Source organism: Streptomyces sp. NPDC032126 (genome assembly GCF_055580085.1).
The window spans coordinates 110562-165254 of the sequence record NZ_JBVIMA010000012.1 but is presented as its reverse complement, the minus strand read 5'-3'; the positions used below and the strand labels follow the sequence as shown (position 1 = coordinate 165254).

Here is a 54693-nt window from a genome sequence, read left to right as displayed (position 1 = left end):
GCATGTAAGTCACCGCCCCTGGTGGGTAGTTCCGCCGTCCCCTGCGGAGTGCAGAGGTCACGCCTCATTCTCGCCGACGATGGCGCTGTCGTATGTCGACTTGGCGCCATTGATGGGCGGGATTCGTACGAATACCTGCGTACGGTTACTCTGTGTATCACGGCACGTCACGCCGGGCAATGAAGTCTGGGCGGAACCTGTCGTGTGGTTCCGTCGTTGACCCACTTTCGCGGCCGTGCGCGGTTGGTGACGGCCGGTCGGGTGAGAGCCCGCTCCGATGTTCTCACGCGGGGCGCGGGGACCGGGGGCGGGGTTACCCTGGGTGACATTTGGTGTTCACAGGCGGTTCCCACGCGCGTCTGAGTGTTTTCTCACCTTGGTGGGGCACAGTGGCTGTGATGAAGCGCATCTCCCGCCCCTCGGGCAACCGCAGGCGCGCGCTGCTGGCGGCGTTCGCGCTGCTGGCCGTGCCCTCGGCGTCGGCCGCCGCGGCGGACGCGGGGAGCGGGCCCCTGGGGGTCACCGTGGTCGCCCCGGAGTCCGCGCGCGTGGGTGCCCTCTTCGGCACCGAGAGCATCGGCCATTTCGCCGGGCAGCACTTCTGCACCGCGTCCGTCGTGCACGCCCCGCGGCGGGACCTCCTGGTCACCGCCGCGCACTGCCTGGAGGGGATCGCCGCAACCGATCTGGTGTTCGTACCCGCGTACAAGAGCGGCGGGGCGCCCTACGGCGTGTGGCATCTGCGGGGGCGGTTCCTGCCCGACGGATGGGCGCGGCGGCAGGACGAGGACAGCGACATCGCCTTCGCGGTCGTCGCGCCGCTGCACGGGAAGAACATCGAGGACGTGGTCGGGGCGAACCGTTTCGTCACCGGTACCACGACCGGCGCCACCGCGGTCACCGTCACCGGCTATCCCGACGCCATCGAGGCCCCGATCGTCTGCACCAACAAGCCTCGCCGGCACAGCTCCACCCAGCAGCGGATCGCCTGTCCCGCCTTCACCGGCGGCACGAGCGGCAGTCCGTGGGTGAACGGCGACCACGAGGTGGTCGGGGTCCTGGGCGGGCATGAGCAGGGCGGGGCGACGCCGGACGTCTCGTACAGCGTGGTGCTCGGGTCGGAGGCCGCCGAGCTGTACCGGGACGCCGCCTCCGACGATTGAGCGGGACCACGTCATACCTGGTGCGCCGTCAGTTCCGGGCTCGGCCGGGTGAACCGCGCGTCACCGGCCGTCTTCGGTCGTTCCGTGCGTGATCACTTCATCCCGGGGGGCTCGCCTCTACACTGACGTGGGCGTATTGCCGCGCGGCGGAGGGTGGTTGACGGTGCGTAAGCCATGGGTCGTGGCGACCGTTGTCGCGGGCGCCGGCACCGCCTTCATGATGACGCTCGTCATCGGGGTGTATCTGATCGCCGGGAACATGGTGAACGGCGTCGGTTCCGGGACCAAGGCGCTGGCCAAGGGTTCCGTGCCGGCCGCGTACCAGGCCCTCGTGCAGAAGTGGGGCAATCTGTGCCCCGCGATCAACCCGGCGCTGCTCGCCGCCCAGCTCTACCAGGAGAGCGGGTTCAACCCGCGCGCGCAGAGCGCCGCGGCCGCGCAGGGGATAGCGCAGTTCATCCCCGGGACCTGGGCGACGCACGGCGTCGACGGCGACGGGGACGGCGACCGGGACGTGTGGGACCCGAATGACGCGATTCCGTCGGCCGCGTCGTACGACTGCGAGCTCGCGAAGTACGTGAAGGACGTCCCCGGGGACATCACGAAGAACATGCTCGCCGCCTACAACGCGGGCGCCTACGCGGTCATCAAGTACGGGGGCGTGCCGCCGTACGGCGAGACGCGCAACTACGTGAAGACGATCACCACCCTGGAGGACTCCTTCGCCGCGCCGGTGGGCCGTCTCAGCCCCACGCAGCAGGCCGCCGGGGCCATCACCTACGCGCAGAAGAAGCTCGGCACGCCCTATCTGTGGGGCGGGAACGGCACCGCTGACCAGGGCGGACGCTTCGATTGCTCGGGTCTGACCAAGGCCGCCTACGAGAGCGTCGGCATCACCCTGCCCCGCGTCGCCAACGACCAGTACAACGCCGGCGCGCACCCCTCCCGGGAGGAACTGCTCCCCGGGGATCTGGTGTTCTTCTCCAAGGATCCGACCAACTCCCGGGCCATCCATCACGTGGGGATCTACGTCGGCGGCGGGTACATGATCGACGCGCCGCGGACGGGGGCGGTCATCCGCTTCGACCCCATCGACACCTCCGAGTACTTCGGGGCCACACGGGTCACCGAAGATGGCGCGAAAGCGCTGCCCACCCGGGTGTGAACGCGCTGTGAAGTCGGGCCCTGAGCTGGGGCGATGTATCTCTCTTCGATAACGTCTGAGTGATCATTCAGTGGAGAGTGGAACGTATCAACCGGGGCCGTGCGTTCCTGTTAGGGCGTGGCGCGCGCGTGAGGTGCGCCGGGCGGAACACGACGAAGGGGCCGCAGCACCATGGCTGGACTCGCCGAATCCGGGTCGAACCCCGACGTCGACCTGCTCTATGACATCAACGGCCTCGCGAAGGACGCGCCGCACTGGTTGGACCGCGTCGTCGAGTTCGTCGGGGAGTACGGGCTGCTGCTCGCCATGGTCCTGCTCGTGCTGTGGTGCTGGTGGGGTGTGCGGCGGCGGCCCGGAGGGGCCGAGGAGGCGGCGTCGGGGGTGGCCGCGCTGGTGTGGGCGCCGCTCGCCGCGGCCATCGCCGTGCTCGTCAATGTGCCGATCCGGGGGTTCGTCGAGCGGCCCCGGCCGTTCCGCGATCACGAGGGGATCGAGGTCCTCGTCTCCGGCAAGACCGACTACTCCTTCGTCAGCGACCACGCCACGCTGACGATGGCGATGGGGGTCGCCCTCTTCGTCGCCAACCGGAAGTTCGGGATCGTCGGGATCCTGCTGGCCCTGGCGGAGGGGTTCTGCCGGGTGTACATGGGCGTGCACTATCCGACGGACGTGGTGGGCGGGTTCGCGCTCGGTACGGCTGTCGCGTTGCTGCTGTCGCCCGTTGCCTCGGCCCTGCTCACGCCTGTGCTGAAGGCTGTTGAGCGGTCCCCTCGGGTGGGGTGGGTGGTGCGCAGCCGGTCGGCTCGCGCGGCCACGGCCGTGATTCCGGGGGCCCGGACCGAGGCGAGCGCGGAAGAACGGGACCTCGCGGCCTAGAGCGCCTGAGGGAAGGTGAAGAGGCGCCCCGGGTCGTACTGCCGCTTCAGCTGGGTCAGACGCGTCGCCGCCTGTCCGTAGTACGCCTGCTTCCAGTTCGTCAGGGTCGGGTCCGTGTAGTTCTGGTACGCCGCTCCCGACGCGTAGGGCTTCATCGCGCCGTGGGCCGAGGTGAGCCACTGCTGGGCCGTCGTGCCCGGGGTGCCCGCTCGCCAGGAGGCGATGTACTGGGCCAGCATGCGGGAGCGGCGGTGGACGAAGGCCGTCGCCGTGGGGGAGACCCGGTTGACCGCGCCGCCCAGGGCCGTCAGCGCGATGCTGCCGGAGCCGCCGCGCACGCCCTTGATCTGCGCGAGCAGGGCCTGGACGCCGGCCGTCGTCAGGGAGCGGTCGAAGAAGTCCGAGCGGGCCGCGTACGTCTCCCGGTGCAGGGCGCCCTGCGGGGAGCGGCCCGGGGTCGAACCGGGGAGGTGGCACTGGGCGTCGGTGGAGAAGGAGGAGCAGCCGGCGTAGATCTCCATCGCCTCCTCGTAGGAGCGGCGGCGCAGGGAGACGGTGGTCGCGGGGGCGCCGACGCGGGAGGCGAGGCGGTCGACGGCGTTCTGCAGCTCGCCGTAGGTGCCGATGCAGAAGGCGGCGACGGAGACCGTGGGGATGCTGCCGGGCGCGTTCGCCAGGTGCAGGGACGACCAGATCTCGTCGGGCTGGCTGGGGCCCCACTCCTGCCAGGCCCGCACCACCGCGGCCGCCTTCGACCACGGCCAGGTGAGGTAGCCGGTCACCGCCTGGGGTGCCGGGTGGGTGCGGAAGCGCAGTTCGGTGACGACGCCGAAGTTGCCGTTGCCGGCGCCGCGCAGCGCCCAGAAGAGGTCCTTGTTCTGGGTCGCGTTGGCGATGAGCTGGGTGCCGTCGGCGGTGACGATCGTCGCCTGGGTGAGGCTGTCGCAGGTGAGGCCGTACGCGCGGGACACCACGCCGTGGCCGCCGCCGAGCACGAGGCCGGAGACGCCGACCGTGGGGCAGGAGCCGGCCGGGATCGTCACGCCCTTGGCGGCCAGCGCCCGGTAGACGTCGATGAGCTTGGCGCCGGCGCCCACGACCGCCTCGCCGCCGCTGACCCTGATGCGGTTCAGCTTCGACACGTCGAGGATCAGCCGTCCGTCACCGGAGGACCAACCCGCGTAGGAGTGACCGCCGTTGCGGATGGCGACGCGGGTGCCGTGGGCGCGGGCGTACGCCAGGGTCGTACGGATGTCCTCGGCGTGGGCGACGTAGGCCACCGCGGCCGGCTTCAGGGAGTCGAAGCGGGTGTTGTACAGCTGCCGGGCGGACTTCCAGGAGGCGTCGCCGGGGCGGATCAGCGGGCCGTCCAGGCCGCGGTCCAGGGCGGCCCAGTCGGCGGGCGCGGAGGAGGCGGCGGCGGTCAGGGGAACGGTGCCGGTGGCGGCGCTGTTCGTGCTCGCCGTCGGGCTGTGGTCGCCGATGGCGGTGCCGTTGCCCTTGCAGGCCGTCGCGACCGCCGCGAGGGCGGCCGCGCCGCCTCCGATGAACGTACGCCGTTGCATCATGTCCGTCCTCGCGCCTTCCGTGTGCCGTGCGTCGGCCTATCGTGCGAGACGGGTATCACGGGTCAGGGGTTCCAGTCGGCGGAGGCGTGGCCCTCGGCGTCCGTACGGGCCTGGCTTCTCGCGCGGCGGGCCGGGCCGCGCCAGCCGCAGGTGCAGCGGGCGAAACAGAAGCGGCCCTGTTCGACGGTGCTGGTCAGGTGCTCCCCGTCCGTACGGGGAGGGGTCCGGCCGTCCTGCTGTGTCACGAGGACAACGGTACCCAGACGATGTAAGAGGCCGGTATGCGCGTGCCGGAACGGGCGTGCGTGACGGGGCCACTTACGGGTCGTTAACCGGTCGACGGAGGGTCCGTGACGGACGCACCACCGGCTGGGGGTAGGCAGGCGATGACGGAGCGGCAGCACAGGCTGAGGAGTGCGGCGGTGCTCGCGGGGCTGGTCGCCGGGGTCTGCGCGGGGGCCGCCGGATGCGGGCGGGGCGGGGGCGACGGCGACGACGCCGGGGCCGCCGATCCCGTCCGGACGCTGCACCGGGCCGCCGACACGCTGCGGGGCGCGGGCAGTTCCAAGGCGCGTACGTCGATGGAGATGGCCACCGGCGGTACCCGGGTGACCATCCGGGGCGAGGGGGTCTACGACTTCCGCAGGCAGCTGGGCCGGCTGAAGGTGGTGCTGCCGCAGGACCCGGCGGGCACCAGCGAGCACCGGCCGATCACCGAACTCCTCGCGCCCGGCGCGCTGTTCATGAAGAACCGGGGGGCCGGGGTGCCCGCCGACAAGTGGGTGCGCGTGGAGACGTCGACGTTGTCCGACGGGAACCTTGTCACGGGCGGGGCGACCGATCCGCTCGCCGCGGCGGAGGTGCTGCGCGGGACGCGGACGGCGACGTACGTGGGGCGGACCGAGCTGGCGGGGACGGCCGTACGGCACTATCGCGGGACCGCGGATCTGAGCGCGGCCGCGCTGGGCGCCACGGCGGGCAACCGGGCGGCGCTGGCGTCGGCGGCGAAAGGGTTCGCCACGGCGCGGGTGCCGTTCGACGTGTACCTCGACGACGAGGGGCGGATCCGCAAGATCCGGCACCGGTTCAGCTTCGTCAACGGGCACAGCGACAGCGTCGTGTCCGTCGCCTCCACGACGCTGCTGTACGACTTCGGCGCGCCGGTCGTCGTACGGCTGCCGGCGGCCGGGGACATCTACGCCGGGCGGATCGCCGAGGAGTAGCACGCGCGGCGTGGTGGTGACTAGTTCCGTGAACTAGCCCTTCCGTGCCATGCGCGGTGTGTAGGCCGCTCCCTACTCTAGGAAGCTGGTGACGGCACGGCAGAGACGAGGTGATGCGCGTGGCTCCGGTCGGCGGTACGGCAGTTCAGGACCACGTGGCCCTCGCCGAGATCGAGCTGTGCGGGGAGCTGATCATCGCGGCGTCGGCGGCGGAGGAGCGGCTCAGTCTGGAGAGCATCGACGAGGTGCTGAGGGTGGCCGAGGAGCGGGACGCCTCCGGCACGTAGGGCCCCTCGGGTCGCCGCACCGGCCTCTCGCGGGATCGCTCAGGTGCGCATCATGCGGGCGATCGCCTTCGTCGCCTCCTCCACCTTGGCGTCGATCTCGGCGCCGCCCTTGAGGGCCGCGTCGGCGACGCAGTGGCGCAGGTGCTCCTCCAGCAGCTGCAGGGCGAAGGACTGCAGGGCCTTCGTGGAGGCGGACACCTGGGTGAGTATGTCGATGCAGTAGACGTCCTCCTCGACCATGCGCTGCAGGCCGCGGATCTGGCCCTCGATGCGGCGCAGGCGCTTGAGGTGTTCGTCCTTCTGCTTGTGGTAGCCGTGGGTGATGTTTTCGGCCACCGGCTCGGAGGGCGTCGTCACGCCGGCCTCGGTCGTCGTCATCGCGTCCTCCTGATGTCCCATACGTATACCCCTGACGGGTATATGGTAGCCAACTTTGCTGGGTATGAGCCCCTTGGTCCGCCCCTGTGCTGATCACTGTGCCTGATGGGCGACACTGGGGGACGGCCCCTTAGCCGTGGCCGGATGATGCGCTTAGCATCAGCCTGACCGAAACCGATGCATCCCGAGGACCCCACGTGCGCTTTCGTCTGACCCCCAGGGAGACGAGCTTCTATGACATGTTCGCCGCATCCGCGGACAACATCGTCACCGGCTCCAAGCTCCTGATGGAACTGCTCGGGGCGGACACCTCCGCCCGGGCCGAGATCGCGGAGCGCATGCGGGCAGCGGAACACGCGGGCGACGATGCCACACACGCGATCTTCCACCAGCTGAACTCCTCGTTCATCACGCCGTTCGACCGCGAGGACATCTACTCCCTCGCCTCGTCCCTCGACGACATCATGGACTTCATGGAGGAGGCCGTCGACCTCGTCGTCCTCTACAACGTCGAGGAACTGCCGCGCGGGGTCGAGCAGCAGATCGAGGTGCTGGCCCGGGCGGCCGAGCTGACCGCCGAGGCGATGCCGAACCTGCGGACCATGTCCAACCTCACCGAGTACTGGATCGAGGTCAACCGGCTGGAGAACCAGGCCGACCAGATCCACCGCAAGCTGCTCGCCCACCTCTTCAACGGCAAGTACGACGCCATCGAGGTCCTCAAGCTCAAGCAGATCGTGGATGTGCTGGAGGAGGCCGCCGACGCCTTCGAGCACGTGGCGAACACGGTGGAGACCATCGCGGTCAAGGAGTCCTGAGCCCGGCCATGGACACCTTCGCGCTGGTCGTGACCATCCTGGTCGCGCTCTTCTTCACCTATACCAACGGCTTCCACGACTCGGCGAACGCGATCGCCACCTCGGTCTCCACACGGGCGCTCACGCCCCGGGCCGCGCTCGCCATGGCGGCCGTGATGAACCTCGGCGGCGCCTTCCTGGGGTCCGGTGTCGCCAAGACCGTCAGTGAGGGGCTCATCCAGACGCCCGAGGGGTCGCACGGGATGGGGATCCTCTTCGCCGCGCTCGTCGGGGCGATCACCTGGAACCTGATCACCTGGTACTTCGGGCTGCCCTCGTCCTCCTCGCACGCCCTGTTCGGCGGCATGGTGGGGGCCGCGCTCGCGGGCGGGACCACCGTCTACTGGCACGGGGTGCTGGAGAAGGTCGTCATCCCGATGTTCGTCTCGCCGGTCGTGGGTCTGATCGCCGGCTATCTGGTGATGACGGCGATCATGTGGCTCTTCCGCCGGTCCAATCCGCACAAGGCCAAGCGGGGCTTCCGGATCGCGCAGACCGTCTCCGCGGCCGGCATGGCGCTCGGACACGGTCTGCAGGACGCCCAGAAGACCATGGGCATCGTGGTGATGGCGCTGGTCATCGGTGGTGTCGAGGACTACGGCGACCCCATCCCGGTGTGGGTGAAGATCGTGTGCGCCGTGATGCTGTCGCTGGGGACGTACGCCGGTGGCTGGCGGATCATGCGGACGCTGGGGCGGAAGATCATCGAGCTCGATCCGCCGCAGGGGTTCGCCGCGGAGACCACGGGCGCGTCGATCATGTTCACCACCGCGTTCCTGTTCAAGGCGCCCATCTCCACGACGCATGTGATCACGTCCGCGATCATGGGTGTGGGGGCCACCAAGCGGCTCAACGCGGTGCGCTGGGGTGTCGCCAAGAACATCGTGCTCGGCTGGTTCATCACGATGCCGGCGGCGGCGGTGGTCGCCGCCCTGGCCTTCGGCGTGGTGAACCTGGCGTTCCTGTAGCCGCCGGTACGCGTGCGAAGCAAGTGGGCCCGCCCCCGGGAGCCGGGGGCGGGCCCTTTTGCGTCCTCGCGGTGGCACCGCCATGCAGCACCGCGAGGGGTATGGGGTGGCCCGGGGCCTTGAGAAGGCCTAGCCGAAGCGGCCGGAGATGTAGTCCTCCGTGGCCTGGACGGACGGGTTGGAGAAGATCCGCTCCGTCTCGTCTATCTCGATCAGCTTGCCGGGCTGGCCGACCGCCGCGAGGTTGAAGAAGGCCGTGCGGTCCGAGACGCGCGCCGCCTGCTGCATGTTGTGCGTCACGATGACGATCGTGAAGCGCTCCTTCAGCTCACCGATCAGGTCCTCGATCGCGAGCGTGGAGATGGGGTCGAGGGCCGAGCAGGGCTCGTCCATCAGCAGGACCTTCGGCTCGACGGCGATCGCCCGCGCGATGCACAGACGCTGCTGCTGGCCGCCGGACAGACCCGAGCCCGGCTTGTTCAGGCGGTCCTTGACCTCGTTCCAGAGGTTCGCGCCCTTGAGGGACCTCTCGACGATGTCCTGGAGCTCCTGCTTCTTGTACTTGCCGTTCAGCCGCAGCCCCGCCGCCACGTTGTCGAAGATCGACATGGTGGGGAACGGGTTGGGGCGCTGGAAGACCATGCCGATCTCGCGGCGGACCGACACCGGGTCGATGCCTGTGCCGTAGAGGTCCTCGTCGTCCAGGAGCACCTTGCCCTCGACCCGGCCGCCCGGCGTCACCTCGTGCATGCGGTTCAGGGTGCGCAGGAAGGTCGACTTGCCGCAGCCGGAGGGGCCGATGAAGGCCGTCACCGAGCGGGGCTCGACCGTCATCGAGATGTCTTCGATCGCCTTGTGGGAGCCGTAGTAGGCGGTGAGCCCGCTTACGTCGATTCGCTTGGACATTACTTCTTCACTTCCAGAGTCTGGGGGTCGCTGAGAGGGCCCCGTGCGGCGGTAGCCGCGTCTTGATGCTTAGCGACCGGTCTTCGGGGCCTTCCAGCGGGCAATGCCGCGGGCCACCATGTTCAGGATCATCACGAACGCGATCAGCGTCAGGGACGCCGCCCACGCGCGGTCGTACGCCGCAGTCGAACCCGCGCTCTGCGAGTACTGCTGGTAGATGTACAGCGGCAACGACTGCTGCGCACCCTCGAAGGGGTTGTTGTTGATGAACGAGTTGCCGAAGACGAGCAGCAGAACCGGGGCGGTCTCACCCGCGATACGGGCCACGGCCAGCATGATGCCGGTCGTGATGCCGCCGATGGAGGTCGGCAGGACCACCTTCAGGATGGTGCGCCACTTCGGGACGCCGAGCGCCAGGGAGGCCTCGCGCAGCTCGTTCGGGACGAGCTTGAGCATCTCCTCCGTGGAGCGCACGACGACCGGCATCATCAGGATCGCCAGGGCGAGCGAGCCGGCGAAGCCGAAGGGCTGCATGTCCCACATCAGCATCAGGCTGAGGATGAACAGACCCGCGACGATCGACGGGATGCCCGTCATGACGTCGACGAAGAAGGTGACGGCCCTGGCGAGGTTGCCGCGTCCGTACTCCACCAGGTAGATCGCGGTGAGGACGCCGATCGGGGCGCCGATCAGGGTGGCGAGGCCGACCTGTTCGAGGCTGCCGATGATGGCGTGGTAGATGCCGCCGCCCGGCTCGGAGTCGGCGGTCAGACCCATGGAGTGGGTGAGGAAGTAGACGTCGAGGACCTTGATGCCGCGCACCACGGTCGCCCAGACCAGGGAGACGAGCGGGACGCAGGCGAGGAGGAAGGCGACCCAGACCAGGCCGGTCGCGATGCGGTCCTTGGCCTGGCGGCGGCCCTCCACGCGGGCGGCGATGCCATAGGTGGCCACGAGGAAGATCAGGCCGGCGATGAGCGCCCACTGGATGTTGCTGTCCAGGCCGGCGGCGGCGCTGATGCCGAGGCCCAGCGCGACGGAGCCGGCGGCGATGGCCCAGGGGCTCCACTTCGGGAGGCGGGCGCCGCGCAGGCTGCTGGGGGTCCGGTCGGCGACGGCGGTTGCGGTGCTCATGCGTTGGCCCCCGAGTACTCCTTGCGGCGGGCGATGATGAGGCGGGCCGCGCCGTTGACCAGCAGGGTGATGACGAACAGGACCAGACCGGAGGCGATGAGGGCGTCCCGGCCGAACTCGTCCGCCTCGGCGAACTTGCTGGCGATGTTCTGGGCGAAGGTGCCGCCGCCCGGGTTGAGCAGGCTGGCGTGGATGTCGAAGTCGGGGGAGAGGACCGTGGCCACGGCCATCGTCTCGCCGAGGGCGCGGCCGAGGCCGAGCATCGAGGCGGAGATCACGCCGGAGCGGCCGAACGGCAGCACCGACATGCGGATGACCTCCCAGCGCGTGGCGCCGAGGGCGAGGGCCGCCTCCTCCTGCATCAGCGGGACCTGGCGGAAGACCTCACGGCTGACGTTGGTGATGATCGGCAGGATCATGATCGCCAGCAGGATGCCGACGGTGAGCATGGAGCGCGGGGCGCCCTCTTCCCAGGAGAAGATCCCGGTCCAGCCGAAGTAGTCGTTCAGCCAGCCGAACAGGCCGTTCATGTGCGGGACGAGGATCAGGGCGCCCCACAGGCCGTAGACGATGGACGGCACGGCGGCGAGCAGGTCGATCACATAGGCGACCGGGCCGCTCAGCCTGCGCGGGGCGTAGTGGGTGAGGAACAGAGCGATGGAGACGGCGACCGGCACCGCGATGACCATGGCGATGATCGAGGAGACGATCGTGCCGAAGGCGAGGACGGCGATGCCGAACGTCGGGGGCTGGAGCCCGGTGTTCCACTCGAAGGTGGTCAGGAAGTTGCCGTCGTCCTTGCCGATCGCGATGAAGGCGCGGTACGTGAGGAAGCCGGCGATCGCGGCCATGATCGCGAGCAGCAGGATGCCCGACCCGCGGGAGAGACCGAGGAAGACACGGTCACCGGGCCGGGTGGCGCCGCGGGCCGCGCGCTTCTTCTCGACGACCCTGGCGTGGGATGTGGGGGGAGGCTTTTCGTCTGTCTTCTGTGTCGATATGTCCATGGGGGTTCTCCGGTCTGCGGAGCCGCTCGCCATGAGCGGCTCGGGCGGGGCCGGGTTGGCGGCCCCTGGCGGCGGTGCACCGGACGGTGTGGTCCGGACCCGGTGCCGGGTCCGGACCACACCTTCAGATCAGCTCAGGCCCTCGATGGTGGTGCGGACCTTGGCGATGATCGCGTCGGGGATGGGGGCGTAGTCGTTCTCGGACAGGATCTTCTGGCCGTCCTCGCTGGCGATGTAGCGGAGGAACGCCTTGGTGGCGGGCAGGGTGCTCGCCTTGTTGCCCTTGTCGCAGGCGATCTCGTACGTGACCAGGACCATCGGGTACGCGCCCTCGGCCTTGGTGGTGTAGTTGAGCTTCAGCGCCAGGTCGCTGCCGGTGCCCTTGATCTGGGCCTCGGCGATGGCCTTGGAGGCGTTGTCGACCGTGGCCTCGACCGGGGCGGCGGCACCGGTGCTGAGGGCGGCGGCCTTCAGGCCGTCCTTGGCGTAGGAGAGCTCCATGTAGCCGACGGCGCCGTTGGTGGACTTCACGCCCTGGGCCACGCCGGAGGAGCCCTGCGCGGCCTGGCCGCCCTTGGCCTGCCAGGCCTTGCCGCCGGAGTACTTCCAGTCGTTCGGGGCGGCGGCGATCAGGTACTTGGTGAAGTTGTCCGTGGTGCCGGACTCGTCCGAGCGGTGGAACGCCTGGATCTTGAGGTCGGGCAGCTTGACGCCGGGGTTGAGCTTGGCGATCGCGGCGTCGTTCCAGTTGGTGATCTTGCCGTCGAAGATCTTGGCGATCGTGGAGGCGTCGAGCGTCAGCTTGTCCACGCCGGAGACGTTGAACGCGACGGCGATCGGGCCGCCGACCATCGGCAGGTCGATGCCCTGGCCGCCGGAGCAGACCTTCTTGGAGTCCGCGACCTGGTCGTCCTTCAGCGCGGAGTCCGAGCCGGCGAACGCGACCTGGCCCTGGTTGAACGCGGTGATGCCCGCGCCCGAGCCGGAGCCCTTGTAGTTGATCTGGACGCCACAGGCCTGCGAGAACTGCTTCACCCAGGCGTCGATCGCGTTCTTCTGCGCGGAGGAGCCGTCGGCGAGCAGCTGGCCCTTGGCGTCGTCGCACTTGATGGAGCCGGCCGCGGCGGTGGCGGAGTTGGTGCTGCCGCCGTCGCTCTTGCTGCTCGTGTCGTCAGAGCCGCACGCCGTGAGGGCCAGGGCGCCGGAGACGGCGAACGCGCCGAGAGCGAGAATCCGCCGGTTCTTGCGCTGAAGCTTCACTTGAGGGAGATCCTTCCGGGAGCCGCCGTCCTGAATCCGGCGGCGTGCGAAGACTGATTGCGCGGACGCGTCCCGCTTGGGTCGCGGTCCGCACCTCGTAGGGCCGAAATTAGGCAGAACAGGTGAAGGCGCCTACGGGCCCAAATGAACGGGGGGTGAACCCCTGTGGGCGGTGTGGTTAGGTCACGGAACGCTTACGTCGAGGACACGGCGCGATCCCGGAGAGCGCACCGGCCGTCGGGCCGCCCTAGGTCAGGCGCAGTGAGTCGAGCAGCGCGTCGACGAGGGTGCGGTCCCTCGGCTGCGTGAGGCGGCCGCGGGCCAGGGCGGGGGGCAGCCAGAGGACGCGGTCGACCTCGGTGTTCGGCACGAATCCGCCCTCGCCGGCCTCGGCCGCCCAGTAGCGGACCTCCTTGGGTCTGCCGTTCGCCAGGTAACGGAGCGTGGGCAGCTCGGCGCCCGGCGCGGCGGTGTAACCGGTCTCTTCCACCACCTCGCGCAGGGCACCGGTCAGGGGGTCCTCGGAGCGCTTGAGCTTGCCCTTCGGGTGCGACCAGTCGTCGTATTTCGGACGATGTACGAGGCACAACTCCAGGGAATCGTCGATTGGCGAGCGGCGCCACAGGACGCAGCCGGCCGCTCGTACGACCGTGTCACCGCTGTTGCTCATGTTGCCGGTGTTGCCCGTGCCGCCGGTCCCGCCCATCGTTCACCTCCGCTGCCACGCCCGCTGGAACGTGTACCGGGCCGCCTCCACCTCATGCCGCTGGTCGGCGTGCAGGACGCCGAGGGCGTAGGCCGTCGCGGGGGCGATCCGGGGGGTGCGGGCCGCCTGGGCCGCCGCGCCCGCCGCCTCGGCGGCGTCGCGGTGCCGGTCCAGGGCCTCGCCGGCGCCGTGGAGGCGTACGTCCACGGCGCAGGCGTCGCCGTGCAGGACCTCCAGGGCGTAGCGGTGCAGCCGCAGGAGCAGCCGGACCTGGTGCCAGGAGGCGTCCTGGGGGTGCGGGGCGGGATCCGGGGAGAGGCCGTGGATCAGGGCCTGGGAGTTGTAGGGGACGCCGGCGGTGAGCAGGGGGAGGGCGGCCACGGCGTCGGTGAGGCGCTCCTCGGCGGCCGCGGCGAGCGGGCGCAGATCGGTGAGGGGGGCGGCGGCCGTGAGGGGGACCTCGCTGGCCAGTACCGCGACCTTGTCGGCGACCGCGTGGAAGCGGGAGGAGCCGAGGGCCTGGAGGGCGCTGGAATGGGCGCGGGTCCGGGCCAGGGTGAGCTGGCGGTCGAGCAGGGCACCGGCTTTGGCGGCGCCCACGGTGAGATTGCCCCGGTCGAGGGCGGCAGGGGGGTGGGGGGTGGTGCGGGGGGTTGTCGGGTGCGTCGGGTGGCTGGGGGTGCCGGATGCCTCGTCCACGCTCGCGTTCGCTCGCGCGGGGGCACGCCCACCGCCCACCCGTGTCGCCCCGGCGGTGCGGCTGCCCGCGGCCACGGGGGTGACGTGACCGGCGGCGGCGTCGGTGTGGCTGGTCGTCGTGGTCGAGGCGGCCCCCGTGGCCGTCCCGGCCGCACGGCCCGCCGCGGTCCCGCCCACGCCTGTTGCCGTCGTCCCTGTTGCCGCGCCCGTCGCCCCGCCCGTCCCCGTTGCCGCCGCTGCCTGCTGCTGGGCCGGTACCGCCGTCGAGCCCGACAAGCGGTGCAGGGCCAGGAGCAGGCGTTCCAGGCGGGCCTCGTAGGCGTGTTCCAGGGCCAGCGTGCCGGAGACCCAGGCCAGTTCGGGGCGGATCTCCTCCGACCAGTCGGTCTCCAGCAGCGGGCGGAACGTGTGCAGGCTGCCGCTGATGCGGCGGGCCGAGCGACGCAGGGCGCGCGTCGCCTCGACGGACCCCTCCGGGCCGCCCGCCGCGCCCGCCCCGGTCTCCCGGTGCAGACGCAGCGCGCGCAGGAACTCCGTGGCCTGGGCCCGGAGATAGCCGGCGAGGGTGTCCCCCGTGGGCGCGTGGCCGGCCGCGGGATCCGTCAGGTCATGGTGTTGCTGTGCCACGCCGGCGCCTCCGGGCGTCTATGAGCATCTCCTGAACGTTGCGCAGGGGCTGGCCGTCCGCGTCGACCGCGTGCCGGGTCCACTCGCCGTCGGGGCCGAGGTGCCAGGACGCCGTGGTGTCCGACATGCCGGTCTCCAGCAGCCGGTGGAGCGAGGCGCGGTGGGCCGGGTCGACGACCCTGACCAGCGCCTCGATACGGCGGTCGAGGTTGCGGTGCATCATGTCGGCGCTGCCGATCCACACCTCGGGCTCGCCTCCGTTGCCGAAGGCGAAGACGCGCGAGTGCTCCAGGAAGCGGCCGAGGATCGAGCGGACCCGGATGTTCTCCGACAGGCCGGCGACCCCGGGGCGCACCGCGCAGATGCCGCGCACCCACACGTCGACGGGCACGCCCGCCTGGGACGCGCGGTAGAGGGCGTCGATGACGGCCTCGTCGACCATCGAGTTGACCTTGATGCGGACGTAGGCCGGACGTCCGGCACGGTGGTGCTGGACCTCCTTGTTGATGCGGGAGACCAGGCCGTCGCGCAGGGACTTGGGGGCGACGAGGAGGCGGCGGTAGGTCTCCCGGCGCGAGTAGCCGGAGAGGCGGTTGAACAGGTCCGAGAGGTCCGCGCCGACCTGCGGGTCCGCCGTGAGCAGGCCCAGGTCCTCGTAGAGCCGTGCCGTCTTGGGGTGGTAGTTGCCGGTGCCGACGTGGCTGTAGCGCCGTAGCGTCTCGCCCTCCTGGCGGACCACCAGGGACAGCTTGCAGTGCGTCTTCAGACCGACGAGGCCGTAGACGACGTGGCAGCCGGCCTCCTCCAGCTTGCGCGCCCACTTGATGTTGGCGTGCTCGTCGAAGCGGGCCTTGATCTCGACCAGGACGAGGACCTGCTTGCCGGACTCGGCGGCGTCGATGAGCGCGTCGACTATCGGGGAGTCGCCGGAGGTCCGGTACAGGGTCTGCTTGATGGCGAGGACGTCCGGGTCGCCGGCCGCCTGCTCCAGGAACGCCTGGACGGAGGTGGAGAAGGAGTCGTACGGGTGGTGCAGCAGCACGTCCCGCTTGCGCAGGGCGGCGAAGATGTCGGGCGCGGACGCGGACTCGACCTCGGCGAGGTCGCGGTGGGTGCCGGCGACGAACTTCCGGTACTTCAGCTCGGGGCGGTCCAGGCCATGGATGCGGAACAGGCCGGTCAGGTCGAGCGGGCCGGGCAGCGGGTAGACCTCGGCCTCGCTGATCTTCAGCTCGCGCACCAGCAGGTCGAGCACCTCGCGGTCGATGTTCTCCTCGACCTCCAGGCGCACCGGCGGCCCGAAGCGGCGCCGCATGAGCTCCTTCTCCAGGGCCTGGAGCAGGTTCTCCGCGTCGTCCTCCTCGACCTCCAGGTCCTCGTTGCGGGTGACCCGGAAGGTGTGGTGCTCCAGCACCTCCATGCCCGGGAAGAGCTCCTCCAGGTGGGCGGCGATGACGTCCTCCAGGGGGACGTACCGGCCCGGGGCGCACTCCAGGAAGCGGGACAGCAGCGGCGGCACCTTCACGCGCGCGAAGTGGGGCGTGCCGGTGACGGGGTTGCGTACGCGCACGGCGAGGTTCAGGGAGAGACCCGAGATGTACGGGAAGGGGTGCGCGGGGTCGACGGCCAGCGGGGTGAGCACCGGGAAGATCTGGTGCCGGAACAGGGTGAAGAGGCGGGCCTGCTCCTTCTCGGTCAGCTCCTGCCAGCGGACCAGGTGGATGCCCTCCTCGGCGAGCGCGGGGGCGACGTCCTCGTGGTAGCAGGCGGCGTGCCGGGCCATCAGCTCGCGGGAGCGGGCCCAGATCATCTCCAGGACCTCGCGCGGCTGCAGGCCGGAGGCGGAGCGGGTCGCGACGCCGGTGGCGATGCGGCGCTTCAGTCCGGCCACGCGGACCATGAAGAACTCGTCGAGGTTGCTGGCGAAGATCGCGAGGAAGTTCGCCCGTTCGAGGAGTGGCGTGTTCGGGTCCTCGGCGAGTTCGAGGACGCGCTCGTTGAACGCGAGCCAGCTGCGTTCGCGGTCGAGGAAACGGCCCTGCGGCAGCTGGACCCCGTCCACCTGCGTTTCCTCGTAGGCGTCGAGGTCGGCGTCGAGATCGGGTTCCAGGTCGGAGACCACGGCCGCCGTCACGGTGGGCGGGCGGTGCGCGGCTATGGAGCCCACGGAGGGCTGGGCGTGCGTGACCTGTGCCTGGGCGTCTGACTGGCTCATGAACCCATTCTTCCGCGCCCGGGACGATAGCGGCGCGTCGGAACGTGCGAGCGGGAGCTCGGCGACGGGTCCCTCGGGGGTCGTCCGCGCGGGGGACTTCCCGGCGGACGTCTTACCGTCGGGGGATTTCCGCGCGGACGTCTTCCCGTCGGGCGGCTCCGCGCGAGGCGGCGGAGGCTCGGGCACGGCGGCATTCATTGGCCGAGCTTCGCAAGACCGTCTGAATCGTTGGTTACGGCGACATGACGTGAGGGATAGCGGGGGGCGGCTCGCGGGGTCCGTCCCGGCGATTACCGGCGAGAACAGGCCGCTCTGGCCGGTCTACGCCCCCTCCCGGCATGTACATGGCCGGTGTACGTCCTTCCCCCCCCCGGTGGAGGGACGTACACCGGCCAGGGGGCCCACCGGGCTCAGCGGGTGCGGCGGCGCAGCAGCGCGAAGGCGGCCAGCGTGGCCAGGGCGGCCACGGCGAGGACGATGCCCGTCTCCACGAGGCTGAGGGGCAGGTAGTGGGAGGCCGGGTGGTAGGTGAAGCTGAAGCCGGTGACGCCCAGCTTGTCGTAGCAGTGCTGGAGCTCGGTCGTGGTGCCCTCGCACTGCCAGTAGGGGAGGTTCGGCTCGGGCCGGCCGTGGACCAGGGCCGTGTAGTCCAGCTGCCACACATTGCCGTTCGGGGCGCCCAGGTAGCTGCGGGTGACCTCGTGCACGGCGGGCCACAGGGACGAGCGGTAGTGCTCGATCGTCAGGTGGATCAGCCACATCACGGCGACCGACACGCCCAGCGAGGCCAGGGTGCGGCGCAGCAGCAGCGCGGTGAGCGCGCCGACGGCGAGCGCGCACAGCACGTACGCGACGGCGGCCGGGCCGCGCGCCACGAAGGTGTCCGCGTCCGCCCAGTCCTGGAAGATCATGTCGGGGTGGGCGGCCCAGGCCCAGCGGAACACCAGGACCAGCGCGCCGGTGCCGACGGCCAGCGCGAGCGCCGGGACGGCGAGCTTCGCGGCCAGCCAGCGGGTGGGGGTGACGCCCTGGGTCCAGGCGAGGCGCGCGGTGCCGGAGTCCAGCTCGCGGCCGATCAGCGCGCCGCCCGCGAAGGCGGCCACGGCGAGGAAGGCGTACGCGACGAACGTGCCGATCCAGCCGAGCGGTTCGCTGTAGTGCAGGCCGGCGATCGTCATGTCGCAGTAGTCCTGGACATCGCAGGCCTGGTACATCGATCTCTCGTGGTCGGCGGCGACCTCGGTGATCCACACCAGCCAGCCGGCGAGCGCGACGAAGAGGGCGGCCCAGACGATGAGACCGGTGCGGTGCACGCGCAGCACGGCGCGGGCGGTGCGGGGGCCCGGCGGGGGCGGGGCGGACGCCGGCGCCGGGGTCGTCACGGCTTGTGCGCTCATACGGCGGCCTCCTCGCGTACGGGGCCCCGGGCGCCGCGGGTGGAGGTGGCCGTCGACCGCCTGAGCAGCGTGAACGCGGCCACGACGAGGGCCGCGGCGAGGGCGAGGAGGACGGCGGTCGTGGTGAGCTGAAGGGGCCAGTAGTGGGACTGGGGGTGGTACGTGCGGAAGAAGCCGACGGCGTCGGCCTTGGCGTAGCCGGTCGCGCAGCCGTTCATGGCGTCGGCGGGCGTGCACTCCGGGAAGGGGGCGTGCGCGCCGGTGGAGGTGACGATGCCCGAGTCGACGTCGAGGCCGCCGCCGCCCATCCCCTCTTTGAGGGTGGTCTCCTTGGTGACGGCCGGCCACAGGTACGGCATGAGCCGGTCGCCGAGGAAGCGGATCGCGCCGGCCGCGACCAGCGCGAACGTGAGGGCGGGGAGCGTACGGCGCGACAGCACGCCCGCGAGCGCGCCGAGGGCGAGGCCGGCCAGGGCGAAGCCGACGGTGGTGGTGCCGTTGGCGTGGAGGGTGAGCTCGTCGGTCCACTCCTTGGCGGAGTCGATGCGGCCCTGGGAGCGCGACCAGCCCCAGTGGTGCAGCCCGGCCAGCAGGCCCGTGCTCACGGTGATCAGGGCGGCCGGGGCGGCGAGCTTGACGGCCAGCCAGCGCGCCGGGGAGAGGTCCTGCGTCCAGGCGAGATGGGCGGTGCCCGACTCCAGCTCGCGGCCGAACAGGGCGGCGCCGGACCAGGCGGCGACGGCGAAGGGGAGCGCCGTCAGGGCGAGGGTCGTGTAGGTGTACCAGTCCTTGTAGCGGACGATCGCGTCCTGGTCGTAGGAGCAGTGGGCGCTGTCACCGCAGGCCTTGTACTGCCGCCAGCCCTCGGCGGCCGCGTCGGTGAGCGGGCCGCCCAGCCAGAGCAGCAGGCCGGCGAGGACGACCGTCAGGGCCGCCCATACGTACAGCGCGGGGCGGTGCAGGCGGAGCAGCCAGCGCAGCTGGGCCGGGGTGCGGTGGCCGACGGGGAGCGGGGAGGCGAGCGCGGTCACGCGACGGCCTCCCTGGCGTCGGCCGGGGTGAGCGGCGCGGCCTCGGGGTTGCGCAGATAGGCGAGGACGAGTTCCTCCAGGGAGGGCGTCGTGGTGCGCCAGTCGGCGGGCAGCGGGCCGTTCGGGCGGATCATGGCGGAGAGCTGGCGGCCGGTGACGCGGGACTCGACGACCGTGTGGCCGTCCAGGTCGGAGGTCTCGGCGTGCGCGCTCACGCGCGTGTGGGCGTCGATCAGTTCGTCGATCTCCCCGGCGAGCCGGACCCGTCCGCCGCCGACGAGCAGCAGGTGGTCGCAGGAGTCCTCCAGTTCGGCGACGACGTGCGACGACATCACGATCGTCGTGCCGTGCTGGGCGGCCTGCACCATCAGGGTGGCCATCAGCTCGTGCCGGGCCAGCGGGTCGAGGTCGGCCATCGGCTCGTCCAGGAGCAGCAGTTCGGGACGCTTGCCCAGGGCGAGCGCGAGGGCGACGCGGGTGCGCTGGCCGCCGGAGAGGGAGCGGATCTTCTTCGCCGGGTCCAGGTCGCCGGCTTCGACGACGCGCCGGGCGCGGTCGTGGTCCCAGCGGCCCGGGTTGAGGTCGGCGCCCATGCGCAGGGTCTGGGCGACGGTGAGCTGGGGGTAGAGCGGCTTGTCCTGGGCGACGTAGCCGACCCGCGCGCGGGCGGAGGCGGGGTCCGTGCCCAGGACGGATATCCCGCCCTCGCTGGGTGCGAGCAGGCCGGAGGCCAGTGCGAGGAGGGTGGATTTGCCGGCTCCGTTGGGGCCGACGACGGCGCAGACGCGGCCGGTGGGGAGCCGGAAGGAGCAGTCGCGCAGGGCCCAGCCGCCGCGGCGGCCGAAGCGTTTGCCGAGGCCGGCGGCCTCCATGGCCGGGTCGGTCATGACGGGTCTCCCTGGAATCGCTTGTCGAGTACGGCAGTGAAGAGTGCGGCCACGTCGTCCCGGTCCAGGCCGGCCTCGCGGGCCTTGACCACCCAGGCGTCCAACTCCGCCGGCAGGGGGGAGTCGTCGGCGGGCGCGGCGCCCAGCGTGCGGCGTACGAAGGTGCCGAGCCCGCGCCGCGCCTCGACCAGTCCCTCGCGCTCCAGTTCGCGGTAGGCCTTCAGGACGGTGTTGGGGTTGATCGCGGTCGCCTCGACCACCTCGCGGGCCGTGGGCAGCTTGTCGCCGGGTTCGAGCAGGCCCAGACGCAGGGCCTGCTTGGTCTGCTGGACGATCTGGACGTAGGTGGCCACGCCGCTGTGCCGGTCGATGCGGTACTCGACCATCGGACAACCACCCTTTCACTAATTGAGTAGTGGAAGGGTGTTCCACGGGGGCCGGGATGTCAACTTCGGCCCGCTGGGAAAGTCGTCCGCGGATCCGTGAACCGATCGGCGGGGCCGGTCCGATGAGGGGATGTGAGCGAAACGAGAAGCGACGGGGAGCTGCTGCGGGCCATCGCGGCGGACGGGGACCGTCATGCCTTCGAGGAGCTGTACCGGCGCTTCGCGCCGTGGCTGACCGCCCGCATGCGCAGCCGCTGCGCCGACGCCGGGATAGTCGACGACGTCGTGCAGGAGACGTTCCTCGCGGTGTGGCGCGGCACCGCCCGCTATCGCGAGGAGGGCGATGTGGCGGGCTGGCTGTGGCGCATCGGCTCGCGCCGGCTGGTCGACGCGGTGCGCGGCGACGGCGCGCGCGGACGGCTGCGCCAGGCGCTGGCGCGGCTGCGTCACCGGGACGAGGCGTCGGCCGAGGACCGCGTGCTCGCGGGGGTGGAGCACGGGGACCTGGCCGGCGCCCTCATAAGGCTCTCCCCGGAGCTGCGCGCGGTTCTCCAGGCCACGGTCATCGACGGGCTCACGACCCGGGAGGCGGCCGTCCTGCTCGGCATTCCCCCGGGCACGGTCAAGACCCGGGCCCTGCGGGCCCGCAAGCAGCTCCGGGAGGCGCTGGCATGAGGCGGCCCATGGACGGACGCGAGCGATCGAGCGGCGTGGGGGACGGCCGTGTGACCGAAGACCGTACGACGGAAGGTGGGGCGGCATGACCTGGCATGTGGCGGAAGAGGACCTGCGCGCCTATGCGCAGGGCGAGTTGGCGCCCCCGCTGCTGTGGTCGGCGGACACGCACCTGACCGGCTGCGCGCACTGCCGTGCCCGGCTCGCCGACTCCGGCGACCGTACGGCGCTGGACGCGGGCTGGGCGCGGCTGGACGCGGAGCTGGACGCGCCGCGGCCGGGCCTGTTCGAGAAGGTGCTGCTGCGGGTCGGCGTCGCCGACCACACCGCGCGGCTGCTGTCCGCGACCCCGCTGCTGCGCCGCTCGTGGCTGATGGCGGTGCTGTCCCTGCTGGTCATGACGGTGCTGGTGGTCCGCCTGGCCGACACCCCGGCGCTGTTCCTGGCCCTCGCCCCGCTGCTGCCCCTGGCCGGCGTGGCGCTGGCCTACGGCCCGGCCATGGACCCCACCTTCGAGATGGCCGTGGTCGCGCCGCTGCACGGCTTCCGGCTGCTGATGATCCGCACGGTCGCGGTCCTCACGGCGGGCCTCGCGCTCAACGGCCTGGCCACCCTGGCCCTCCCGGGGTACGGCCTGATGGCGCTGGCCTGGCTGCTGCCCGCCCTCGCGCTCACCTCGACGGGCCTGGCCCTGGCCCCCCGGGTGGGTCCGGCGCTAGCGCCCGCCCTGGTCGGGGGCGGCTGGCTGACGCTGCTCTTCGTGGCCCGGGCGCGGGCCCACGGCCACACGCCCGTGCCGTTCACGGCGACCGGCCAGACCACCGCCGCGGCGGTCGCCGCCCTGGCGACGGCGCTGCTCTTCCTGACCCGCGACCGCTTCGACGTCCGCCCGGTGGGCGGCTTCCCGGACAGGGGGGCGCTGTGAGCCGCCTCGCGCCCCCGTCCCCCTTCGTCCCCCTGGCCCTCAGGAGCACCGCATGACCCACGCACCCACCACCGTCACGGCCCACGGCCTCGCCGTGCGCTACGGCGGGACGCGCGCCCTCGACGGCGTCTCGCTGAGCCTGACCCCGGGCGTCACCGGACTGCTCGGCCCCAACGGCGCCGGGAAGACGACCCTGTTGAGGGTGCTGGCCACGGCCGTACCGCCGGACGGCGGCGAGTTCACCGCCCTCGGCCACGACCCGCGCACCTCCGCCGGCCGCCTGGCGCTCCGCCGCGAGCTGGGCTATCTGCCGCAGACCCCCGGATTCCACCCGGACTTCACGGCCTTCGAGTTCGTGGACTACGTGGCGATCCTGAAGGAGCTCACCGATCGCGGCGCCCGCCACCGCGAGGTGCGCCGGGTCCTGGAGGCGGTCGACCTGAGCGAGGTCCGCGGCAGGCGCATCAAGCGGCTGTCCGGCGGCATGCGCCAGCGGGTCGCCCTGGCGGCGGCTCTCGTCGGCGACCCGGGCTTCCTGGTCCTGGACGAGCCGACGGTCGGACTCGACCCCGAACAGCGCATGCGGTTCCGGGAGTTGATCGCCCAGGCCGGAGAGGGCCGCACGGTCCTGCTGTCCACCCACCAGACGGAGGACGTGGCGATGCTCTGCCACCGGGTCGTGGTCATGACCCACGGCCGGGTCCGCTTCGAGGGCACCCCCGCCGAGCTGACCGCGCGGGCCGACGGCCGGGTGTGGAGCAGCGAGCAGCGCGACCCGGCGGCCCGGGCGGGCTGGCGCACGGGCACGGGCACCTTCCGCAACATCGGCGATCCGCCCGAGGGAGCCCACCTGCTGGACCCCACCCTGGAGGACGGCTATCTCCTCACCCTGGACGGCGGGACACCGGCGGTGACGGCATGAGCACCACGGTCAGTGACCCCACGACGACCCCCGCCCCCGCCCTCACCGGGCCGGACCACCCCGCGCGCCGCACGGCGGCCGTCCTCGCCCTGGCCCGCTTCGAGGCCCGCGAACTGCTCCTCCAGGTCCCGGTGATGGCCCTCATGGCGCTGTACACCGCGATGGTCGTCTACGGCATGGTGCCGAACGACGGCATGGACGACTACCCGGTCCTCCACATGGCCGACCGCAGCGGCCAGGCCACCCCGCTGCTCCTCGCCATCGCCCTGCTGATCTGTGTCAACGCGGCGGTGCTGCGCACACGCAGACACGGCACGGCGGACCAGTTCGAGATGCTGCCGATGGACGCCTGGCGGCGCACGCTGGCCCATGTCCTGTCGGTGATCCCCTTCGCGCTGTTCAGCGCGCTGCTGGTCACGGTCCGCTTCACCTGGGAGGCGCTCAAGCCGGGCGCGGTCGGCCATGGTTCGTTCGGCGAGCTGGTGGTGGGCCCGTTGCTGGTGCTGCTCGCCGGGGTCGTCGGGGTGGCGCTGGCCCGCATCGCCCCGTCGCCGTTCGCGCCGATACTGTTCGCGGTCGCCGCGTATGTCCTGTCGGTGACGCTCCTGGGCTCGCAGGACGTCCCGGAGGGGGTGCGGCGGCTGGCGCCGGTCTTCGGCGCGCCCGACGCCGGCGCCGACCCGGTCCCCTCCGACCTGCTCGGCCGCCCCGCCGGCTGGCACGCGCTGTATCTGGCGGGCCTGTGCGTCCTGCTGGCCGGCGCGGCCCTGCTGCGGGCCGGCGGCCGCACCCGGGCGGTCAAGGCGGTGACGGCGATCGCCCTCGCGGCCACCGCGGCGGGCGCGGTCGGCCAGCTCCCGCGTGACACCGCGGCCCTGGAGGCGGCCCGGAAGGCGGTGTGGCAGACACCGGAGAAGGCGCAGTCGTGCGAGGAGCGCGGCGGGTCGACGTACTGCTCGTTCCCGGAGTGGGACGGGATCCGGCCGGAGTGGGCGAAGGTCGTGGACCGGGTGCGGTCGGCGGCGGGCGGCACGGCGGCCGACGCGGACCTGACGGTGCGGCAGCGGGTGGACACCGAGTTCGGTGTGGAGGTCGACGGCACGGTGACGCCGTACACCGCGCCGGGCCGGGTGACGGTGGGCACGCGCTGGGGCGGCAACCGGATTCCCGAGTTCGCGGTGGGCGTGGCCTCGGTGCTGGTGGCGGGCACGGAGGCGAAAGCGGCGGAGCTGTGCGACGCCCGCGTGCTGACCATCATGTGGCTGGCGGTGGGCACCGATCCCACGCCGACGGCCACCTTCCAGGACGTGCGCCTGGACGACAGCCTCTCCGGCGCGGCGGTGATCCTGGCGCCCACGGAACCGCTGTCGATGACGGCCCAGCAGACCGAGGTGTTCCGCGCGATGCTGAAGCGGCCGAAGGCGGAGATCGCGGCGAAGGTGAAGGCCCACTGGGCGGAGCTGACGTCCGCGCGGACGACGACGGCGGACGCGGCGCGTCTGCTGGGCGTGGCGGTGCCGAAGGGGGCGGACCAGTGCGAGTGGTGACGGCGATGGTCGGCCGGAGCAGCGGTGCGGCGCTCACCGGGCCGCTGCTGCGGGCCCTGCTGCGGCCGGTGTGGCGGGCGCTGCCCCGGAAGGGGCCGCTGGCGGCCGCCGGGCTGGGGCTGCTGATCGCCGGTGGCGCCAGACTGCCGGAGCAGGCGCCGGACGAGGGCTCGGCCTACGCCCTGGCGCGGTTGGCCGCGCTGCTCGGCGCCGTGGGCCTGGCCTTCCTCCTGGACGACCCGGCGCGGCACACCACGGGTCCGGTACCGGTGGGCCGCGCGGTCCGGGCCACCCTGCGGATGGCGCTGGCGCTCCCGGCAGCGGCGGTGTGGTGGACGGCGGTGCTGCTGCTGATACCGGCCGCGTCCCGCCCGCCCGTCGGCCCGGTCACCGTGGAGGCGGCGGCGATGGCGACCTGCGCCCTGGCCCTCGCCACATCCGCGATCCGCTTCACGGACGAGCCCGAGCCGGGAGGGGGCGCGGCGCTGTGGCTGGGGACGGCGGCCGTGGTCACGGTGCTCGTCCCGGAGCGCTGGGGCCTGATCAGCGTGCCGGGGGAGCAGTGGTGGACGGCCACACAGGTGCGCTGGGCGGTGGCGCTGGCGGTGACGGTGGGCCTGTGCGGGGCGTGGACGGCGGAGCCGCTCCGAAGACACGGCCGCCCCTTCCGCGGCCGCCCCTTCCGCCCCGACCCGGCGGCTCCGGGGGGTGGTGCCGGATCGGCGGCTCCCGGGGGAGCTCCCGGCCGGTCGGGCGCGGGGGCCGAGGCGGGCGCTTGAGAGCGAGGAGCGTCACGTCTCCGTGCGGTACATGAGGTCTGCCTCGTGGGTGGTGAAGCCCAGCCGCTCGTAGACCGACACCGCGGCCTTGTTGTCGGCGTCGACATAGAGCATCGCCGTCGGCAGTCCCTGCCGTTCCAGGTGCCGCAGTCCGATCGTCGTCAGGGCCTTGCCGAGGCCGCCACCCTGGACGCCGGGGGCGACACCGAGGACGTAGACCTCGCCGAGCTGCTCCTCCGCGTGGACCTTCGTCCAGTGGAAGCCGATCAGTTCGTCGCCGCGGAAGGCGAGGAAGAATCCCGCGGGGTCGAACCAGGGCTCGGCCTTGCGGTCGTCGAGGTCGCGCTGGGTGAGGGAGCCCTGCTCGGGGTGGTGGGCGAAGGCGGCGGCGTTGACGGCGAGCCACGCGGAGTCGTCGACGCCGGGCACGAAGGTCCGTACGGTCACGCCGTCGGGAAGGACCGGCTCGGGCAGATCGAGGCCGGTCAAGGGGCGCCGCATCTGACGGAGTTCGCGGAAGAGGGTCAGCCCCAGGACCTGGGCGAGGTGGCGGGCGGCGGCGTGGCCGCCGTGCGCCCAGACCCGCAGCCGCTTGCCGGAGGCGGCGAGCAGGGCGGAACCGAGGGCGCGGCCGTGCCCGTGGCCGCGCGTGTCGGGGTGGACGACGAGTTCGGCGGCCGGTGCCTCGACGGGGTCGGTGTCCTCCAACTGGGCGTAGCCGATGAGCGCTTCGCCGACGGTGAGGAGGAGGTGGGACACGCCCTCGCGGGCGCCGCCGCGCAGCTGCAGCCGGCCCTGCTCGGACACGGCCTGCTGGCCGTCGACGCGGGCGGCCTCCGCGAGCAGGTCGAGGACGGCCTCGATCTGGGCCGGGTCGAGCGCGGAGTAGGTCTCGATGGATCGGGAGACGGGGAGCGGGAGCCGTGCGGGGTCGTCGCTGGTCATGCGTATGAGGGTAAAGGGAGGAGGGATCGCGTGGCCGAAGGCGAAGATGTCGGCGAAGGGAAACCAGGATGTAACCACTAACCCCCTGTCGCGCTACGCGCGTTGACTCTAGGCTGCGCGCGGACGGGGTCACGCCTCACGCACCCCGGACGCCCCGCACACACCCAGGGCCGGGTCGGCCCACGCCACACGCCACAGGGGGGCGCATGAGAGCCACTTCCCAGTCGATTCCGGGCCGCAGACGCCGGACGTACCGCATCCTCGCGACCGCCGCCGGTCTCGCCACCGTCGGTGCCCTGGCCGCCGCCCTTCCGGCGCACGCGCACGAGGACGGGCACTCCCGCCCGCTGCCCAGCCGCTACCAGGACGTTCAGCTTCTGTCGTTCAACGACCTGCACGGCAACCTGGAGCCGCCGTCGGGTTCGTCGGGCCGCGTCACCGAGCTGCAGGCCGACGGCACGACGAAGACGATCGACGCGGGCGGCGTGGAGTACCTCGCCACCCACCTGCGCCAGGCCCGCGCGGGCCACCCGTACTCCATCACGGCGGCCGGCGGCGACATGGTCGGCGCGTCCCCGCTGATCTCGGGCCTGTTCCACGACGAGCCCACCATCGAGGCGCTGAACGGCCTGCACCTCGATGTGACCAGCGTCGGCAACCACGAGTTCGACGAGGGCGCCAAGGAGCTGGCCCGGCTGCAGAACGGCGGCTGTCACCCGACGGACGGCTGCTACACCGACGAGGAGTTCGGCGGCGCCGACTTCCCGTACCTCGCGGCGAACGTGCTGGACGAGAAGACCGGCAAGCCGATCCTCAAGCCGTACTGGGTGTGGAAGAAGAAGGACGTCAGGATCGGCTTCATCGGCGTCACCCTGGAGGGCACCCCGGGCATCGTCTCCGCCGACGGCGTCAAGGGCCTCACCTTCAAGGACGAGGTCGAGACGATCAACAAGTACGCCAAGGTGCTCCAGGCGCAGGGCGTGCAGTCGATCGTCGCGCTGATCCACGAGGGCGGCTTCCCGGCCTCCACCGCGTACAACTACAACTGCGACGCGGGGGGCGCCGGCTCCGGCATCTCCGGTCCGATCGTCGACATCGCGAAGAACATCACGCCGGCCGTGGACGCGCTGGTCACCGGCCACACGCACACGGCGTACGTCTGCGACGTCCCCGACCCGTCGGGCAAGCCCCGCATGGTCACCTCGGCCGCGTCCTTCGGCCGCCTCTACACGGACACCACGCTGACGTACGACCACTGCACGGGTGACATCGTCCGTACGGCGGTGAAGTCGGCGAACCACGTGGTCACCCGGGACGTCGCCAAGGCGCCGGACATGACCGAGCTGATCAGCAAGTGGAACACCCTGGCGGCGCCCATCGGCAACCGCCCCATCGGCTACATCTCCGCCGACATCGGGAACACCGGCACCGAGTCCCCGATGGGCGATCTGATCGCCGACGCGCAGCTGGCGTACGGCAGGAAGCTCGACCCGGAGACCGACCTGGCGCTGATGAACCCGGGCGGTGTGCGCGCCGGTCTGACCTACGCGGCCAAGGGCTCCGAGGGCGACGGTGTGGTGACGTACGCGGAGGGCTTCACGGTCCAGCCGTTCTCCAACACGGTGAACCTGCAGAACTTCACCGGCGCCCAGCTGATCCAGGTCCTCAAGGAGCAGGTCAGCGGCACGAACGCGGCCGTCCCGAAGATCCTTCAGCCGTCCTCGGGCCTGACGTACACGCTGGACCTGACGAAGACGGGCGCGGACCGTGTCGTCACGGACTCCATCAAGCTGAACGGCACGGCCATCGACCCGGCGGCCACCTACCGCGTCGCGACGAACAGCTTCCTCGCGGGCGGCGGTGACGGCTTCCCGACGCTGGCGCTGGGCACGGGCGACCTGGTCGGCTCGGACGACCTGGCGGCCCTGGCGCAGTACATGACGGCCAACTCCTCGGCCACGAGCCCGATCGTGCCGCCGGCCGCGGACCGGATCACGATCGTCAAGTAAGCGGCGGTACTCGAAGCGGGCCCGGTCTCGACGGCCAGGCCCGCTTCAGTAGGTCTTCTTCCGGTCGAACGGCATCGTCGCCAGCGCCGACAGGACGCCGAACCAGAACACCACCTGGGGGACCGCGCGGTCCGTCCAGGGGACCTGGGTGAGCAGCAGCGCGCACAGCAGGGTCGTGCCGGCCTGGAGGAGGACGATCCGGGGCCAGACGCGACGGCGGATCACCGACCGCAGATTGACCCGGACGCCCGTGCGCAGCCGCCGGTAGCGCAGCAGCGCGCCCACCACCCAGACGGCCGCCATCGGCACGAGGTCCCACAGCCGCTGCCCGAGCGGGAGCGGCAGGTCCCGCTGGTCCGCGCCGTCCGTCGGGAACAGGTCGAGGCCGGCGGCGGCGAACAGCAGACAGATCAGCGCGAGCCAGCGCATGCCGCGCAGCAGGCGGTACGAGGCGTCGTCGAGGCCGCGCCGCATCTCCGCCGAGTCGGGGGTGACGGCGAGGGCGTCGGCGTAGAGGGTGGCGGCGAGGGGTGCGTGGGCCCCGTCGGCGGCCTTCTGCGTCCGCCGGGCCAGCGCCTGCGGGTGGTTCGGGTCGAGCCGGAGGATGGCCTCGTCCATCATGGCGGCGACCGTCGTGTTGCCCGCGAGGTCGGCGATGGTCCAGGCCGCCTCGTAGGGGAATATCTCCTCGGGCGCCAGGCGGATGGCCTCCTGGACGAGCTCGCCGGCCTCCCGGTAGTAGGCGTCCATGTTCGCCAGGGGGACCAGGCCGTTCGCCGCCTTCTGACCCCGTCGCAGGGCCCTGATGCGGTACAGCCAGTGGCCGAGCAGCGCGTACCCGTACCAGTACTCGGGTGCGAGGCGGATGACCTCGCGCAGGTCGTCCTCGGTGTCGACGAAGCGGCCGGCGGCCCGCAGGGCGAAGGCGTGCTCGATACGGGCGCCGATGTGCTCCGGGTCGAGGGCGACGGCCCGGTCGGCCGCCGCGAGCGCCTCGGCCCCGTTCCCGTCCGTGTTCCGCAGGCACTTGGAGAGGCGGATCCAGGCGCCGATGTCGTCCGGGTCCGCCGAGAGTCGCCGCTCCAGCAGCGTCCTGGCCTCGTCGTACCGTTGCAGCTCGATGAGCGCGTCGGCCCGCTCCAGTGCCGTGTTCACAGCTTGCGCTTCTTCTTGAGATACGCGACGAGGTCGTCGTACATGCCGCCCTCGTTGGCGAACATCGCCACATTGCGCGCCGAGGCGAACCACGGCTCGCTCGACGGTACGACGTCCTTCGCCGCCGCCAGCAGGTCCTTCATGCCGATCATGCGGACGGCGCCGGTGCGGGCCGAGTCCAGCAGCGCCCGCTCGGCCGCCGCCTCGCAGACGTGGGCGAGATCGGCGCCGGAGAGGCCGTCGGTGGCCTTGGCGAGCTTGCCCAGGTCGACGTTCTCGATGGGGCGGTCGCGCAGGTGGTAGCGGAGGATCGCCTCACGGGCCGGGGCGTCGGGCGGCAGCACGAGGAGGGTGCGGTCGAGGCGTCCGGGGCGGCGCAGGGCGACGTCCACGTCCCAGGGCACATTGGTCGCGGCGAGCACGAACACGCCCTCGTTGGCGCCCGCGTCGATGCCGTCCAGCTCGGTGAGCAGCTGGTTGACGGTGTTGCGCATACCGCTGTGGGCGGTACGGCTGCGCTTGGCGCCGAGGGCGTCCAGTTCGTCGAGGAAGACCACGCAGGGCGCCTGGCGGCGGGCCGACTCGAAGACCGCGTGCATGTTGCGCTCGGAGTTGCCCATCCACATGTCGAGGACGTCGTTGACGGACACGGACAGGAAGGACGCGCCGAGTTCACCGGCGACGGCCCGCGCGATGAAGGTCTTCCCGCAGCCGGGCGGCCCGTACAGGAGCAGCCCGCCGCGCAGGCTCTTGCCGTACAGCCTGCGCAGTTCGGGGTTGCGCAGCGGGGCGAGGAACGCGGCCTCCAGCCGGTCCTTGACCTCCTGCATGCCACCGACGTCGGCCAGCCGTACGGCCCCGGGCGACTCCACGTCCCAGGCCTCGGCGTCGCCCGGGTCGTCCTGCCCGTCGGCGCGGGCCGGGGCCTCGACGAAGCGGGGCGGCACGATGTCACCGACCTGCTCCTCGGCCGCCCGCCAGTCGAAACCGGAGGGATCGGCGGGGGGTACCTCGCGTGCCTCTTCCGCTTCCTCTTCCGCCGCTTCTTCCGGTTCTTCTTCCGAAGAGCTCGTCGGCCGCTGGGTGGGCAGTCCCATCGCCCGCGCCATCAGATCCCGCGCCTGCCCGTCTCCCGGCGCGTGCTGCAGGGCGACGGCGACCTCGGCGATCGCGGCGTCCGACTGCCCCGCGTCCAGGAGGAGTTCGGCGAGATGCAGGCGCAGGGGTACGTCGGCGGGGGCCGCCGCGACGGCCGTGCGGAGGCTCTTGATGAGGGGAGAGTCTTCGGACATGGCCCCTACCCTACGGACCTCCGTGTCATGACCTCACCGAGGCGGTCGAGGAGGAGGAAGAACACGAGGGCGCTGGCCGCCGGCACGCCGAGGAACAGCAGCCAGGAGTTCACGGGCCCGTCGGTCAGGATCAGCCAGAAGTCCAGGACGAACATGCCCGCGGCCACGATCGCCGCACCGGTGAGCGCCCGGGCCCAGGCCGTGCGCCGGCGTGCGGCCCGCGCGATGCGCTGTTCCGGTTCGGGCCGGATCTCCCAGGTGGCGAGGCCCAGTCGTACGGCGGTGGCCCGCAGGTCGGCGACCTCGCCGATGGGGTCGCCGTGCTGGCGTTCGTCGAGGTGGGGGAGGAGGACGCGGCGGCCCTGGTGGTCGTAGAGGTACGTGAGCCAACGGGCGGCGCCGGCGCGGCGGTTGGCGCGGCTCTCCTCGACGCGGATGTGGTAGAGGTCGGACCAGGCCCAGGTCCGGGTGCGTACGGCGTCGCGCACGGTGATGCCGTCCGCCGTGACCGTCGTGCGCGCCCGCCACAGGTCCAGGGAGACGCGAGCGACGACCATGCCCCACAGGACGGGCATCAGGAAGGTCGCCGCGGTGGGCCCGAAGGACAGCGCGGAGTCCAGGTTCATCCCGTTGATGAGGACGAAAGCGACCACTACGACCACGAACTGTGCCGGGATTCCCCGCTTCTTGCGGTACTCCCGGTCGATCCCCCGCACGTCCATGAAACGCACGCCTCCCCGCCCACACGGCACACGCGTGTGAGCGGGGAGATCGTACGACCGTTCGTTGTGCCGTTCGGCGGGGGGTCAGCGAACCGACGAGCCGAACGCCTTGGCGCCCGCACCCGGCTTCAGCACGGTGACGGGGGCGTCCGCGGCGGCGTCCGTCGTGTACGACGTGACGTTGGTCCACGGCACCTCGTAGAGGGCGCCGCCGGCCTGCGGGCCGTTCGGCATGCCGATGTAGATGTGCGTCGGCGACAGGGCGATCACCTGGCCCATGTGCTGGTTGGTGCCCGGCGTGCCCGGCACCTTGTTGTAGCCGGCGAACAGGACGTCGTTGTGGTCGCCGGGGGCGGTCAGCAGGGAGAAGGTCTGCACGGAGCCCGCGCCGGCCACGCTGCCCTGGGACTCGCCCGGGACGCCGACCGCGATCTGCATGTCGGACCAGGACGGGGCGGCCTTGCCCGGGGCCAGGTTGATCGCGGCGACGCTCTCGCCGAACCGGTCGCCGGTCTCGATGCCGCCGGCCACGTTCGGCTGGTCCTGGTTGATCACCTTCAGCTGCGACCAGTCCTTGTTGCCGGGGAAGTCGATCGTGTAGACGACGCCCGCGTTCGCCACGTTCGTGGTGCCGTTGCTCGCGACGAGGGACTCGCCGGGCGCGCCCACCGCGATGATCGAGTCGCCGGTCGTGCCCTTGGGGACGATGGCGACGGACTGGCCCAGCTCGTCGCCCTTCTCGGCGCCGCCGGAGATCTTGTCGCTGTCCTCGTCGATGCCCGCCCGGACGATCGGCTTGAGGTTCGGTCCCAGGTTGTGGGTGAGGACGGCGAAGCCGCCCGCGTCGGCCTTGTCGCCGATGTCCTCGCCGGGCACGCCGATGACGATGTTGGTCATGTCGGCGGCCACGGAGGTGCCCACCCTGTCCCCGGCCTCCGGGGAGCCGGGCAGACCGCCGCCCTGGGAGAGGAAGACGTTGGTGCCGCCGTGCACGTACACCACGGAGCCCGCGTCGGTGACGGAGCCGACGTCCTCGCCCGGGTCGCCGATCACGAGGTACGGCTCGTCGTTGCGGGTGACACCGGCGGCGAGGGAGTAGCCGAGCAGATCGCCCTTCTCCTTGCCGGCCTCCTTCAGGGCGCCGTTGCCCTCGCCCTGCGCGTAGTTGTCGGCGGCGCGCCCCTTGCCCAGGCCGGCCGGGGAACCGTAGATCACGGAGACCATGCCGACGTCGGCGATGGAGCCGCCGTCCTCGTAGGGGCTGGAGACGGCGAGGTCGGTGTAGCCGTCCTTGTCGTAGTCGACGGTGGCGAGGGCGTAGCCGAAGCGGTCGCCGGCCTCCGCGTCGCCGGGCACGTTCGGCTGGTCCTGGTCGAGGTCGGCGGTGCCCTTGCCGCCGCCGTAGACGATGTGCACGGCGCCGGCCTCGGCGTCCCCGCCGACGGTGGCCTTGGGGTCGCCGACGGCGGTGTCCTCGATGCCGTCGCCGTTGAAGTCGGCGAACGGGGCCGACTCGACGGTCGACTTGACCCAGGCGGCGATGTCGTCGGTACGGGTGACGACGCCGTTGGTGGAGGTCTGCGCCGGGTCGGTGCCGAAGCAGCCGCCCTGGTCGGAGCGGGAGGCGATGCCGAGCAGTCCGGCGTCGGTGAACACGGGGGCGCCCGAGTCGCCGGCGCAGATCGCCGCGCCGGTCGTGCCGTGCACGGTGAGGTCGGTGGCGCCGACCTGGTCGACCTGGAAGGTCTCGCCGTGGACCTTCAGCGGGGCCCACTCGTCCTTGGTGCGGCCGTAGCCGGTGACCGTGACGGACGCGTCCTTGGCGGGGGCGGCGGTGGCGATGCCGGGCAGGCGGACGTCGTTGACCGGCGCGGACAGCCGGGCCAGGACCAGGTCGCGGTCGTCCCGGGGGACGAGCTGCACGACCTCGCGGACGACGCCGGCGGTGGTGGTCAGGTCGGCGCGGCCGATGGTGGCCGTGGTCTTCAGCTTCGGCGCCCCGGCGGGGATCCTGACGGACGCGGCGGGGTTGTCGGCGAAGCAGGAGGCGGCGGTGGCCAGCCACTGCGGCGCGATGAGGGTGGCGGTGCACGCCTTGGTGCCGCCGCCGATGTCGAGGCGGGCGGTGAAGGCGTGGGCGGCGTCGGTGTCGGGCTTGCCGCTCACGGCGTGCGCGGTGAGCGCGGGGGCGCCGATGACGGCGGCGGTGACAAGCGCGGCGAGCGCGGTGGCGCGCCCGCGCAGGATGCTGGTGGTCATGGTGGTGTGGTCGTCTTCCCCGTGTGCCGGCTACTTGCTCGTGCGTATCTCGACCAGGACGAAGTCGCGTCCGTCCGGGTCGGCGGCCTCACCGGCCGCCTTCCACTCGCCCTTGCCGACGTCGATGCTCTGGCTGGCGCCGTCGGTGGTGAGCTTCACGTCCGCCTCGTGGTCGGCCTCGCCCTTGACGCCGTAGACGGAGGGGATTTCGAGGCTGAGGTAGCCGGAGGTGCCCGTGGCGCGGAAGCAGATCTTCTCGCTCCTGCGGGAGTACACCTCCATCAGGCCGGTGCCGGAGGCGCAGTCGGCCAGCGTGATGTGGCCGTCGCCGCGCTTGAGGGTGATGCCCTTCTGCGCCTTGATGGCGTCGGCGCCGGGGTAGTCGAAGGTCTCGACCGCGTAGCCGGGCGCGCCGTCGACGACCGGGGCGGTGCGGTCGGCGGTGCCGGTGTGGTGGGCGGTGGAGAAGGTGGTCGACGCGAAGGCGACCGCGCCGGCGCAGGCCGCCGCGACCGCACCGGTGGCGATGATCCGCCGTGCGAGTTTCATGGGGTTCCCCCTGAGAGAGCTCTCTTGAATCCCGTGAGAATTCGGTGAGTTGAGTCCGTGCGACACCTGAGGGATGCCATAAGGGCAATACGGCGTGCGTGACCGCGGGTCAGACGGTCACGGAGGACGGTGCATTCAAACAGGTGGCCGCGCCGAGCGCCAACGATATGCCGATGAATCCTGGATGAATCAGGACAAAGAATTTCTGTGGCGATTCTCATGGGTAAAGGGATGGTTTGAGAGCTGGTCAATTTCCGCAGGAGTCACTTAAGTTCACCCCCGTTCAATTGACACACCCGTCGGTTCGCCCCTGACCAGGGCCCCCTTCGCCGCCGGGTGCATATCCATGGGGGATTCTTGGACACCACCTACTGGAGCCGTCGCCGGCTGCTGTCCGTCGCCGGTGCCGCCACCGCGGCGACCGCCGTCACGCTCGCCGCGCCCTCCCGCGCCCTGGCCGCCGCCGCCACCGCCACCGCGGGGTCCTCGGATCTGCCGAGGCTCCCCAACCTGCCCGACACCGCCCGCGCGCGGGCGGTCACGGCGTGGAAGATCGGCGGACGGGCCGTCAAGAACGCTGCGGCGCAGGCCCTGACGGGCTCCGCAGCCGACATCGACCGCTTCCTCACCACCGACCTGCCGAGCGCCACCGCCGAGGACCAGCGCTTCGCCCTCCTCAAGGCGCTGCCCGCCACCGGCAAGGGCACCTCCCGCGACGCCTCCGCCGCGCTGTCCACCGGCGACGACGCCGTCACCGCCTTCCTGACCGGCGGCTACAAGACCGCCGAGCTGGAGGACCTGCGCGTCACCACGCTGACCATCCTCAACAGCGGCGGGACCGGGGTGAAGCGGGAGGCGCAGAAGGCCCTCGACGCCGGCACCTCCGACGCCCTGAGCACCTTCCTGCTGAACACCCAGGTCACCGCCCGGATCGAGGACGAGCGGGCCGAGGTCTTCACCATCCTCGCGACCGCCTCCCCGGAGGTGAAGAAGTACGCCCAGCGCGCCCTGGACGACGGCAGCCCGTCGGCGATCCGCTGGTTCCTGAACACCGGTCAGCACATCGCGCGGGCCCGGGACCGGGAGAGCGCCACCATCGAGCAGCTGGTGGCGATCGTGGAGCGCGAGGGCAAGCGGGCCCAGCTCACCTCCGACCGTGCCGTCGCCGCCTCCGCCAAGGCGAAGGAGGCCGCCGCCCAGGCGAAGAAGGCGGCCGAGGACGCCGCCGCCGAGGCCGACGCGGCCCGCGACGACGTCGCCAAGACCGCCAAGGCGGCCCGTAAGGCCGCGTCCGCCGCGCAGGGCGCCGCCGCCGCGTCCCGTACCGCCATCCAGGCGTCGGCCGCCGCCCACAACGCCGCCCGCCGCGCCTCGTACGCCGCGACCGCCGCGGCGGCGGCCGCCGCGTCCGCCGGACGGGCCGCGTCCGCCGCCTACTCGGCCGCCCTCGCCGCGGCCAAGGACGCCGGCAAGGCGCACGCCGCCCGGCTGGCCGCCGAGGGCGCGAACAAGGCGGCCGCCCAGGCCCGTACGGCGGCCAAGGCGGCCGACGCGGCCCGGGCCGCGTCCATCCAGTCCGCCGCGGCCGGCTCGGCCGCCGCCGGCGCGGCCCGTGACTCCGCCGCCGCCGCACACGCCGCCGCGAACGCCGCCGCGGCCTCGGGCGCGGCGCAGGAGCAGGCCGCCGCCGCGAAGGCCGCCGCCGCCGAGGCCGACGCGCAGGCCGCCCGCGCCACCAACGCGGCGAACACCGCCCAGTCGCTGGCCAACACCGCCGCGCAGGCGGCCGGCGCCGCCCGCGACGCGGCCAACTCGGCCGCCGACCACGCCGAGAAGGCGGCGAAGGCGGCCCAGGCCGCCGCCGACGGCGCCGTCAAGGCGGCCGACTTCGCCGCCACGGCCACCAAGTGGGCGGCCGAGTCGGTGACCGCCGCCGAGGCCGCGGTGAAGGCGGTCACGGACGCCCAGGCCGTGGAGAAGGCCGCCCGCGACTCCGAGGCGCAGAAGCTGGCCGAGGACACCGAGCAGTCCCTGGCCGAGGCCCGGGAGATGGCGAAGGCGGAGGCGGAGGACCGGGAGAAGTCCCGGCAGGCGAGCACCCAGGCGTCCGCCCTGGACGCCGCGACCAAGGACCTCATCGCGCAGGCGGAGAAGGCCTACGCCGCCGGGGACAGCGCGCAGGCCGTCGCCGCCGGCCGCAAGGCGGCGATGAACCTGATCTCCACCACGATCGGCACCTGGAGCCGGGACGCCGCCGAGCACGCGCTCGCCGGCGCCGACGAGGACGTGCTGGCGTGGGTCGCCGCCGACCGGGAGATCGCGCAGAACCAGGACGACCGCGAGACGGTCCTGGCCCTGGCGCAGGTGTCCACCGAGAACGTCGCGAACGCCGCGCACGCGGTCCTCGCCGACACCGCCCCGGAGGCCGTGGGCACCTTCCTGACCACCGGCATCAAGGCGGCCGCCGCCGAGGACAACCGCGTCGCGATCCTGCGCGTCCTGTCCGGCGGCCCCGGCAAGGCGGTGACGGCGTCGGCGCAGGCCGCGCTCGACGACGGCTCGCCCCAGGCGCTGCACGCCTTCTTCACCACGTACGCGGAGAAGGTGCGGCAGGACGACGAGGTCGCCGTCTTCGCCATCCTCGACACCGCCGGCCCCTACACGAAGGCCGCCGCCCAGGTGGCCCTCGAGGGCCCGGTGTGGATGCGCCGCGACTTCGTCACCACCGTCTGCCACCGCACCGCGCAGCTCGACTACGACTCCGCCACGCACGTCGCCGCGATCCGGGCCTCCATCGCCCGGGCCGCGAAGATCGCCCACGACGCCCAGAACGACGCCTACACGGCGGCCAAGGCGGCGGCCGACGCCCGCAAGGCGTCGACGGAGGCGGCGAAGTGGGCGGACAAGGCGAAGGCGTCCGCCGCCAAGGCGGGCGACTACGCCCACCAGGCCGACGTGAACGCGGACGCCGCCGAGCAGTCCGCGACGGACGCGCAGGCGTCGGCGGACAAGGCGAAGACCGCCGCCGCGTCCGCGCGCACCGCGGCCCGCCGGGCGAACTACTCGGCGAACCAGGCCGTGGCCTCCGCCGCCGCCGCCGTCGCGTCCGCCTCCCGGGCCCAGGCGTCGGCGAACGCGGCCCGCGAGTCCGCGGCGGCGGCCGGCAGGGACAAGGCGGCCGCCGCCAAGGCCGCCTCCGAGGCCAAGGCGACGGAGATCCGCAAGCGGCAGGAGGAGGCCGCCGAAGCCGCCCGCAAGGCGGCCGAGGCGGCGCGGCAGAACAAGCAGAACGGCGTCGACCCCTCCAACACCAAGGACAACGACAGCGTCGACAGCCCCGACGGCTGGGGCAGCAAGAAGGACTGGCAGAACCTCGCCCAGGCCCTGAACGCGGTCAGCGCCGTCTCCGGCACCGTCGCCGCGTTCGCCCTGCTCGTCCCGCCGCCCGCCGGCGAGATCATCGCCGGTGTGGCCGGCACGATCTCGTGGGTCACCGGCATCGGTTCGGCCGTCATCACCGGCTTCACCGACGGCTGGACGTCCGACGCGTTCTTCGGCTCCGTCGCGGGTCTGGCGGTCGGCGCGCTCACCGGCGGTTTCGCGCTCGCCAAGTTCAAGGTCCCCGGCATGTCCCAGGCCATCGGGGAGCTGGGCGAGGGTCTGAAGAGCGGGTGGCTGACGGCCTCGCGGGTCGGCCATGAGATGGTGGGCCCGGCCATCAGCTACGGGACCACGGTGTGGGACTCGGCCGGTGACGCCGTGTCGAGTGTCGGGGACGCGATCTCCGACGGCTGGGACTCACTCTTCTAAGGCCGTAGGACTGCTCATGTTCCTGTCGCTGTCCACCAGCGCCTGGATCCTCATCGCGGCGGGGGCGACGCTCGTCAACCTCGCCGCGATGCAGTGGATCATCCAGATTCCGAAGTACCGCAAGCAGCAGTTCTGGCTGCCGCTCATCGGTGTCGTCGGTGTGGGCGCGCGGGGCCTGGCCCAGCACGACGCGCTGGCCCAGACCCTCTATCTGTACGCGGCGACCATGCTGATGTTCCCGCTCATGCTCGCCCCGGTGCGCTCCGCCATCACCCGTGACTACTACCGCTGGGTCGAGGACCCGACGACGAAGTCCGGCAAGGGGACGGTGACCTGGATCGTCACCTCGATGATGGTCCTGCTGACCGTGATCGGCGCCGTCTACGCGGTCGGCGTGAGGCACAGCACCTGATCATCGGCAGGCCCGGCCGCCGCCTTGGCTAGGGCGTTTCGGGGGGCGGTACGGCCGCACCCGGCAGGCGTACGGTGGCCACCGTGCCGCCGCCCTCCGCGCGGGCCAGGGTCACCTGGCCGCCGGCCTGTTCGACCGTGCGGGCGACGATCGACAGGCCCAGGCCGGAGCCGGGGAGCGCGCGGGCGCTGGGGGAGCGCCAGAAGCGGTCGAAGACGTGGGGGAGTTCGTCCTCGGGGATGCCGGGGCCGTGGTCGCGGACCGTCAGGACGCCGTCGCTCAGCCGCACCTCGATCGTGCCGCCGTCAGGGCTGAACTTCACGGCGTTGTCGAGGATGTTGACCACCGCCCGCTCCAGTGCGGCGGGTTCGGCGCGCGTGTACCAGGGCTCCAGGGAGGCGTCGATCGTCAGCTCCGGTCCGCGCAGCCGGGCCCGCCGGAGCGCGGCCTCGACGGTGTCCTCCAGGGAGATCACCTGGACGCGCTCGCCGCGCTGCGCCTCCGACCGCGACAGCTCCTGCAAGTCACCGATCAGGGCGGCGAGTTCGGTCATCTGCGCCTTCACCGACGCCAGCAGCGCCTTGCGGTCGGCCGCCGGGATGGGGCGGCCGGTCTCCTCGCTGCGGGTGAGGAGTTCGATGTTGGTGCGCAGGGAGGTGAGGGGCGTGCGCAGCTCGTGACCGGCGTCGGCGATGAGCTGCTGCTGGAGCTCATGGGAGCTGGCCAGGGACGAGGTCATCGAGTTGAAGGACCGGGAGAGCCGGGCCACTTCGTCGTCGGAGTCCTCCTCCACCGGGATGCGCACGCTCAGGTCCTCGGTGCGGGCGATGTGCTCCACGGCCTCCGTCAGCTTGTCGACGGGCCGCAGCCCGGCGCGGGCGACGGCGAGGCCGGCGGCTCCGGCGCCGATCACTCCGACACCGGAGACGAGGAGAAGGATCAGGGCGAGGTCGTTGAGCGTGGACTGGGTGCCCTTGAGGGAGGTGGCGACGAGGAAGGCGGCGTCCGAGGTCTCGCCGGTGAGGTGGTTCTCCAGGGTGATCGGGACGGTCAGGACGCGGACGTCGGCCCCTTCGGAGTCCGTCCCGTTGCGGTAGTTCCCCTCGCCCTTCTTGATCACGTCCTTGTCCGCCTGGGTGACCTTGACGACGCCGACCGAGTTGCCGAGCACGCAGGGTGTCCCGTCGGCCGTGACCGCCTGGGAGTAGGTGTTGCGGAAGCCGGTGTAACCGCTCTGCGGGGTCTGGGTGCAGTCGGCGAGGGCCTTCTTGATGCCGGCCTCCTGCGGCGGGCCGATCAGCGATGCCTCCTGAAGGTCCCGGTCCAGCTGGTCGTACAGCTTCCCCTGCACGATGAACCAGCAGGTCACCGACACCGCCGCCACCGCGAACGCCACCGCCGCGGCGACCAGCAGCGACAGCCGGGCCCGGATGGGCAGGGTCCGGAAGCGGTGCAGGACCTTGTTCACTCGGCCCCGCCCTGCCGCAGCACATACCCCACGCCCCGCACGGTGTGCACCAGGCGCGGCTCGCCCCCGGCCTCCGTCTTGCGGCGCAGGTACATCACGTACACGTCCAGTGAGTTCGACGACGGCTCGAAGTCGAAGCCCCACACCGCCTTCAGGATCTGCTCCCGGGTGAGCACCTGACGCGGGTGCGCCATGAACATCTCCAGCAGGGTGAACTCGGTCCGCGTCAGCTCCACGGGCCGCCCGCCCCGGGTGACCTCGCGCGTCGCGAGATCCATCCGCAGGTCGGCGAAGGTGAGCGCCTCGTCCTCCTGGGCCTGGGCCGAGACGGCGGCGGCGTAGGAGCTGCGGCGCAGCAGCGCGCGGATACGGGCGAACAGCTCGTCCAGCTCGAAGGGCTTGACCAGGTAGTCGTCGGCGCCCGCGTCCAGCCCGGTGACCCGGTCGCCGACGGTGTCCCGGGCCGTCAGCATCAGGATCGGGGTCATGTCACCGGCGCCCCGGATGCGCCGCGCGGCCGTCAGCCCGTCCATGCGCGGCATCTGGATGTCGAGGACGACCAGGTCGGGCCGGTACGCCGTCGCCTTCTCCAGGGCGTCGGCGCCGTCGACGGCGACCTCCGTGTCGTACCCCTCGAAGGCGAGGCTGCGCTGAAGTGCTTCGCGCACCGCCGGCTCGTCGTCGACGATCAGGATGCGCTGGGTGTCACGGTCGCCTTCGGCGGAGCTCATGGGCGTGGATTCCTCAAGTGCGATGGGACAACGGGCGAGGCTGGTCGCCTTCAGCGTCGCACACGGCTACGGCGGTCGCGGGCCGTCGCCCGACGTCCCGGGGTCAGTGGTCCGAACCGCCGGCCCGCAGGCTCGCCAGGTCGGCCTTGACGGTGTTGACGGGGATGGCGAAGCCGAGGCCCACGCTGCCCGCGTCGGACGAGCTGGACTGCGAACTCGACGAGTACATCGCGGAGTTGATGCCGATGATGTTGCCGTTCACGTCGATCAGCGCGCCACCGGAGTTGCCCGGGTTGAGGGAGGCGTCCGTCTGGATCGCCTTGTACGTCGTCGTGGACGACCCGGTGTCGCCGTTGAACTGCTGACCGCCGAACTCGAAGGGCCATCCGCCGTCGCCCTGCTGTTGCTGCTGGCCCTCGTCGGTGGAGACGGTGACATCGCGGTCGAGGGCGGAGACGATGCCGCTGGTCACGGTGCCGGTCAGGCCCTCGGGGGAGCCGATCGCCACGACGGTGTCACCGACCTGGACGCCGGAGGAGTTGCCGAGCGCGGCGGCCTTCAGACCGGAGGCGCCCTCCAGCTCGATCAGCGCGAGGTCCTTCTTGGCGTCGGTGCCGACGACCTTGGCGGTGTACGTCCTGCCGTCGCTCGTCCTCACCTTGACCGAGGTGGCACCGGCGATGACGTGGTTGTTGGTGACGATCTCGCCGCCGCCGGTGATGATCACGCCGGAGCCGGTGGAGGTGCCGTTGCCGAGCGTGGCGTTGATCTCGACGATGCTCGGGCTGACGGCGGCGGCGATCGCGGCGATGTCGCCCTTCTTGGCGGCGGGCACCACGCTGGTGGCGGAGGCGGCGACGGTGTCGTCATGGCCGGTCAGCTCCTGGATGCCGTAGGCGGTACCGCCACCGATGGCGGCGGCGACGATCGCCACGGCGGCGAGCAGCGCCATGGGCCCCTTGGCCCGGCGCCGGCGCGGCTCCGCGGCGGACGGCTGCGTGGGCTGGTAGGAGGGAGGCGGCGGCCACTCGGGGTTCACGGGCGAGGAGGCGTGCTGCTGGGCGCCCTGGTAAGGGTTCGTGTACGGGTCGTACTCGCCGTCGCGGCGGAAGCTCTCGGTCATGCCGTCGAGCTTGCCGCCCGACCATGAGAGCTCCCTGAGCGCTTCCTGAGAAGCCCGCGAGAACCGCGTTCGCCCTATATAAAGACGCCGGGCCTTATGCCGGGCCTTATAAAAGACGCGGCGCTAATGGCAGCCGCACGACCGGCGAGGGACCAACGCCGACGGAAAGACCTTGAGCCGCTCCCGCCGGGACCCCACCACCCGCAGCCCGTCGTCCAGCACCAGATCCACAGCCGCCCGCGCCATGGCGGACCGATCCGACGCGACGGTGGTCAGCGGAGGATCCGCCAGCGCCGCTTCCTTGATGTCGTCGAACCCGGCGACGGCCAGCTCCCCGGGCACATCGATCCGCAGCTCCCGAGCCGCCCGGAGCACACCGATCGCCTGGTCGTCCGTGGAACAGAAGATCGCCGGCGGACGATCCGCCGACGACAGCACCTCCAGCGCCACCCGATACGCGTCGTACCGGTTGTACGGCGCCTCGAACAGCCGGCCCTCGGTCGGCAGCCCCGCCTCCTCCATGGCCCGCTTCCAGCCCTCGACGTGGTCGGAGACGGGGTCACCCACGGACGGCGTCTCCGCCGTACCGCCCATACAGGCGACGTACTCGTAGCCGTGCTCCAGCAGATGCCGCACGGCGAGCTGCGCGCCGCCCAGGTCGTCGGTGACGACGGCGACGTCGTCGATGGCCTCGGGCCGCTCGTGCAGCAGCACCACCCGCGCGTCCCACGCGTCGATCTCGGCGGCGGCCAGGTCGTTCAGCGCGTGGGAGACCAGGATCAGGCCCGAGACGCGCATGCCGAGGAACGCCCGCAGATAGTGGACCTCGCGTTCACCGACATAGTCGGTGTTGCCGACGAGCACCATTTTTCCGCGCTCGGACGCGGCCTGCTCGACCGCGTGCGCCATCTCGCCGAAGAAGGGCTGGCGGGCGTCCGGGATGATCAGACCTATGAGATCCGTGCGCCGGGACGCCATCGCCTGGGCGACCCGGTCGGGCCGGTACCCCAGCTCCTTGATCGCGGCGAGGACACGCTCGCGCGTGGCCGGGGCGACCGGCCGGGGTCCGTTGTTGATGACGTAGCTGACGACGGCGGTGGAGGTTCCCGCCAGCCGTGCCACATCGTCCCGAGTCACCTTGGCCACGCGCGGAGTCTACGCGGAGAGACCGCCTCTGGGCAGGGCGTGAAGGAGCTTGGCCGAGTGCCGACTGTGCACCAGCAACGCCCCGCCCGGAGGTGTGCTAGGCCTCCGCTGGGACCTCTGCGGCGACGGGTGCGGTCAGGTTGTCCGCCTCGTCCGGCTTTGGCCGGGCCGCCTTCGCCTTGGCCTCCTCCGCCGCGCGTTCGACCTTCTCGGGCGTAACGAATCGATAACCGACGTTCCGGACGGTTCCGATCAGCGACTCGTGCTCGGGGCCGAGCTTGGCGCGAAGGCGTCGTACATGCACATCGACGGTACGGGTGCCGCCGAAGTAGTCGTAGCCCCAGACCTCCTGCAGCAGCTGTGCGCGCGTGAAGACGCGGCCCGGGTGCTGGGCGAGGTACTTGAGGAGCTCGAACTCCTTGAAGGTGAGGTCCAGGACCCGGCCCTTGAGCTTGGCGCTGTAGGTGGCCTCGTCGACGGACAGGTCGCCGTTGCGGATCTCCATGGGGGAGTCGTCGTTGACGATCTGCTGGCGGCCCATGGCGAGCCGCAGCCGCGCCTCGACCTCCGCCGGTCCGGCGGTGTCGAGGAGCACGTCGTCGATGCCCCAGTCGGCGGTGACGGCGGCGAGGCCGCCCTCGGTGACGACGAGGACGAGCGGACAGCCCGGTCCGGTGGAGCGCAGCAGCTGGCACAGGCTGCGGACCTGCGGAAGGTCGCGCCGGCCGTCGATCAGGATGACGTCGGCGCCGGGGGTGTCGACGAGTGCGGGCCCCTCGGCCGGGGCGACCCGCACGTTGTGCAGGAGCAGGCCGAGAGCGGGGAGCACCTCCGTCGACGGCTGGAGGGCGTTGGTCAGGAGCAGCAGAGAACTCATACGTCTGGTTCCTCCTCGGTCCCTGCGAGGACGTTGTGCGGTGCGACACTGCTCTGCGATCCCGGGGCCCCGTACACCTGCGGTCACCTGAGGTTTCCCGCGTTGTATACAACGCTTCCGAAAGCACAAAAGGACCCGGGGGCTACGCTGCCCGAGTCCTCTGCCCAGCAGAATAGCCGACATGAGCAACGGTTCGGCAGGTCATGCGGCACGTTCCACCGTTCGTCCGAATTCCGAGACGGTCAGAGCGGCCCCATTGCGGACGTTTCTGCACACGACCGACGGGATTCCGATCGATTCCGTATACGATCCGGGCACGGTCGTATACGACAGCTCGTCGTCACCTTCCCGTCACCCCGTATTCGTGATCGCCCACGGTTTCACCGGCGATGTGGATCGACCACATGTTCGAAGGGTGGCGGACGTCCTCGCGCGGTACGGCGCGGTGGTGACGTTCTCCTTCCGGGGCCACGGACGCTCCGGCGGCCGCTCGACCGTGGGTGACCGGGAGATCCACGACCTGGAGGCGGCGATCGACTGGGCCCGCTCACTGGGCCACGAACGGGTGATCACCGTCGGCTTCTCGATGGGCGGCTCGGTGGTCCTGCGGCACGCCGCGCTGTTCGAGGGCACGGTGGACTCGGTGGTGTCGGTGAGCTCACCGGCCCGCTGGTACTACCGGGGCACGGCCTCCATGCGCCGCCTGCACTGGCTGGTGACCCGTCCGGAGGGCCGCGTCGTCGGCCGCTACGGCTTCCGGACCCGTATCCACCACCGCGAGTGGAACCCGGTCCCGCTGTCCCCGACGGAGGCGGCGGCGAGGATCGCCCCCACACCGCTGCTGATCGTCCACGGCGACCGCGACGGCTACTTCCCGCTGGACCACCCCAGATCCCTGGCGGCCGCCGCCGGCGACCACGCCGAGCTCTGGGTGGAGCGGGGGATGGGCCACGCGGAACACGCCTCCACCGAGGAACTGCTCCACAGACTGGCCGAGTGGGCGATCAGCCGTTCTTGAGATGTCTCCGGCGCCATCACCCGGAAGAGGGGTGCGACGGAAGGCCGAAGGGCCGTACCCCAGGTGTCCAACCCGCGGGGTACGGCCCTTCGGCCGGTCACAAAGGGAGGTGGCTCAGACCGCGATCGCGACCTCGGCCAGACCACCCTGCTGGGCCACGACCGTACGGTCGGCCGTGCCGCCGGGCACGAGCGCACGTACGGTCCAGGTGCCCTCCGCCGCGTAGAACCGGAACTGGCCGGTCGCGGACGTGGGAACCTCGGCGGTGAACTCGCCCGTCGAGTCGAGCAGTCGGACGTAGCCGGTCACCGGCTCGCCGTCGCGGGTCACCTGGCCCTGGATGGTGGTCTCACCGGGCTTGATCGTGGAGGCGTCGGGGCCGCCGGCCTTCGCTCCGCACATACTGAACTCCTTGAGGGGTAAAGGTCGGGGCTTACTTGTTCGCGCCGAGCTCGATCGGCACGCCGACGAGGGAGCCGTACTCGGTCCAGGAGCCGTCGTAGTTCTTGACGTTCTCCACGCCGAGCAGCTCGTGCAGGACGAACCAGGTCAGCGCGGAGCGCTCACCGATGCGGCAGTACGCGATGGTGTCCTTGGCGAGGTCGACCTGCTCGTCGGCGTAGAGGGCCTTGAGGTCCTCGTCCGACTTGAACGTGCCGTCGTCGTTGGCGTTCTTCGACCACGGGATGTTGCGGGCGGTCGGCACATGGCCGGGACGCTGCGACTGCTCCTGCGGGAGGTGCGCCGGGGCGAGCAGCTTGCCGGAGAACTCGTCGGGCGAGCGGACGTCGACGAGGTTGTGGGAGCCGATGGCCGCCACGACGTCGTCGCGGAAGGCGCGGATCGAGGTGTCCTGGGCCTTGGCCTGGTAGTCGGTCTTGGCGCGCTCGGGCACCTCGTCGCCGGGGACCAGCTCGCGGGCGTCGAGCTCCCACTTCTTGCGGCCGCCGTCGAGCAGCTTGACGTTCTCGTGGCCGTAGAGCTTGAAGTACCAGTAGGCGTAGGACGCGAACCAGTTGTTGTTGCCGCCGTAGAGGATCACCGTGTGGTCGTTGGCGATGCCCTTCTCCGACAGCAGCTTCTCGAAGCCGGCCTGGTCGACGAAGTCACGGCGGACCGGGTCCTGCAGGTCCTTGGTCCAGTCGATGCGGATCGCGTTCTTGATGTGGTTCTTCTCGTAGGCGGACGTGTCTTCGTCCACCTCGACGATGGCGATCGCCGGGTTGTCCAGGTTCTCCTGGAGCCAGTCGGCGTCTACCAGGACGTCGCTGCGGCTCATGCTCGTTCTCCTCCGGGGCAGTTACGGCGGGGTGTGTGCAGGTCAGGGGTGCGCTGCCGCAGGGGCGGGCGGCGCGGCGAGGCCCAGACAGGGCAGCGGGGAACGCGGGAGTCGAAAGCTTCCGCTCAGAAGGTGCGACAGAGCATGGCGGCGACGCGGCACAGGTCTACTGCCCGCCGCTTCGTGAGATCCGCCTGTCGCTTCATGTGCTCGATCGTAGGGACGGACAGGCGGGCATGTCACCGCCGTGTCATATGGCGAGATGCGATCGTCCGGATGGCGAGAAAGAAACGGCGCCCGGGCCGTGTCCGTACGGCTTCCGGGCGCCTGAGCATGGCGATGTATCTGAGACGCGGACGGGGCGTCTCGCTCTGCGGACATCCCCCGTCCACCAGGACCACCAGGGGATTGCCCTACCCGGCGAGGTGGACGTTCGAACCCTTCACGGTGATCTCCACGCCGTCCTTCGCGGGCTCCGCCTTGTCGAGCTTGATGCCGCCCGGCAGGTCGTTGACCTTCTGCTCGAAGTCGGTGACCGAGCGGGCCTCGTCCTCGGCGACCTTCACGCCCATGAAACTGGGCAGGGAGTCGGCGTGCACCCGGACCGTGTCCCCCTCGACGCGGACCGAGCTGAGGACGTAGACCGTCGTCGGCAGCCCCGACACCTGGACGCCGACCTTGATCTTGCTGTTGCCGCCGTAGGCGAGGCTGACGACCTTCGCGGTGAACGGGCCGATCTCGACGGGCTCCGCCTTCGCGGACTTCAGCAGCTCGGCGTAGGTGATGGAAGCCGTGCCGGTCGCGGTGTCGGCCGTCGCCGAGCTGTAGTCGCCGGAGAACTCGACACCCCGCATGTGCGCCGTGAGGTCGTCGATGCGGATGGTCCGCCCGTTCGTGCCGGTGTCCGCCTGGTAGTCCTTGATGCCGACCTCGACGTCGTCCAGGGAGCCGCCCATGACCTGGGTGAGGAAGGGAAAGCCCTTGATGGACACATCGGGGGTGGAGGCGAGGTTCTCGGTCGACTTCAGCTTGTCGGCCGCCTCGCCCTCGGCGAAGTACACCGCCACGCGGTCGGCCAGCACGAACAGGCCGCCCAGGACCACGGTGATGATCAGCAGTATTCGCAGTGCGCGCATTGCGGTGGTTCCCCCAGACGACGGTCGATGACCACCCACGGTAACCCTGTGCGGAAGGGCTTCCATGGGTTTGTCGATCACCTGTGACAGTCGGGGCCCGCCGGGCTCAGTGGCCCAGCGCCCGGCCGAGGACGTACACCGCGGGGGCGGCGGCGGCGAGCGGCAGCGCGACACCGGCCGTGAAGTGGACGAAGCGGGACGGGTAGTCGTAGCTCGCGACCCGGTGCCCGATCAGCGCGCACACGGCGGCCCCCGCCCCGAGCAGCGCACCGCTCGTACCGAGGTCGGTCGCCCCGCCCACCGCGATACCGGCACCGGCGGCGGCGAGCAGCGCGACCACGACGGAGGCCGGGGTGGGCAGCGGCAGCGCCCGCGCGAGCAGGGCGGCGGCGACGGCGGCCGCGCCGACGGAGACGGCGTCCGTCTCGGCCCCGAGGAAACCGGTGGCGACGATCGCCAGTGCCGAGGAGGCGACGGTCGCCATCAGCCCGTACATCCGCTCGTCGGGGTCGGCGTGCGAGCGCAGCTGGAGGACCAGGCAGAGCAGGACCCACACGCCGAGGGTGCCGAGGATCGCGGCGGGCGCGTGCGAGCGGCCGGCGGCGAGCAGGGCGGCGTCGGAGACGAGGGCGCCGAGGAAGGCCAGCGCGATGCCCTGCCGGGCGGGCCACATGCCGTTCAGCCGGAACCAGCCGGCGGCGGTCACCGCCTGGAGGACGACGAGCGGCACGAGGAGTGCGTACGACCCGACGGCCGCCGTGCCCGAGAGCAGCAGGCCGAGCAGCGCGGTGAGGGCCGCGGGCTGCATACCGGGTTCGATGATCGGCGAACGGCCTTCGAGGCGAGCGCGCTGGGCGTCGGTGATCCGGGCGTTGCCGGAGAGGGTGGCGGGGCCGTATCCCGTGCTCTCGGGTCCGAATCCGGCGCTCTCGGTGCCGGCGGCGGGAGCGGACTCCGGCTCAGGGGCGGGGGCGCTGTAGGGCGTCGGGGCCGGATCGGCGACCGCCACCTGCGGCTGAGCGCTGGTCTCCCAGGTCTGCCCCTGCCACTGCTGGGTGTACTGCTGGGACTCGTCGTAGCCCTGCTGGTACTGCTGCTGGTACTCCTGCTGGGGGTACTGCTGGTACTGACCCTGCTGGTACTGCTGGTACTGCGGCTCCTGGTACGGGGGCTCCTGGTACTGCGGTTGCTGCTGGGCGTAGGGGTCGTACGGGTCGTAGGACATCGGTCACCCTCCTGCGAACGGCGGGAGCACCTCGACCGTGCCGCCCTCGGCCAGCCGTACCGTCTCATGCGCGCGGGTCCCCACGGGGTCGCCGTCGACGAGGAACGAGCACCGCAGCAGTACGCGGGTGAGTTCCCCGGGGTGCCGCTCGCGCACCGCCGCGAGGGCGTCGGCGAGGGTGACCGCGTCGTACGGCTCCTCGGCGACCCCGGCGGCGGCCTTGGCGGCGGCCCAGAAGCGCACCGTGACCTTTGCCATGTCGTCCCTCTGGTCAGTCGTGTCGGTAGGACTGTGAACAGCCACAGGCTACTGGGCGTGCCGGACCTACCCTTGACCTATGTACGCGAGGCGGCGTCACCTCTACTTCGCCATGATGGGGACATGCCTGACTCTCTTCGTCCTGGCCTGGGGAGTCGTGCGCATCTGGTCCGTGCCCGCGGCCGTCGCCATGTGTCTCGTGGCCATGGTCATCCCGCCGCTCGCGGCGATGGTCGCGAACCGGCGGGGCCCGGAGGACCGCTGGTGGGACGATCCGTCCGGCGACCCGAAGTCGGACGAGTGGTGGGACGAACTCGACGGCAAGAAACGGCGGGGTCAGGGCCGGACAGGCCCCGGACCTCAGTAGACGAGCGCCTGCGTCTCGTCGCCCAGGATCTCCTGGACGAAGACCTGCGCGCCGGCGATGCGCACGCCCTCGATGACGTCCTTCTCGGTGATCTCCCGGCGGGCCGCGCACTGCGTGCACAGGGTGATGCGGCCGCCCGCGAGGATCGACTCGATCAGGTCGGGAAGCGGGGCGGCGTGCGGGAGTTCGAACTCGGCGGCGCGACCCGGCAGGGCGAACCACGAGGACTCCCCGGTCAGCCACAGCGAGACCTCCACGCCACTGGCCACGGCCACCGCGGCGACGGTGAACGCCTGGGAGCACCGCTCGGGGGCGTCGGCTCCCGCGGTCACCTTGATCACGAGCCTCTTGTCCATGCCCGAATCGTAATCACCTCACCGGCGACTCCCGGGCAACTGCTGGTCGGCGCCATGAGTCTTCTGTGAAGCGTGCGTACGGAATGCGCGCTTCACTTTTTGTGGGGGAACGTCTTGCAAGTTCCACACGTGCCGGATGAGGCAGAAGAGCCCGAGATATCCGCACCGCCCCGCGTCCGCCGCCGCGGTCGCACCACCCTGCTCGTCGCCGCGGCCGCCGTCCTCGGCGTCGTCGGCGGCACCTGCACCGGCTACCTGATCCAGGCCGACCGCGAGCCCACCGCACTGCCACCGCTCTCCCAGCCCACGCTGACACAGGCCGAGGGCCCGGCCCCGGAGCCGCTGTCCGCCGCCCAGGACCGCCAGGTGAAGACGGACGGCGACCTGCGCAAGCTGCTGCTGTCCAAGCCGCGCGGGGTGAGGGACGCGCCGTGGCTGAAGGGCTCCGACGGCTGGCTGGGCATGGTGCCGTACGCGGCCGAGTTCAAGAAACCGGCCGGTGCCTTCGTACAGCTCGCCGGGGACGAGTTCCGGCGCGCCGCCGTCGTCGGCTGGGAGAGCGGTGACGGAACCGGCATCACCACCGTCGAGATCCGGCTCGTCCAGTTCCGCCAGCGGCAGACCCTCGCCGCCTCCGCCGCCGTGCAGGAAGCCGGTCAGTACGCGGAGGAGGAGGACGGCACCAAGAGCCGGCCGATCCCCGGTACCGGGGAGGGCACGACGTACGTCCACACCCGTCCCCACCACTCCCTGTACAGCGCGGAGGCCCACGCCTGGCGCGGTGACATCGCGATGGAGATCTGGATCTACTCCGGCAGGCAGATCCCCGAGGCGACGATCGCGGACCTGGCCGCGCGGCAGATGGAGCGGCTGTGAACGAGAACCGAACCGTGGCGCGCGGGCGCGGCCGGATCGCCGCCGTCGCCGGTGCCGTCCTGCTCGCCGGCGCGGTCGTCGCGGGGGTCGGATACACCGTGGTCACCGTGCGCGACGCCGACCGGGATCCCGGCAGCCCCACCTGGGCGTTCCCGGACGAGGAGGCGGGGACGTCGACCCCGGCCGCGAGGACCGGGCTCGCCGGGATGTTCGTGCCGTACTCGAGCGACTGGAAGCCGGGCCCGGACATGGGCGAGTTCGGCTACGACGCCCAGTTCAGCGGCGAGCGGGCCGCGACCCTGCGCAAGGAGGCGTACCGCGATCTGCCGCGCGGCCAGCGCACACGGTTGGAGAAGGAGATCGACAAGGAGCGCATCAAGGGCATGGCGCTGCGCAGCTATCTCCGCAAGTCCGAGACCGGCGTCGACTACGACAAGGCCGTCACGGTGAAGGTCGTGCTGACGCAGATGGGGAACCAGGCCGCCGTCCGTGACCTGTCGACGTACCAGAACGCGTTCCTCGACGCCCTGGGCACCTTCCGCAAGGGGCCGACGATCACCGGGCACAAGAACGCCCGCTGCTTCCTGCCGCCCAGCACGTCGGGCCTCCAGGGGATGGTCTGCTCGGCCTACGAGGGAGACGTGCTCGTCGGCCTCACCGCGTTCGGCGCGGGCCTGGACAGCAAGGCGGTCGCGGCCCTGCTGACCGAGCAGCTCGACCGCATCGTCGAAACGGGGAAGGCCGTATGAGCGAGCAGACGCAGCCGGTGGAGGAGCAGGTCCAGCAGGAAGCCGAGCAGCAGGTGACCGCCGAGCTGCCGCAGCGGGTGGTCGAGGCGCCGCGGCGGGAGCGGGGGGTGGTGCGGGGCGTCCTGCGGTGGACCGCCGCCGTCGTCGTCCTCGTGGCGGCCGGGGTGGGCACGGCGTACGGCGTGACGAGCCTGGACCGGACGGACGTACCCGGACTGGCCACCGCCTCCGACGGCCGCTGGGACTACCCGACGCTCACCCGGCCGCCGCTGCCCTCCGGCAGCCCCGCGCCCTTCGACACCCGGAACTGGTCCGGCAGCCACTACGCCGACCTGCGCGCGCTCGTCCTGCCCGCGCCGAGGGGAGCCACGGACGACAAGGCGCTGCGCGGCTCGGACGGGTGGCTGGCGACGAAGGACTTCCTGGCGGAGTACCCGGACGCCGACAAGCGGAGCCGCCTGGATCAGTACCTCGTCGACCTGGGTCTGCGGCACATGGCGGCCCGCGGCTGGACCACCGCGGACGGCACGCGGACCCGCGTGTATCTGCTGCAGTTCGGTACGGCGGAGGTCGCGCACCTGGCCCGCGAAGAATTCGCCCCGTACGACTCGGCGTGGTTCCCCGTGCGCGGCGCCGGGGTGTCCCACCTGGACGCGGACTTCCCGCTCGACGCCAAGGTCGACAACACCGACCGCTCGGTCTACGTCGAGGACAAGCCCTACGGCGACGAACAGGTCCGGCACGCGTACGTCCAGGCCGGCGATGTCCTGGCCGTGATCATCCAGTCCCGGAAGGGAGAGGCCGCCGCCGTCCCCTTCCAGCAGACGGTCGTCCTCCAGAGCCAGCTGCTGGGCTGACCCCCAGGGCGCACCTCACAAAGAGGGCCGGGTCCCGGGCGCGTAAGCTGGGGCCCGGCTCTGTTGCGTCCGCACCGAACTCCGCTCATCCGAGGAGCAACCCGTGGAGATCTTCTTCGAAACCCTGCTGGTCCTGGTCTGCGTCGGCGTCCTCGCCTTCGCCGGTCTGACCGTGAAGAAGCTGTACCAGGGCCAGCGCTGACCCATTAGCTAGGAACCCCTCTGATGATCGAGATCCCGTCCGACCTCCACAAGGACCTCGTCCCCCTCGCCTTCCTGCTCGGCAACTGGGCCGGCGCGGGCGTGTTCGACTTCCCGGGCGACGAGAAGTGCAACTTCGGCCAGGAGGTCAGCTTCACCCACGACGGCCGGGACTTCCTTGAGTACAGCTCCCACACCTGGGTGCTGGACCAGGACGGCAACAAGGTCCGCCCGCTGGAGTCCGAGCACGGCTTCTGGCGGATCGACGCCGAGCGCAGGGTCGAGGTCACGATGACCCGCGACGACGGCGTCATCGAGATCTGGTACGGCGAGATGGCGAAGCAGAAGCCGCAGATCGACCTGGTCACGGACGCGGTCGCCCGCACCCCCGCCTCCCGCCCGTACAGCGGCGGCAAGCGCCTGTACGGATACGTCAAGAGCGACCTCATGTGGGTCGGCGAGAAGCAGACCCCCGAGGTCGAGCTGCGCCCCTACATGTCGGCCCACCTGAAGAAGGTCGTCACCCCGGAGGACGTCGAACGCTGGGCCAAGGCCCTTCCCGACGACATGCCCGACGACGGGATCGCCTTCTTCAAGTAGCTCTAGACTTTCGGTGTGGTGAGCATCGACTGGAAGAGCGACCTCAGGCAGCGCGGCTACCGGCTGACGCCGCAGCGGCAACTCGTGCTCGAAGCCGTGGACACCCTTGAGCACGCGACCCCCGACGACATCCTCACGGAAGTGAAGAAGACGGCGTCGGGGGTCAACATTTCCACCGTCTACCGGACGCTGGAACTGCTCGAAGAGCTCGGGCTCGTCTCCCACGCCCACCTCGGGCACGGCGCGCCCACCTACCACCTCGCCGACCGGCACCACCACATCCACCTCGTCTGCCGCGACTGCCAGAACGTCATCGAGGCCGATGTGGACGTGGCCGCCGAGTTCACCGCGAAGCTGCGGCGGGAGTTCGGTTTCGAGACCGACATGAAGCACTTCGCGATCTTCGGCAGATGCCGGGACTGTTCCCTGAAGGGTTCAACTACCTAGTCGTAGGCTAGGCATATGAAGAGCCCTCTGCTGTCCCTTCCCGGCGCCGTCCCCGCCGAGGGGGTGGACGAAGGCGTCGCCGCCCACTACGGCGACCTGTTCCGCGAGCAGCGAGCCCTCGCCGACGGCACCGGCTTCGTCGACCTCTCCCACCGAGGCGTCGTGACCGTCTCCGGCGAGGACCGGCTGAGCTGGCTGCACCTGCTGCTCACCCAGCACGTCAGCGACCTGCCCGTCGGCCAGGCCACCGAGGCGCTGATCCTCTCCGCGCACGGCCACATCGAGCACGCGCTGTACCTCGTCGACGACGGCGACACCGTCTGGGCGCACGTCGAGCCCGGCACCCAGGAGGCGCTGATCGCCTACCTGGAGTCGATGAAGTTCTTCTACCGGGTCACCGTCGCCGACCGCACCGCCGACATCGCCGTGGTGCATCTGCCCGCCGGTTCCATCGCCCCGGTGCCGGACGGCGTCGTCGTGCGCGAGACGGCGTACGGGCGTGATCTGTTCCTGCCGCGCGTCGACCTGGAGTCGTACGCCGAGCGGGTCGGCTCACCGGCCGGACTCCTCGCCCACGAGGCCCTCCGGGTCGAGCACCACCAGCCCCGCCTCGGCTTCGAGACCGACCACCGTACGATCCCGCACGAGCTGGGCTGGATCGGCACGGCGGTGCACCTCCAGAAGGGCTGCTACCGGGGGCAGGAGACCGTCGCCCGCGTCCAGAACCTGGGCAAGCCGCCCCGCCGGCTCGTCTTCCTCCACCTCGACGGCAGCGAGGTCCATCTGCCCACGCCCGGCACGGAGATCCGCCTCGCCGAGGAGGGCCCCGACGGCCGCAAGATCGGCTTCGTCACCTCGTCCGTACGCCACTACGAGCTGGGGCCGGTGGCCCTCGCGCTGGTCAAGCGGAACGTACCCGTGGACGCGCCGCTGATGGCGGGGGAGACCGCGGCGGCCCAGGAGCTCGTGGTCGAACCCTGACCGGGGCCCGAGCGAGGCCCTAGATCTCCAGCAGCACCGTGAAGGGCCCGTCGTTCGTCAGCGAGACGCGCATCTTCGCCCCGAAGCGGCCCGTCGCCACCGTCGCCCCCAGGGCGCGCAGCTGGGCCACCACCTCGTCCACCAGGGGTTCCGCCACCTCGCCCGGGGCCGCCGCGTTCCACGTGGGGCGGCGGCCCTTGCGGGCGTCGCCGTAGAGCGTGAACTGGCTGATCACCAGCAGCGGCGCGGCGATGTCG

General features: G+C 71.5%; 57 protein-coding genes (2 of these 57 running past the window's edge). 23 read left to right on the top strand and 34 right to left on the bottom strand.

The window, feature by feature from the left end:
* A protein-coding gene (locus ACZ5NW_RS34705; protein ID WP_014673544.1) for a hypothetical protein crosses the window boundary here: on the bottom strand, positions 1-4 show its start. 305 nt of this gene lie to the left of the window's left edge; only the first 4 of its 309 coding nucleotides appear in the window; the start codon lies at positions 2-4; its stop codon lies beyond the left edge, outside the window.
* 394 nt (positions 5-398) lie between these two features.
* Here ACZ5NW_RS34705 and ACZ5NW_RS34700 point away from each other — a divergent pair, with 394 nt between their 5' ends.
* The 3 genes from ACZ5NW_RS34700 to ACZ5NW_RS34690 all read left to right on the top strand — a co-directional run bounded on the left by ACZ5NW_RS34700 (position 399) and on the right by ACZ5NW_RS34690 (position 3204).
* Positions 399-1163, top strand: a complete 765-nt coding sequence (locus ACZ5NW_RS34700) for a trypsin-like serine peptidase (RefSeq protein WP_468747992.1) — start codon at positions 399-401, stop codon at positions 1161-1163.
* A 157-nt stretch (positions 1164-1320) separates the two neighbouring features.
* Complete coding sequence (locus ACZ5NW_RS34695) at positions 1321-2328, top strand: C40 family peptidase (RefSeq protein WP_468747991.1); 1008 nt, start codon at positions 1321-1323, stop codon at positions 2326-2328.
* A 171-nt stretch (positions 2329-2499) separates the two neighbouring features.
* Positions 2500-3204 (top strand): phosphatase PAP2 family protein, encoded by a 705-nt coding sequence (locus ACZ5NW_RS34690; protein ID WP_468747990.1) that lies wholly within the window; start codon positions 2500-2502, stop codon positions 3202-3204.
* On the opposite strand, the gene ACZ5NW_RS34685 is transcribed toward ACZ5NW_RS34690, so the two are convergent.
* Complete coding sequence (locus tag ACZ5NW_RS34685) at positions 3201-4769, bottom strand: FAD-binding oxidoreductase (RefSeq protein WP_468747989.1); 1569 nt, start codon at positions 4767-4769, stop codon at positions 3201-3203. The genes ACZ5NW_RS34690 and ACZ5NW_RS34685 overlap by 4 nt on opposite strands.
* Positions 4770-4834: 65 nt before the next feature.
* The gene (locus ACZ5NW_RS34680; protein WP_468747988.1) at positions 4835-5017 is read right to left on the bottom strand and encodes a hypothetical protein; all 183 of its coding nucleotides are present in this window, start codon (positions 5015-5017) and stop codon (positions 4835-4837) included.
* 141 nt (positions 5018-5158) lie between these two features.
* On the opposite strand from ACZ5NW_RS34680, the gene ACZ5NW_RS34675 reads away from it, so the two are divergent.
* Both ACZ5NW_RS34675 and ACZ5NW_RS34670 read left to right on the top strand, forming a co-directional pair.
* Positions 5159-5995 carry an SCO4651 family lipoprotein gene (locus ACZ5NW_RS34675; RefSeq protein WP_468747987.1) on the top strand — a complete coding sequence of 279 codons (837 nt, stop codon included), beginning with the start codon at positions 5159-5161 and terminating at the stop codon, positions 5993-5995.
* 119 nt (positions 5996-6114) lie between these two features.
* Entirely contained in the window at positions 6115-6282 is a 168-nt protein-coding gene (locus tag ACZ5NW_RS34670; RefSeq protein WP_468748010.1) for a hypothetical protein, read from the top strand.
* A gap of 39 nt (positions 6283-6321) precedes the next feature.
* Here the strand turns inward: ACZ5NW_RS34670 and ACZ5NW_RS34665 are convergent, their stop codons facing one another.
* Complete coding sequence (locus ACZ5NW_RS34665; protein WP_468747986.1) at positions 6322-6660, bottom strand: metal-sensitive transcriptional regulator; 339 nt, start codon at positions 6658-6660, stop codon at positions 6322-6324.
* Positions 6661-6857: 197 nt separating this feature from the next.
* Here ACZ5NW_RS34665 and ACZ5NW_RS34660 point away from each other — a divergent pair, with 197 nt between their 5' ends.
* Together ACZ5NW_RS34660 and ACZ5NW_RS34655 are read left to right on the top strand one after the other, a co-directional pair.
* Entirely contained in the window at positions 6858-7478 is a 621-nt protein-coding gene (locus ACZ5NW_RS34660) for a DUF47 domain-containing protein (protein ID WP_468747985.1), read from the top strand.
* Between the two features lie 8 nt (positions 7479-7486).
* On the top strand, positions 7487-8485 hold the full coding sequence (locus tag ACZ5NW_RS34655; protein WP_468747984.1) for an inorganic phosphate transporter: 999 nt from the start codon (positions 7487-7489) through the stop codon (positions 8483-8485).
* Between the two features lie 129 nt (positions 8486-8614).
* Here the strand turns inward: ACZ5NW_RS34655 and pstB are convergent, their stop codons facing one another.
* The 11 genes from pstB to ACZ5NW_RS34600 form a co-directional block, all read right to left on the bottom strand.
* Positions 8615-9391, bottom strand: a complete 777-nt coding sequence (pstB, locus tag ACZ5NW_RS34650; RefSeq protein ID WP_468747983.1) for a phosphate ABC transporter ATP-binding protein PstB — start codon at positions 9389-9391, stop codon at positions 8615-8617.
* 69 nt (positions 9392-9460) lie between these two features.
* Positions 9461-10525, bottom strand: coding sequence for a phosphate ABC transporter permease PstA (gene pstA / locus ACZ5NW_RS34645; RefSeq protein WP_468747982.1), 1065 nt, complete (start codon positions 10523-10525; stop codon positions 9461-9463).
* Positions 10522-11532 (bottom strand): phosphate ABC transporter permease subunit PstC, encoded by a 1011-nt coding sequence (gene pstC, locus ACZ5NW_RS34640; protein ID WP_468747981.1) that lies wholly within the window; start codon positions 11530-11532, stop codon positions 10522-10524. The genes pstA and pstC overlap by 4 nt, the downstream gene beginning before the upstream one ends.
* Before the next feature lie 129 nt (positions 11533-11661).
* Positions 11662-12792, bottom strand: a complete 1131-nt coding sequence (gene pstS / locus ACZ5NW_RS34635; RefSeq protein ID WP_468747980.1) for a phosphate ABC transporter substrate-binding protein PstS — start codon at positions 12790-12792, stop codon at positions 11662-11664.
* A gap of 247 nt (positions 12793-13039) precedes the next feature.
* Positions 13040-13498: an NUDIX hydrolase gene (locus tag ACZ5NW_RS34630; RefSeq protein ID WP_468747979.1), complete on the bottom strand. Its 459-nt coding sequence runs from the start codon at positions 13496-13498 to the stop codon at positions 13040-13042.
* 3 nt (positions 13499-13501) lie between these two features.
* Positions 13502-14824 (bottom strand): CHAD domain-containing protein, encoded by a 1323-nt coding sequence (locus ACZ5NW_RS34625; RefSeq protein ID WP_468747978.1) that lies wholly within the window; start codon positions 14822-14824, stop codon positions 13502-13504.
* Positions 14805-17039, bottom strand: coding sequence for an RNA degradosome polyphosphate kinase (locus tag ACZ5NW_RS34620; RefSeq protein WP_468747977.1), 2235 nt, complete (start codon positions 17037-17039; stop codon positions 14805-14807). Before ACZ5NW_RS34620 ends, ACZ5NW_RS34625 begins: the two co-directional genes overlap by 20 nt.
* A gap of 410 nt (positions 17040-17449) precedes the next feature.
* The gene (locus ACZ5NW_RS34615) at positions 17450-18436 is read right to left on the bottom strand and encodes a hypothetical protein (RefSeq protein ID WP_468747976.1); all 987 of its coding nucleotides are present in this window, start codon (positions 18434-18436) and stop codon (positions 17450-17452) included.
* On the bottom strand, positions 18433-19467 hold the full coding sequence (locus ACZ5NW_RS34610; RefSeq protein ID WP_468747975.1) for an ABC transporter permease: 1035 nt from the start codon (positions 19465-19467) through the stop codon (positions 18433-18435). The genes ACZ5NW_RS34615 and ACZ5NW_RS34610 overlap by 4 nt, the downstream gene beginning before the upstream one ends.
* Entirely contained in the window at positions 19464-20354 is an 891-nt protein-coding gene (locus ACZ5NW_RS34605) for an ABC transporter ATP-binding protein (RefSeq protein WP_468747974.1), read from the bottom strand. Before ACZ5NW_RS34605 ends, ACZ5NW_RS34610 begins: the two co-directional genes overlap by 4 nt.
* Positions 20351-20740, bottom strand: a complete 390-nt coding sequence (locus ACZ5NW_RS34600) for a GntR family transcriptional regulator (RefSeq protein ID WP_468747973.1) — start codon at positions 20738-20740, stop codon at positions 20351-20353. The genes ACZ5NW_RS34605 and ACZ5NW_RS34600 overlap by 4 nt, the downstream gene beginning before the upstream one ends.
* A gap of 132 nt (positions 20741-20872) precedes the next feature.
* Here ACZ5NW_RS34600 and ACZ5NW_RS34595 point away from each other — a divergent pair, with 132 nt between their 5' ends.
* The 5 genes from ACZ5NW_RS34595 (at position 20873) to ACZ5NW_RS34575 (ending at position 25588) form a co-directional block, all read left to right on the top strand.
* A complete protein-coding gene (locus tag ACZ5NW_RS34595; protein ID WP_468747972.1) occupies positions 20873-21415 on the top strand; it encodes an RNA polymerase sigma factor in 543 nt (180 codons plus the stop codon).
* A gap of 85 nt (positions 21416-21500) precedes the next feature.
* Positions 21501-22340, top strand: a complete 840-nt coding sequence (locus ACZ5NW_RS34590; RefSeq protein WP_468747971.1) for a cupin domain-containing protein — start codon at positions 21501-21503, stop codon at positions 22338-22340.
* Positions 22341-22392: 52 nt separating this feature from the next.
* Positions 22393-23262, top strand: a complete 870-nt coding sequence (locus ACZ5NW_RS34585; RefSeq protein ID WP_468747970.1) for an ABC transporter ATP-binding protein — start codon at positions 22393-22395, stop codon at positions 23260-23262.
* Entirely contained in the window at positions 23259-24809 is a 1551-nt protein-coding gene (locus ACZ5NW_RS34580; protein WP_468747969.1) for an ABC transporter permease, read from the top strand. The genes ACZ5NW_RS34585 and ACZ5NW_RS34580 overlap by 4 nt, the downstream gene beginning before the upstream one ends.
* Positions 24797-25588 carry an ABC transporter gene (locus ACZ5NW_RS34575; protein ID WP_468747968.1) on the top strand — a complete coding sequence of 264 codons (792 nt, stop codon included), beginning with the start codon at positions 24797-24799 and terminating at the stop codon, positions 25586-25588. Before ACZ5NW_RS34580 ends, ACZ5NW_RS34575 begins: the two co-directional genes overlap by 13 nt.
* Before the next feature lie 12 nt (positions 25589-25600).
* On the opposite strand, the gene mshD is transcribed toward ACZ5NW_RS34575, so the two are convergent.
* On the bottom strand, positions 25601-26533 hold the full coding sequence (mshD, locus tag ACZ5NW_RS34570) for a mycothiol synthase (RefSeq protein WP_468747967.1): 933 nt from the start codon (positions 26531-26533) through the stop codon (positions 25601-25603).
* 206 nt (positions 26534-26739) lie between these two features.
* Here mshD and ACZ5NW_RS34565 point away from each other — a divergent pair, with 206 nt between their 5' ends.
* Complete coding sequence (locus tag ACZ5NW_RS34565; RefSeq protein WP_468747966.1) at positions 26740-28542, top strand: bifunctional metallophosphatase/5'-nucleotidase; 1803 nt, start codon at positions 26740-26742, stop codon at positions 28540-28542.
* Between the two features lie 45 nt (positions 28543-28587).
* On the opposite strand, the gene ACZ5NW_RS34560 is transcribed toward ACZ5NW_RS34565, so the two are convergent.
* The 5 genes from ACZ5NW_RS34560 to ACZ5NW_RS34540 form a co-directional block, all read right to left on the bottom strand.
* Positions 28588-29697, bottom strand: a complete 1110-nt coding sequence (locus ACZ5NW_RS34560; protein WP_468747965.1) for a tetratricopeptide repeat protein — start codon at positions 29695-29697, stop codon at positions 28588-28590.
* Entirely contained in the window at positions 29694-30989 is a 1296-nt protein-coding gene (locus tag ACZ5NW_RS34555) for an ATP-binding protein (protein WP_468747964.1), read from the bottom strand. Before ACZ5NW_RS34555 ends, ACZ5NW_RS34560 begins: the two co-directional genes overlap by 4 nt.
* 5 nt (positions 30990-30994) lie before the next feature.
* On the bottom strand, positions 30995-31711 hold the full coding sequence (locus tag ACZ5NW_RS34550; RefSeq protein ID WP_468747963.1) for a PH domain-containing protein: 717 nt from the start codon (positions 31709-31711) through the stop codon (positions 30995-30997).
* Between the two features lie 84 nt (positions 31712-31795).
* On the bottom strand, positions 31796-33970 hold the full coding sequence (locus ACZ5NW_RS34545; protein WP_468747962.1) for a trypsin-like serine protease: 2175 nt from the start codon (positions 33968-33970) through the stop codon (positions 31796-31798).
* A 30-nt stretch (positions 33971-34000) separates the two neighbouring features.
* Positions 34001-34519 carry a hypothetical protein gene (locus tag ACZ5NW_RS34540; protein ID WP_468747961.1) on the bottom strand — a complete coding sequence of 173 codons (519 nt, stop codon included), beginning with the start codon at positions 34517-34519 and terminating at the stop codon, positions 34001-34003.
* 357 nt (positions 34520-34876) lie between these two features.
* Here ACZ5NW_RS34540 and ACZ5NW_RS34535 point away from each other — a divergent pair, with 357 nt between their 5' ends.
* A complete protein-coding gene (locus tag ACZ5NW_RS34535) occupies positions 34877-38329 on the top strand; it encodes an ALF repeat-containing protein (protein ID WP_468747960.1) in 3453 nt (1150 codons plus the stop codon).
* A gap of 16 nt (positions 38330-38345) precedes the next feature.
* Entirely contained in the window at positions 38346-38741 is a 396-nt protein-coding gene (locus ACZ5NW_RS34530) for a hypothetical protein (RefSeq protein ID WP_468747959.1), read from the top strand.
* A 28-nt stretch (positions 38742-38769) separates the two neighbouring features.
* Here the strand turns inward: ACZ5NW_RS34530 and ACZ5NW_RS34525 are convergent, their stop codons facing one another.
* The 5 genes from ACZ5NW_RS34525 to ACZ5NW_RS34505 form a co-directional block, all read right to left on the bottom strand.
* The gene (locus ACZ5NW_RS34525) at positions 38770-40209 is read right to left on the bottom strand and encodes a HAMP domain-containing sensor histidine kinase (protein ID WP_468747958.1); all 1440 of its coding nucleotides are present in this window, start codon (positions 40207-40209) and stop codon (positions 38770-38772) included.
* Positions 40206-40940: a response regulator transcription factor gene (locus ACZ5NW_RS34520; protein ID WP_468747957.1), complete on the bottom strand. Its 735-nt coding sequence runs from the start codon at positions 40938-40940 to the stop codon at positions 40206-40208. The genes ACZ5NW_RS34525 and ACZ5NW_RS34520 overlap by 4 nt, the downstream gene beginning before the upstream one ends.
* Positions 40941-41043: 103 nt before the next feature.
* Entirely contained in the window at positions 41044-42063 is a 1020-nt protein-coding gene (locus ACZ5NW_RS34515) for a S1C family serine protease (protein WP_468747956.1), read from the bottom strand.
* A 123-nt stretch (positions 42064-42186) separates the two neighbouring features.
* Positions 42187-43209 carry a LacI family DNA-binding transcriptional regulator gene (locus ACZ5NW_RS34510; RefSeq protein ID WP_468747955.1) on the bottom strand — a complete coding sequence of 341 codons (1023 nt, stop codon included), beginning with the start codon at positions 43207-43209 and terminating at the stop codon, positions 42187-42189.
* Positions 43210-43306: 97 nt separating this feature from the next.
* Positions 43307-44086, bottom strand: coding sequence for a winged helix-turn-helix transcriptional regulator (locus ACZ5NW_RS34505; RefSeq protein ID WP_468747954.1), 780 nt, complete (start codon positions 44084-44086; stop codon positions 43307-43309).
* A gap of 181 nt (positions 44087-44267) precedes the next feature.
* On the opposite strand from ACZ5NW_RS34505, the gene ACZ5NW_RS34500 reads away from it, so the two are divergent.
* On the top strand, positions 44268-45104 hold the full coding sequence (locus ACZ5NW_RS34500) for an alpha/beta hydrolase (protein ID WP_468747953.1): 837 nt from the start codon (positions 44268-44270) through the stop codon (positions 45102-45104).
* 114 nt (positions 45105-45218) lie between these two features.
* On the opposite strand, the gene ACZ5NW_RS34495 is transcribed toward ACZ5NW_RS34500, so the two are convergent.
* From ACZ5NW_RS34495 to ACZ5NW_RS34470, 6 genes are all read right to left on the bottom strand, one after another.
* Positions 45219-45506 (bottom strand): DUF1416 domain-containing protein, encoded by a 288-nt coding sequence (locus ACZ5NW_RS34495; RefSeq protein ID WP_004986406.1) that lies wholly within the window; start codon positions 45504-45506, stop codon positions 45219-45221.
* Positions 45507-45537: 31 nt separating this feature from the next.
* Positions 45538-46383 (bottom strand): sulfurtransferase, encoded by an 846-nt coding sequence (locus tag ACZ5NW_RS34490; protein WP_468747952.1) that lies wholly within the window; start codon positions 46381-46383, stop codon positions 45538-45540.
* A gap of 125 nt (positions 46384-46508) precedes the next feature.
* Positions 46509-46589: a putative leader peptide gene (locus ACZ5NW_RS34485; RefSeq protein WP_350310325.1), complete on the bottom strand. Its 81-nt coding sequence runs from the start codon at positions 46587-46589 to the stop codon at positions 46509-46511.
* Between the two features lie 207 nt (positions 46590-46796).
* Positions 46797-47519: an LmeA family phospholipid-binding protein gene (locus tag ACZ5NW_RS34480; RefSeq protein ID WP_468747951.1), complete on the bottom strand. Its 723-nt coding sequence runs from the start codon at positions 47517-47519 to the stop codon at positions 46797-46799.
* A 106-nt stretch (positions 47520-47625) separates the two neighbouring features.
* Positions 47626-48744 carry a hypothetical protein gene (locus ACZ5NW_RS34475; RefSeq protein ID WP_468747950.1) on the bottom strand — a complete coding sequence of 373 codons (1119 nt, stop codon included), beginning with the start codon at positions 48742-48744 and terminating at the stop codon, positions 47626-47628.
* 3 nt (positions 48745-48747) lie between these two features.
* Positions 48748-49002, bottom strand: coding sequence for a MoaD/ThiS family protein (locus tag ACZ5NW_RS34470; RefSeq protein WP_468747949.1), 255 nt, complete (start codon positions 49000-49002; stop codon positions 48748-48750).
* A 79-nt stretch (positions 49003-49081) separates the two neighbouring features.
* Between ACZ5NW_RS34470 and ACZ5NW_RS34465 the strand changes: the two genes are divergently transcribed.
* Positions 49082-49369 carry a DUF3099 domain-containing protein gene (locus tag ACZ5NW_RS34465; RefSeq protein ID WP_468747948.1) on the top strand — a complete coding sequence of 96 codons (288 nt, stop codon included), beginning with the start codon at positions 49082-49084 and terminating at the stop codon, positions 49367-49369.
* Here ACZ5NW_RS34465 and ACZ5NW_RS34460 read toward each other — a convergent pair.
* Positions 49363-49725, bottom strand: a complete 363-nt coding sequence (locus tag ACZ5NW_RS34460; RefSeq protein ID WP_468747947.1) for a DsrE family protein — start codon at positions 49723-49725, stop codon at positions 49363-49365. The two genes, ACZ5NW_RS34465 and ACZ5NW_RS34460, sit on opposite strands and share 7 nt — an antisense overlap.
* Positions 49726-49854: 129 nt before the next feature.
* Between ACZ5NW_RS34460 and ACZ5NW_RS34455 the strand changes: the two genes are divergently transcribed.
* From ACZ5NW_RS34455 to ygfZ, 6 genes are all read left to right on the top strand, one after another.
* Positions 49855-50601, top strand: coding sequence for a hypothetical protein (locus ACZ5NW_RS34455; RefSeq protein WP_468747946.1), 747 nt, complete (start codon positions 49855-49857; stop codon positions 50599-50601).
* Positions 50598-51350: a hypothetical protein gene (locus tag ACZ5NW_RS34450; RefSeq protein WP_468747945.1), complete on the top strand. Its 753-nt coding sequence runs from the start codon at positions 50598-50600 to the stop codon at positions 51348-51350. The genes ACZ5NW_RS34455 and ACZ5NW_RS34450 overlap by 4 nt, the downstream gene beginning before the upstream one ends.
* Entirely contained in the window at positions 51347-52207 is an 861-nt protein-coding gene (locus ACZ5NW_RS34445) for a hypothetical protein (RefSeq protein ID WP_468747944.1), read from the top strand. Before ACZ5NW_RS34450 ends, ACZ5NW_RS34445 begins: the two co-directional genes overlap by 4 nt.
* Positions 52208-52432: 225 nt before the next feature.
* Positions 52433-53008, top strand: coding sequence for a heme-binding beta-barrel domain-containing protein (locus tag ACZ5NW_RS34440; RefSeq protein WP_468747943.1), 576 nt, complete (start codon positions 52433-52435; stop codon positions 53006-53008).
* A 15-nt stretch (positions 53009-53023) separates the two neighbouring features.
* Entirely contained in the window at positions 53024-53455 is a 432-nt protein-coding gene (locus ACZ5NW_RS34435; protein WP_468747942.1) for a Fur family transcriptional regulator, read from the top strand.
* Between the two features lie 15 nt (positions 53456-53470).
* Complete coding sequence (gene ygfZ, locus ACZ5NW_RS34430; protein WP_468747941.1) at positions 53471-54436, top strand: CAF17-like 4Fe-4S cluster assembly/insertion protein YgfZ; 966 nt, start codon at positions 53471-53473, stop codon at positions 54434-54436.
* A gap of 19 nt (positions 54437-54455) precedes the next feature.
* Here the strand turns inward: ygfZ and dtd are convergent, their stop codons facing one another.
* Positions 54456-54693, bottom strand: the 3' portion of a protein-coding gene (dtd, locus tag ACZ5NW_RS34425) for a D-aminoacyl-tRNA deacylase (RefSeq protein ID WP_468747940.1). It continues 188 nt past the right edge of the window; only the last 238 of its 426 coding nucleotides appear in the window; the start codon falls outside the window, past its right edge — the gene reads right to left on this strand; it ends in the stop codon at positions 54456-54458.

What these genes read in the sequence shown, in the direction of transcription:
- pstB (WP_468747983.1), bottom strand. Translation starts at nt 9,391, where the DNA reads ATGTCCAAGCGAATCGACGTAAGCGGGCTCACCGCCTACTACGGCTCC.
- ACZ5NW_RS34505 (WP_468747954.1), bottom strand. Translation starts at nt 44,086, where the DNA reads ATGAGTTCTCTGCTGCTCCTGACCAACGCCCTCCAGCCGTCGACGGAG.
- ACZ5NW_RS34540 (WP_468747961.1), bottom strand. Translation starts at nt 34,519, where the DNA reads ATGAAACTCGCACGGCGGATCATCGCCACCGGTGCGGTCGCGGCGGCC.
- ACZ5NW_RS34495 (WP_004986406.1), bottom strand. Translation starts at nt 45,506, where the DNA reads ATGTGCGGAGCGAAGGCCGGCGGCCCCGACGCCTCCACGATCAAGCCC.
- ACZ5NW_RS34470 (WP_468747949.1), bottom strand. Translation starts at nt 49,002, where the DNA reads ATGGCAAAGGTCACGGTGCGCTTCTGGGCCGCCGCCAAGGCCGCCGCC.
- ACZ5NW_RS34475 (WP_468747950.1), bottom strand. Translation starts at nt 48,744, where the DNA reads ATGTCCTACGACCCGTACGACCCCTACGCCCAGCAGCAACCGCAGTAC.
- ACZ5NW_RS34480 (WP_468747951.1), bottom strand. Translation starts at nt 47,519, where the DNA reads ATGCGCGCACTGCGAATACTGCTGATCATCACCGTGGTCCTGGGCGGC.
- pstA (WP_468747982.1), bottom strand. Translation starts at nt 10,525, where the DNA reads ATGAGCACCGCAACCGCCGTCGCCGACCGGACCCCCAGCAGCCTGCGC.
- ACZ5NW_RS34500 (WP_468747953.1), top strand. Translation starts at nt 44,268, where the DNA reads ATGAGCAACGGTTCGGCAGGTCATGCGGCACGTTCCACCGTTCGTCCG.
- ACZ5NW_RS34440 (WP_468747943.1), top strand. Translation starts at nt 52,433, where the DNA reads ATGATCGAGATCCCGTCCGACCTCCACAAGGACCTCGTCCCCCTCGCC.
- ygfZ (WP_468747941.1), top strand. Translation starts at nt 53,471, where the DNA reads ATGAAGAGCCCTCTGCTGTCCCTTCCCGGCGCCGTCCCCGCCGAGGGG.
- ACZ5NW_RS34550 (WP_468747963.1), bottom strand. Translation starts at nt 31,711, where the DNA reads ATGGACGTGCGGGGGATCGACCGGGAGTACCGCAAGAAGCGGGGAATC.
- ACZ5NW_RS34655 (WP_468747984.1), top strand. Translation starts at nt 7,487, where the DNA reads ATGGACACCTTCGCGCTGGTCGTGACCATCCTGGTCGCGCTCTTCTTC.
- ACZ5NW_RS34600 (WP_468747973.1), bottom strand. Translation starts at nt 20,740, where the DNA reads ATGGTCGAGTACCGCATCGACCGGCACAGCGGCGTGGCCACCTACGTC.
- ACZ5NW_RS34445 (WP_468747944.1), top strand. Translation starts at nt 51,347, where the DNA reads ATGAGCGAGCAGACGCAGCCGGTGGAGGAGCAGGTCCAGCAGGAAGCC.
- ACZ5NW_RS34675 (WP_468747987.1), top strand. Translation starts at nt 5,159, where the DNA reads ATGACGGAGCGGCAGCACAGGCTGAGGAGTGCGGCGGTGCTCGCGGGG.
- ACZ5NW_RS34460 (WP_468747947.1), bottom strand. Translation starts at nt 49,725, where the DNA reads ATGGACAAGAGGCTCGTGATCAAGGTGACCGCGGGAGCCGACGCCCCC.
- ACZ5NW_RS34630 (WP_468747979.1), bottom strand. Translation starts at nt 13,498, where the DNA reads ATGGGCGGGACCGGCGGCACGGGCAACACCGGCAACATGAGCAACAGC.
- ACZ5NW_RS34685 (WP_468747989.1), bottom strand. Translation starts at nt 4,769, where the DNA reads ATGCAACGGCGTACGTTCATCGGAGGCGGCGCGGCCGCCCTCGCGGCG.
- ACZ5NW_RS34515 (WP_468747956.1), bottom strand. Translation starts at nt 42,063, where the DNA reads ATGACCGAGAGCTTCCGCCGCGACGGCGAGTACGACCCGTACACGAAC.
- ACZ5NW_RS34490 (WP_468747952.1), bottom strand. Translation starts at nt 46,383, where the DNA reads ATGAGCCGCAGCGACGTCCTGGTAGACGCCGACTGGCTCCAGGAGAAC.
- ACZ5NW_RS34520 (WP_468747957.1), bottom strand. Translation starts at nt 40,940, where the DNA reads ATGAGCTCCGCCGAAGGCGACCGTGACACCCAGCGCATCCTGATCGTC.
- ACZ5NW_RS34580 (WP_468747969.1), top strand. Translation starts at nt 23,259, where the DNA reads ATGAGCACCACGGTCAGTGACCCCACGACGACCCCCGCCCCCGCCCTC.
- ACZ5NW_RS34530 (WP_468747959.1), top strand. Translation starts at nt 38,346, where the DNA reads ATGTTCCTGTCGCTGTCCACCAGCGCCTGGATCCTCATCGCGGCGGGG.
- ACZ5NW_RS34620 (WP_468747977.1), bottom strand. Translation starts at nt 17,039, where the DNA reads ATGAGCCAGTCAGACGCCCAGGCACAGGTCACGCACGCCCAGCCCTCC.
- ACZ5NW_RS34690 (WP_468747990.1), top strand. Translation starts at nt 2,500, where the DNA reads ATGGCTGGACTCGCCGAATCCGGGTCGAACCCCGACGTCGACCTGCTC.
- pstC (WP_468747981.1), bottom strand. Translation starts at nt 11,532, where the DNA reads ATGGACATATCGACACAGAAGACAGACGAAAAGCCTCCCCCCACATCC.
- ACZ5NW_RS34485 (WP_350310325.1), bottom strand. Translation starts at nt 46,589, where the DNA reads ATGAAGCGACAGGCGGATCTCACGAAGCGGCGGGCAGTAGACCTGTGC.
- ACZ5NW_RS34700 (WP_468747992.1), top strand. Translation starts at nt 399, where the DNA reads ATGAAGCGCATCTCCCGCCCCTCGGGCAACCGCAGGCGCGCGCTGCTG.
- ACZ5NW_RS34590 (WP_468747971.1), top strand. Translation starts at nt 21,501, where the DNA reads ATGACCTGGCATGTGGCGGAAGAGGACCTGCGCGCCTATGCGCAGGGC.
- ACZ5NW_RS34585 (WP_468747970.1), top strand. Translation starts at nt 22,393, where the DNA reads ATGACCCACGCACCCACCACCGTCACGGCCCACGGCCTCGCCGTGCGC.
- ACZ5NW_RS34605 (WP_468747974.1), bottom strand. Translation starts at nt 20,354, where the DNA reads ATGACCGACCCGGCCATGGAGGCCGCCGGCCTCGGCAAACGCTTCGGC.
- ACZ5NW_RS34665 (WP_468747986.1), bottom strand. Translation starts at nt 6,660, where the DNA reads ATGACGACGACCGAGGCCGGCGTGACGACGCCCTCCGAGCCGGTGGCC.
- ACZ5NW_RS34465 (WP_468747948.1), top strand. Translation starts at nt 49,082, where the DNA reads ATGTACGCGAGGCGGCGTCACCTCTACTTCGCCATGATGGGGACATGC.
- ACZ5NW_RS34615 (WP_468747976.1), bottom strand. Translation starts at nt 18,436, where the DNA reads ATGAGCGCACAAGCCGTGACGACCCCGGCGCCGGCGTCCGCCCCGCCC.
- ACZ5NW_RS34555 (WP_468747964.1), bottom strand. Translation starts at nt 30,989, where the DNA reads ATGTCCGAAGACTCTCCCCTCATCAAGAGCCTCCGCACGGCCGTCGCG.
- mshD (WP_468747967.1), bottom strand. Translation starts at nt 26,533, where the DNA reads ATGACCAGCGACGACCCCGCACGGCTCCCGCTCCCCGTCTCCCGATCC.
- ACZ5NW_RS34565 (WP_468747966.1), top strand. Translation starts at nt 26,740, where the DNA reads ATGAGAGCCACTTCCCAGTCGATTCCGGGCCGCAGACGCCGGACGTAC.
- ACZ5NW_RS34545 (WP_468747962.1), bottom strand. Translation starts at nt 33,970, where the DNA reads ATGACCACCAGCATCCTGCGCGGGCGCGCCACCGCGCTCGCCGCGCTT.